This window comes from Butyrivibrio sp. FCS006 (genome assembly GCF_000424525.1).
Taxonomy (GTDB): Bacteria; Bacillota; Clostridia; order Lachnospirales; family Lachnospiraceae; genus Butyrivibrio.
In genome coordinates this window covers 334,797-392,467 of sequence record NZ_KE384203.1, presented here as the reverse complement: position 1 = coordinate 392,467, position 57,671 = coordinate 334,797, and the positions used below count along the sequence as shown (strand labels likewise).

The 57,671-nt window shown below is 43.2% G+C and carries 47 protein-coding genes and 1 tRNA gene (2 of these 48 cut by a window edge); 41 read left to right on the top strand and 7 right to left on the bottom strand.

The annotated features are described in order from the left end of the window. On the top strand, nucleotides 1–705 hold the final stretch of the coding sequence (locus G633_RS0108910; protein WP_026519712.1) for an InlB B-repeat-containing protein. Its footprint begins 789 nt before the window's first position; only the last 705 of its 1,494 coding nucleotides appear in the window; its start codon lies beyond the left edge, outside the window; the stop codon is at nucleotides 703–705. Between the two features lie 289 nt (nucleotides 706–994). On the opposite strand, the gene G633_RS0108905 is transcribed toward G633_RS0108910, so the two are convergent. After that, the gene (locus tag G633_RS0108905; protein ID WP_026519711.1) at nucleotides 995–2,032 is read right to left on the bottom strand and encodes a glycoside hydrolase family 5 protein; all 1,038 of its coding nucleotides are present in this window, start codon (nucleotides 2,030–2,032) and stop codon (nucleotides 995–997) included. 119 nt (nucleotides 2,033–2,151) lie between these two features. Further along, a complete protein-coding gene (locus G633_RS19280; RefSeq protein ID WP_026519710.1) occupies nucleotides 2,152–3,015 on the bottom strand; it encodes an AraC family transcriptional regulator in 864 nt (287 codons plus the stop codon). A 139-nt stretch (nucleotides 3,016–3,154) separates the two neighbouring features. Between G633_RS19280 and G633_RS17940 the strand changes: the two genes are divergently transcribed. Then, nucleotides 3,155–4,561 carry an MATE family efflux transporter gene (locus G633_RS17940; protein WP_051200081.1) on the top strand — a complete coding sequence of 469 codons (1,407 nt, stop codon included), beginning with the start codon at nucleotides 3,155–3,157 and terminating at the stop codon, nucleotides 4,559–4,561. Here G633_RS17940 and G633_RS0108890 read toward each other — a convergent pair. Continuing rightward, nucleotides 4,485–5,378, bottom strand: a complete 894-nt coding sequence (locus G633_RS0108890) for an AraC family transcriptional regulator (protein WP_081647167.1) — start codon at nucleotides 5,376–5,378, stop codon at nucleotides 4,485–4,487. The two genes, G633_RS17940 and G633_RS0108890, sit on opposite strands and share 77 nt — an antisense overlap. Before the next feature lie 137 nt (nucleotides 5,379–5,515). On the opposite strand from G633_RS0108890, the gene uxuA reads away from it, so the two are divergent. The 30 genes from uxuA to G633_RS0108745 all read left to right on the top strand — a co-directional run bounded on the left by uxuA (nucleotide 5,516) and on the right by G633_RS0108745 (nucleotide 43,028). Further along, entirely contained in the window at nucleotides 5,516–6,592 is a 1,077-nt protein-coding gene (gene uxuA, locus G633_RS0108885; protein ID WP_022764414.1) for a mannonate dehydratase, read from the top strand. Between the two features lie 5 nt (nucleotides 6,593–6,597). After that, nucleotides 6,598–8,211: a mannitol dehydrogenase family protein gene (locus tag G633_RS0108880; protein WP_026519708.1), complete on the top strand. Its 1,614-nt coding sequence runs from the start codon at nucleotides 6,598–6,600 to the stop codon at nucleotides 8,209–8,211. 72 nt (nucleotides 8,212–8,283) lie between these two features. Next, on the top strand, nucleotides 8,284–8,874 hold the full coding sequence (locus tag G633_RS0108875) for a zinc-ribbon domain-containing protein (RefSeq protein WP_026519707.1): 591 nt from the start codon (nucleotides 8,284–8,286) through the stop codon (nucleotides 8,872–8,874). A 936-nt stretch (nucleotides 8,875–9,810) separates the two neighbouring features. Beyond that, nucleotides 9,811–10,614, top strand: coding sequence for a hypothetical protein (locus tag G633_RS0108870; protein ID WP_026519706.1), 804 nt, complete (start codon nucleotides 9,811–9,813; stop codon nucleotides 10,612–10,614). 7 nt (nucleotides 10,615–10,621) lie between these two features. Continuing rightward, on the top strand, nucleotides 10,622–11,341 hold the full coding sequence (locus G633_RS0108865; RefSeq protein WP_242838853.1) for a hypothetical protein: 720 nt from the start codon (nucleotides 10,622–10,624) through the stop codon (nucleotides 11,339–11,341). 213 nt (nucleotides 11,342–11,554) lie between these two features. Beyond that, nucleotides 11,555–12,256, top strand: a complete 702-nt coding sequence (locus G633_RS0108860; RefSeq protein WP_081664734.1) for a sugar transferase — start codon at nucleotides 11,555–11,557, stop codon at nucleotides 12,254–12,256. A 142-nt stretch (nucleotides 12,257–12,398) separates the two neighbouring features. Continuing rightward, nucleotides 12,399–13,331, top strand: coding sequence for a radical SAM protein (locus G633_RS0108855; RefSeq protein ID WP_026519703.1), 933 nt, complete (start codon nucleotides 12,399–12,401; stop codon nucleotides 13,329–13,331). Then, nucleotides 13,306–14,403: a glycosyltransferase family 4 protein gene (locus G633_RS0108850; RefSeq protein WP_026519702.1), complete on the top strand. Its 1,098-nt coding sequence runs from the start codon at nucleotides 13,306–13,308 to the stop codon at nucleotides 14,401–14,403. The genes G633_RS0108855 and G633_RS0108850 overlap by 26 nt, the downstream gene beginning before the upstream one ends. Then, the gene (locus G633_RS0108845; protein ID WP_026519701.1) at nucleotides 14,400–15,278 is read left to right on the top strand and encodes an ATP-grasp fold amidoligase family protein; all 879 of its coding nucleotides are present in this window, start codon (nucleotides 14,400–14,402) and stop codon (nucleotides 15,276–15,278) included. Before G633_RS0108850 ends, G633_RS0108845 begins: the two co-directional genes overlap by 4 nt. A gap of 35 nt (nucleotides 15,279–15,313) precedes the next feature. After that, on the top strand, nucleotides 15,314–16,303 hold the full coding sequence (locus tag G633_RS17935; RefSeq protein ID WP_051200079.1) for a glycosyltransferase family 2 protein: 990 nt from the start codon (nucleotides 15,314–15,316) through the stop codon (nucleotides 16,301–16,303). A 1-nt stretch (nucleotide 16,304) separates the two neighbouring features. Then, nucleotides 16,305–17,375, top strand: coding sequence for a glycosyltransferase (locus G633_RS0108835; protein ID WP_026519700.1), 1,071 nt, complete (start codon nucleotides 16,305–16,307; stop codon nucleotides 17,373–17,375). 13 nt (nucleotides 17,376–17,388) lie between these two features. Further along, entirely contained in the window at nucleotides 17,389–18,498 is a 1,110-nt protein-coding gene (locus G633_RS0108830; protein ID WP_026519699.1) for an EpsG family protein, read from the top strand. 33 nt (nucleotides 18,499–18,531) lie between these two features. Next, on the top strand, nucleotides 18,532–19,551 hold the full coding sequence (locus G633_RS0108825; RefSeq protein ID WP_026519698.1) for a DUF6625 family protein: 1,020 nt from the start codon (nucleotides 18,532–18,534) through the stop codon (nucleotides 19,549–19,551). Beyond that, a complete protein-coding gene (locus G633_RS17930) occupies nucleotides 19,520–21,079 on the top strand; it encodes a lipopolysaccharide biosynthesis protein (RefSeq protein ID WP_155834933.1) in 1,560 nt (519 codons plus the stop codon). The genes G633_RS0108825 and G633_RS17930 overlap by 32 nt, the downstream gene beginning before the upstream one ends. A 129-nt stretch (nucleotides 21,080–21,208) precedes the next feature. After that, nucleotides 21,209–21,694, top strand: coding sequence for a Cys-tRNA(Pro) deacylase (ybaK, locus tag G633_RS0108815; RefSeq protein WP_026519697.1), 486 nt, complete (start codon nucleotides 21,209–21,211; stop codon nucleotides 21,692–21,694). 67 nt (nucleotides 21,695–21,761) lie between these two features. Then, nucleotides 21,762–22,508, top strand: a complete 747-nt coding sequence (locus tag G633_RS0108810) for a nucleoside/nucleotide kinase family protein (RefSeq protein WP_026519696.1) — start codon at nucleotides 21,762–21,764, stop codon at nucleotides 22,506–22,508. A gap of 547 nt (nucleotides 22,509–23,055) precedes the next feature. Further along, nucleotides 23,056–23,478 carry an HIT family protein gene (locus tag G633_RS0108805; RefSeq protein ID WP_035771003.1) on the top strand — a complete coding sequence of 141 codons (423 nt, stop codon included), beginning with the start codon at nucleotides 23,056–23,058 and terminating at the stop codon, nucleotides 23,476–23,478. A gap of 24 nt (nucleotides 23,479–23,502) precedes the next feature. Further along, nucleotides 23,503–24,306: a hypothetical protein gene (locus tag G633_RS17925; RefSeq protein WP_035771001.1), complete on the top strand. Its 804-nt coding sequence runs from the start codon at nucleotides 23,503–23,505 to the stop codon at nucleotides 24,304–24,306. A 62-nt stretch (nucleotides 24,307–24,368) separates the two neighbouring features. Beyond that, a complete protein-coding gene (gene sfsA, locus G633_RS0108795) occupies nucleotides 24,369–25,019 on the top strand; it encodes a DNA/RNA nuclease SfsA (RefSeq protein ID WP_026519694.1) in 651 nt (216 codons plus the stop codon). Between the two features lie 20 nt (nucleotides 25,020–25,039). Further along, complete coding sequence (locus G633_RS0108790) at nucleotides 25,040–26,077, top strand: aldo/keto reductase (protein WP_026519693.1); 1,038 nt, start codon at nucleotides 25,040–25,042, stop codon at nucleotides 26,075–26,077. 20 nt (nucleotides 26,078–26,097) lie between these two features. After that, complete coding sequence (locus G633_RS17920) at nucleotides 26,098–26,952, top strand: SMP-30/gluconolactonase/LRE family protein (RefSeq protein WP_051200075.1); 855 nt, start codon at nucleotides 26,098–26,100, stop codon at nucleotides 26,950–26,952. Between the two features lie 41 nt (nucleotides 26,953–26,993). Then, entirely contained in the window at nucleotides 26,994–27,656 is a 663-nt protein-coding gene (gene hflX / locus G633_RS20395; RefSeq protein ID WP_330363344.1) for a GTPase HflX, read from the top strand. Further along, nucleotides 27,590–28,309 carry an HflX GTPase family protein gene (locus G633_RS20390; protein ID WP_330363343.1) on the top strand — a complete coding sequence of 240 codons (720 nt, stop codon included), beginning with the start codon at nucleotides 27,590–27,592 and terminating at the stop codon, nucleotides 28,307–28,309. Before hflX ends, G633_RS20390 begins: the two co-directional genes overlap by 67 nt. Nucleotides 28,310–28,410: 101 nt before the next feature. Continuing rightward, nucleotides 28,411–29,445 (top strand): hypothetical protein, encoded by a 1,035-nt coding sequence (locus tag G633_RS0108775; protein WP_026519692.1) that lies wholly within the window; start codon nucleotides 28,411–28,413, stop codon nucleotides 29,443–29,445. Continuing rightward, nucleotides 29,435–30,379 (top strand): TIGR01212 family radical SAM protein, encoded by a 945-nt coding sequence (locus G633_RS0108770; protein ID WP_026519691.1) that lies wholly within the window; start codon nucleotides 29,435–29,437, stop codon nucleotides 30,377–30,379. Before G633_RS0108775 ends, G633_RS0108770 begins: the two co-directional genes overlap by 11 nt. Nucleotides 30,380–30,483: 104 nt before the next feature. Continuing rightward, the gene (locus tag G633_RS0108765) at nucleotides 30,484–31,299 is read left to right on the top strand and encodes an alpha/beta hydrolase (RefSeq protein WP_207638104.1); all 816 of its coding nucleotides are present in this window, start codon (nucleotides 30,484–30,486) and stop codon (nucleotides 31,297–31,299) included. Between the two features lie 229 nt (nucleotides 31,300–31,528). Next, complete coding sequence (locus tag G633_RS19275) at nucleotides 31,529–39,487, top strand: CehA/McbA family metallohydrolase (protein ID WP_051200073.1); 7,959 nt, start codon at nucleotides 31,529–31,531, stop codon at nucleotides 39,485–39,487. Nucleotides 39,488–39,539: 52 nt separating this feature from the next. Then, nucleotides 39,540–40,628 (top strand): YibE/F family protein, encoded by a 1,089-nt coding sequence (locus G633_RS17905; protein WP_242838852.1) that lies wholly within the window; start codon nucleotides 39,540–39,542, stop codon nucleotides 40,626–40,628. Nucleotides 40,629–40,644: 16 nt separating this feature from the next. After that, nucleotides 40,645–41,592 (top strand): DMT family transporter, encoded by a 948-nt coding sequence (locus G633_RS0108750; protein ID WP_242838851.1) that lies wholly within the window; start codon nucleotides 40,645–40,647, stop codon nucleotides 41,590–41,592. Continuing rightward, nucleotides 41,589–43,028, top strand: coding sequence for an MATE family efflux transporter (locus G633_RS0108745; protein ID WP_051200072.1), 1,440 nt, complete (start codon nucleotides 41,589–41,591; stop codon nucleotides 43,026–43,028). The genes G633_RS0108750 and G633_RS0108745 overlap by 4 nt, the downstream gene beginning before the upstream one ends. Here the strand turns inward: G633_RS0108745 and G633_RS0108740 are convergent. Then, nucleotides 43,025–43,444 (bottom strand): hypothetical protein, encoded by a 420-nt coding sequence (locus G633_RS0108740; RefSeq protein ID WP_026519687.1) that lies wholly within the window; start codon nucleotides 43,442–43,444, stop codon nucleotides 43,025–43,027. The two genes, G633_RS0108745 and G633_RS0108740, sit on opposite strands and share 4 nt — an antisense overlap. A gap of 96 nt (nucleotides 43,445–43,540) precedes the next feature. Here G633_RS0108740 and G633_RS0108735 point away from each other — a divergent pair, with 96 nt between their 5' ends. The 5 genes from G633_RS0108735 to G633_RS0108715 are packed head-to-tail and all read left to right on the top strand — an operon-like array spanning nucleotide 43,541 to nucleotide 49,363. Beyond that, on the top strand, nucleotides 43,541–44,407 hold the full coding sequence (locus G633_RS0108735) for a ComEC/Rec2 family competence protein (protein WP_026519686.1): 867 nt from the start codon (nucleotides 43,541–43,543) through the stop codon (nucleotides 44,405–44,407). A 60-nt stretch (nucleotides 44,408–44,467) separates the two neighbouring features. After that, a complete protein-coding gene (locus G633_RS0108730; protein ID WP_026519685.1) occupies nucleotides 44,468–45,811 on the top strand; it encodes a replication-associated recombination protein A in 1,344 nt (447 codons plus the stop codon). Nucleotides 45,812–45,841: 30 nt separating this feature from the next. Beyond that, a complete protein-coding gene (locus tag G633_RS0108725) occupies nucleotides 45,842–47,650 on the top strand; it encodes a DUF5722 domain-containing protein (RefSeq protein WP_026519684.1) in 1,809 nt (602 codons plus the stop codon). A 26-nt stretch (nucleotides 47,651–47,676) separates the two neighbouring features. Next, nucleotides 47,677–48,831, top strand: a complete 1,155-nt coding sequence (locus G633_RS0108720) for an NAD(P)-dependent malic enzyme (protein ID WP_026519683.1) — start codon at nucleotides 47,677–47,679, stop codon at nucleotides 48,829–48,831. Between the two features lie 13 nt (nucleotides 48,832–48,844). Beyond that, a complete protein-coding gene (locus tag G633_RS0108715) occupies nucleotides 48,845–49,363 on the top strand; it encodes a DUF4364 family protein (RefSeq protein ID WP_026512577.1) in 519 nt (172 codons plus the stop codon). Between the two features lie 1,348 nt (nucleotides 49,364–50,711). Here G633_RS0108715 and G633_RS0108700 read toward each other — a convergent pair. Both G633_RS0108700 and G633_RS0108695 read right to left on the bottom strand, forming a co-directional pair. Then, nucleotides 50,712–50,784, bottom strand: a tRNA-Thr gene (locus G633_RS0108700). 72 nt (nucleotides 50,785–50,856) lie between these two features. Further along, on the bottom strand, nucleotides 50,857–51,834 hold the full coding sequence (locus G633_RS0108695; protein WP_026519681.1) for an SH3 domain-containing protein: 978 nt from the start codon (nucleotides 51,832–51,834) through the stop codon (nucleotides 50,857–50,859). 118 nt (nucleotides 51,835–51,952) lie between these two features. Between G633_RS0108695 and nagB the strand changes: the two genes are divergently transcribed. From nagB to glmS, 4 genes are read left to right on the top strand one after another with little or no spacing between them, the layout of a single operon-like run. Further along, a complete protein-coding gene (gene nagB, locus G633_RS0108690) occupies nucleotides 51,953–52,756 on the top strand; it encodes a glucosamine-6-phosphate deaminase (protein WP_026519680.1) in 804 nt (267 codons plus the stop codon). 2 nt (nucleotides 52,757–52,758) lie between these two features. After that, the gene (locus G633_RS0108685; RefSeq protein ID WP_026519679.1) at nucleotides 52,759–53,421 is read left to right on the top strand and encodes an acyltransferase; all 663 of its coding nucleotides are present in this window, start codon (nucleotides 52,759–52,761) and stop codon (nucleotides 53,419–53,421) included. Then, complete coding sequence (gene glmM, locus G633_RS0108680; protein WP_026519678.1) at nucleotides 53,421–54,767, top strand: phosphoglucosamine mutase; 1,347 nt, start codon at nucleotides 53,421–53,423, stop codon at nucleotides 54,765–54,767. The genes G633_RS0108685 and glmM overlap by 1 nt, the downstream gene beginning before the upstream one ends. Nucleotides 54,768–54,773: 6 nt before the next feature. Next, nucleotides 54,774–56,645 (top strand): glutamine--fructose-6-phosphate transaminase (isomerizing), encoded by a 1,872-nt coding sequence (gene glmS / locus G633_RS0108675; protein ID WP_026519677.1) that lies wholly within the window; start codon nucleotides 54,774–54,776, stop codon nucleotides 56,643–56,645. 112 nt (nucleotides 56,646–56,757) lie between these two features. On the opposite strand, the gene G633_RS0108670 is transcribed toward glmS, so the two are convergent. After that, nucleotides 56,758–57,671: the 3' portion of an alpha-amylase family glycosyl hydrolase gene (locus G633_RS0108670; protein ID WP_026519676.1), read on the bottom strand. Its footprint extends 622 nt past the window's final position; only the last 914 of its 1,536 coding nucleotides appear in the window; the start codon falls outside the window, past its right edge — the gene reads right to left on this strand; it ends in the stop codon at nucleotides 56,758–56,760.

Below are 57,671 nucleotides of genomic sequence, written 5' to 3'. Positions count from 1 at the left end.
ACAGGTGAAGGTGTTATAGCGGGCACAACAGTTGTAAATGGTTCAACAAAGAAAGTTGTTGTAAAGACTAATAATGGCGAAATGATAAAAGAAGGCTATAATTTCGCAGGATGGGGACTCTCATCTGATGCGGCAGCTGCCAGCTATCACGGCGGTGAAGAAATAGATTTGGGTATGTTAGGTAAAGATCTCAGACTCTATGCATTATGGCAGCTTATTAAAGCACAAGATCCTGATGTAACTATAGAAGAAGTTGAAGAGATGATTCAGGTTGAGGAGACAATCAGAGAAGCTGAGCCCCCTGTTAGCACAGAAGGAATTAACATCATCTCAACATCAGCAGGTAATGCACTTCCTACAACAGAGCTTGGAAATGCTGTAGCTGAAACAAAGACTGTAAGTTTGGAATTATCCAAGGTTACTCCTGAGCAGTATGTAGAAGTTATCAGAAATACTGTACAGTCTGTTCCTATGCAGGGTGTAGCAGTTATTGAGACAAATGAAGTAGCAACCTTTGACAGACATATTATCGAAGCAATGGCTGAGCGCCCTGACGTTTCATACACCATCGTATTCAAGGATGCCGGTGTTAAAAAGAAAGTAGTCATCCCTGCAGGCTTTGATGTATTATCTCTCCTTGATGAGAATGGCTACTGCGGATTCTTAAGACTTGCAGCAATGCTTGGCTTCACAATTATTGAATGATCTAGGGCAAACCTGTTCATACTTCATATAGCATCTACCTCAAGACTAGCTCACATGCATCAGCATGTGGGCTGGTTGAGGTTGTATAAAAGGGCAAATGAAACCAAGGTAAAATGAGTCAAAATGAAACATCCCCGATGACTCAAAATGAGTCAAAGTGAAACGTCCCCGGTGACTCACCGAAAGGCTGAACAGGAGCCTTCCACAATCAAAAACAGCTCCTGCCATAGCAGGAGCTGTTTGATTCATCCTATATTTACCAAATCCAATCAAGTCCAATTCAAATCAATCAAAGATTCTTGATCATTTCATCCCTTACGCTGTCATAGTGAGGACCAACGATACCGAAGTCCTTCTCCTTGTAAACCCAGAGGGCTCTGCCGATGCCGTATTTCTCGAAGGCATCGTGGATGTCCTTTATCCAGTTGATGGTTGAAGGATTAGCAGGAGCCTGGTCAATTACGCCGTACTCTCCGCAGTAGAGAGGAGCGTTGTTTTTAGTGGCAGCTTCTACAGCAGGCTCGAAGAGTTCTGCAAAGTAGTCAGCACCCATCTCCTTAACCTTCATCTGAAGGATTGCTCCTGCCCAGTCAGGGTCGAGGCCTTTGCTCTTTTCTGAGTACTCGGCTGTGGTTGCAGGATATTCAACCGTAATGTCTTTTGGCATATTGTCCATCCACCATGCTCTCTGATGTGTGAAGATCATGGGCTCGTAGCAGTGGAAGTTGTAAACTACGTGGTCATCCTTGGGAGGATTAAGGAAAGGTACGCTGCGAACGTTGTTGTAGCAAACACCGCCAACAACTACGTATGTATCAGGCGCATTCTTTCTGATAGTATCGATTGCCTTGTCAGCAATTGCGTTCCACTCGTCCTTGATATCAGGAGAGATAACCTCGTTCAAAAGCTCGAAGGCAACATCCTTCTGGCCTGCATATCTCTTGGAGATGCGATCCCACATCTGATAGAATCTCTTCTGAAGATCTTCGTTGTGAAAGAAGATCTCTTTGTCTCCGTTAACCTCAAGCGGATCGAATGTGTATCCGTATGTATTGTGCATGTCGATGAGGATATTGAGGCCAAACTCTCTGCACCACTTGATGCAGTTATCAACATAAGCATAGCCATCCTCGAGCATATCACCGTCTTCGCTCTCAATGACAATGTAGTCGATTGGGAGACGAACGTGATCACAGCCCCAACTTGCGATTCTCTCGATATCTTCTCTTCCGATGAAAGTATCGTAGTGCTGCTTTGTCTTTTCATCTGCCTGAGAGAGCCATCCTCCCAGGTTTACTCCCTTTTGGTAACCTTCGAATTTTCTCATAGACGTTTTCCCCTTATCTATATTGTGTAAATTTTCATTACGATCTAGTAACTGATCAATTCACTTCAATCCTAGCACGAAAACGTTTAAGTTGCACGTGAATTTTTGTGAAATTTTTATTAGCTTTTATTCTGTTTTCTGAACTGTAGAGGAGTCATGCCAAACTCCTTTTTAAAGCTGGCTGTCATGTTGCCGGGATAGGAAAATCCGCACTCCAGCGAGATATCCATCACTGACATATCTGTCGACAGAAGGAGATTCTGCACATGTTTTAATCTCGTAAGACACAGATACTCTGAGAAGGGCTTCCCCAGCTGGGCGCAAAAGAGCTTTGAGAAGTATGTCACGGAGTACCCGGAAACAGCAGCCACATCCTCGATCTTTAAACTCTTTTTATAGTTCTTTTCCACAAAATATACCGCTTCCATGATGGGCTCGGACAGCGCTTTGTTGTGGAGCACAGTCTTTTCCCGGGCGCTGCGCCCCTTGTCGTTTATCATAAGCAGAAGAGCATAGAAGAGGTGCTTCACCTTTAGCTGCGCAACACGCTCATCCTCGGGATTGTCGCATTTATTCAGGTGATCGTAGGCATCAAGAAGAGTCCTTGCAAGGGAAAAGAGCTCTTTCCTGTCCTCGTCATCAAACTCCTTTGGGAACTGCGCATAGAGATTATCGAGAAACTGAGCACCCAGGCTTTCCGTAAGCTCTTTTACATAATCAGGCGAAAACTTGATGAGGTAATTCTCGTAATAATCGGAAGATCCTGGGATTGTGCGATGATAGGCGTAGGGCGGCATTCCGTTGATAAAGCCCGCATGGAGCATGAAGGTCTTGGTAGGCGTTATGACCTTTCTGTCGCCGTGGATGATAAAACCCAGGGAATAGTGGTCAGAAGCCACTTCCATGGACGTCATCTCAAAGTCGGATGAGAGCATGCGGTATATGATTGTGAACTGTTTGCCCCGGGGCAGCGGAAGTGCCATAAAAGTGTCCTCCATGATAGTTTTACTTATTTGCTGTGACATTAATCATAGCATCAAAATGACATGATTTCATTATTTTTGACAGCATAAGGGAATAAAAACATAAGAAAATTATTAGATTATGAAGCACAATAGAGGCATGAAAACGAAGAAGATTGATATGACAAAAGGCAGCATAATACAGAATGTGATCCTGTTTGCGATTCCCATCGTCCTCGGAAACATTCTGCAGCAGCTGTATACAACGGTAGATACGCTGATAGTTGGGCAATATTGCGGTGATAAAGCCCTGGCGGCTGTGGGGACGAGCTCCCAGCCAGTGGAGGTTTTACTGTGCGTCTTTCTTGGAATCGGCACAGGCGCATCCATTCTTGTTTCGCAGCGGATCGGCGCAGGAGATGATAAGCGGGTAAAAGACATCGCTGAGGCCTCCGCTTCACTGGTCTATATGAGCGGAATTCCGATCGCGATACTGGGCTTTCTGCTGGCGCCGGCTATTCTACGGTTCATGGGCGTTCCGGAGGATGTAGAAGCAGCGGCCCTTATGTACACAAGAGTCGTGTTCCTTGGCGCTCTTGGAAATATCGGATACAACATGAATGCGGGAATCCTGCGAGGTCTTGGAGACAGCGTGGCTTCATTGTGGTTTTTGGTGGTTTCCTGTGTGACCAATATAATTCTTGATCTTTTGTTCGTTGCAAGGCTTTCAATGGATGTTCAGGGAGCGGCGCTTGCTACCGGAATTTCCATGTTTGTTTCCTGGATTGTAAGTGTCTTTTACATAAAAAAGAAATTTCCTGAGCTTTCATTTAGTTTCCTCCCAAGGGCTTTGAATATGCAGGAAATGAAGCAGATACTTACAATAGGTGTTCCCATCGGCCTCAACAACTCGCTGTTTTCCTTCGGGCATATGGCGATGCAGACTCTGGTGAATGCGCAAGGGTACCGGTTCATGGCCGGAGCTTCAGTGGCAGGGCGAATCACGGGTATCACCAATGTCGCCATTACTGCTGTATCTTCAGCAGCGTCCACTTTCTCCGGACAGAACTTCGGTGCTGAGAACTACGACAGATTAAGAGAAGGGTACATAAAAATACCGGCCCTGAACGGAATTGCAACACTGGCTCTTGGTCTCATGTTCATTTCCTTCAGAATGCCGATACTTGGATTTTTTACTCAGGATAAAACTGTGCTTATGTACGCCGGAAGATACGTGGTCGCTGTGCTTTTGTCCCAGTGGTGCTACGCGGTGTTTAACTGTATTTCAAACATCGTAAACGGCGTGGGATTTGTAAAGTACACGACTCTCATTAACCTCATGATGCTCTGGGCAGTCAGGATTCCCTGCGCGTATATCATAAACAGATTCTTTGACGGAACCTACATCATGCTGTGCTTCCCGGTATCCTTTGCTTTTGGAATGCTCTGCATGATCGGTTACTATGTCTTTTCCCCGAATTGGAAAAGGATCATTTCAAAAGGCGATTCGAATAAAGGTTTTGGTACTCCTTTGGGGACATACCGTACTCCTTACGGAAGGCTTTGAAAAAACTTGAATAATCTCTGAAACCAAAGCGCTCGTAGGCTGCTGTGATGCTCTCACCACCGGTGATTGCATTACGGCACTCCGAAAGGCGCTTTTTTATTATGTACTGATGGAGAGATACTCCTAAGGTGTCCTTGAACAGATGGGAGATGTAGTACTTGCTTACGTAGAACTGGCCTGCGATGTCATCAAGAGAGAGGGTGTCCTCAAGGTTACTCTCAACGTAGGAGAGAATGTTCTGGAAAAGAGAGAGCTCCTCCGATCCGCTTTCCTTGTGATCCTCGTCGTAGATGACTCTGTTGATGGTAAGGATCAGATCGCACAGGCACAGGTGTCGCGCAGCATCGGACCCGTATCGCTCGCTGGATATCTCCTCGAGAAGTCGCAGAAACTTGGACTCCACCTGGTGAAACTCCGCCGGCGGAAGGTGGTAGATGTATTTGTGAAAGGCCTCAGCCTTCTGAATCAGATACATGTAGTCCACGGACTCGTCCATGAGGCTCTGACAGCACTGTTTGCTGATCCAGAAAACAAACCTTCTGTAATTCTGGGAAGGATCGTTCATGAGAGCGTGATGCATGATTCCGGGAGGGACTATCATAAGGTCGCCCTGGGACATCTTGTGGCGCTCCACTTTGTCTTTTCCCGAGAAGATCTCCATGGTGATGTCCCCCTCGATGAAAAGGTAGCACTCGTAGTAGTTGTGGGCATGGGGACTCAAGGTCTTAAAGTCCCTGTCGGAGTAGTAAAAGACCTCGAAATCTGAGGATACCATGTATTGTCTTGAATTAAAGGATGAACGCAGTTTGTTTTTCATGCCATGATTGTACAACAACTTTTGCAAAGTTGGCAACAAGTAATTCTATTCTAAGTTTTCGACAGGAAGTTTATGCTAGGACCATAGAAACAAACGCTAAGTATTATTGTTTTTTATAGAAAAGGAGATTACGGATTATGGAAATGACACTTCGCTGGTACGGCAAGGAATTCGACACTGTTAAGCTTTGGCAGATCAGACAGATCCCCGGAGTTAAGGGAGTTATCACAACCCTCTACAACAAGCAGGCCGGAGAACTCTGGACACAGGATGAGATAAAGGCCCTTAAGGCAGATGTTGCTGCAGAGGATATGAAGATCTCAGGTATCGAGTCAGTCAATGTTTCAGATGCCATCAAGGCTGCAACCAAGGACAGAGACGAGCACATCGACAACTATATCAAGACTCTTGAGAACCTCGGTAAGGAAGACATCCACATGGTCTGCTACAACTTCATGCCTGTCTTCGACTGGACCAGAACAGAGCTTGCAAGGAAAAGAGCTGACGGCTCAACCGTACTTGCTTACACCCAGGAAGCAGTAGATGCCATCAATCCTGAGAAGATGTTTGAGTCAATTTCAGGTGAGATGAACGGCACTGTAATGCCCGGCTGGGAGCCTGAGAGAATGGCTCATGTAAAAGAGCTTTTTGAGCTTTACAGCGGAATCGATGAGGATAAGCTCTTTGAAAATATTGTTTATTTCCTTAAGGCAATCATGCCTGTCTGCAATAAATATGACATCAAGATGGCTATCCATCCCGATGATCCTGCATGGTCAGTATTCGGACTTCCAAGGATCATCAACAATGAGAAGAACATCTTAAAGCTTATGAAGGCAGTAGATGATGTACACAACGGTGTAACCTTCTGCTCAGGTTCATACGGAACCAGCCTTGAGAACGACCTTCCTCACATGATCAGAGCACTTGAGGGCAGGATCCACTTCGCACACGTAAGAAACCTCAAGTTCATCTCACCTACAAACTTTGAGGAGGCAGCTCACCTCTCATCAGATGGAACCTTCGATATGTACGAGATCGTTAAGGCTCTTTACGAGACAGGCTTTGACGGACCTATCCGTCCCGACCACGGAAGAATGATCTGGGGCGAAGTAGCAATGCCGGGTTACGGCCTCTACGACAGAGCCCTTGGTGCAACCTACATCAATGGCCTTTGGGAAGCTGTTGAAAAATCACATGAGAGAGGGGTTTGATCAATATGAAGCTGAATAAGGAATCAATTAAGAATAGTGAATGGAAAGAGAAGGGTTATTTTGTTCCTTCTTATGACAGAGAGAAGATGATAGCAAAGACTGTTGCTGAGCCTAAGTGGGTACACTTTGGTGCGGGCAATATTTTCAGAGCTTTTCAGGCTAATCTTTCTCAGAGAATGCTTGAGGAGGGCTTTGATGATACAGGTCTTACTGTAGTAGAGGGATTTGATTATGAGATCATTGAGAAGATGTACAGACCTCATGACAATCTTTCAATCCTGGTTACTCTCAAGGCTGACGGCAATGTTGAGAAGTCTGTTATTGCAAGTATTGCTGAGTCCTGCATTCTTGATTCTGCAAGAGCTGATGAGTTTGGAAGACTGAAGGAGATCTTTACAACTGATTCACTTCAGATGGCTACATTTACTATTACAGAGAAGGGCTATAGCCTTGTAAATGCTGCAGGTGAGACACTTCCTGCTGTTAAGGAAGATTTTGAGAACGGACCTGAGGCTCCAAAGAGCTATATCGGTAAGGTTGCATCTCTTTTGTATGCAAGATACAAAGCAGGCGAGAAGAAGATTGCAATGGTAAGCACAGATAACTGCTCACATAACGGAGACAAGTTATATGCAGCCGTTAGCTCTTTTGCCAAGGAATGGGTGCTTGCAGGCAAGGCAGATCCGGGATTTGAGGCATATATCGACGATGAGGACAAGGTAAGCTTCCCTTGGTCAATGATCGACAAGATCACACCAAGACCCGACGACTCAGTCAACGAGATCCTTAAAAAGGACGGCGTTGAGGAGCTTGAGCCCGTGGTTACTTCCATGAAGACCTGGGTTGCGCCTTTCGTAAATGCTGAGGAGAGCGAATATCTGGTTATCGAGGACAAGTTCCCTAACGGAAGACCTGCGCTTGAGAAGGTTGGCGTTATCTTTACCGAGAAGGAGACTGTTGATAAGGTTGAGAGAATGAAGGTTTGCACATGCCTTAATCCTCTTCACACAGCACTTGCTATTTACGGATGCGTTCTTGGATTTACCAAGATTTCAGACGAGATGAAGGATGAGAACCTCGTTAAGCTGGTCAAGGAAATCGGCTATGTTGAAGGTCTTCCTGTTGTTACAGACCCCGGTGTTATCAGCCCTAAGGAGTTCATCGATACAGTTGTTAATGTGAGAATCCCTAACGTGTTCATGCCTGATACACCACAGCGTATCGCCTGCGATACTTCACAAAAGCTCCCTATCAGATTTGGTGAGACAATCAAGGCTTATGCTGTTTCAGATACACTTGATGTCAATAACCTCAAGCTCATTCCACTGGTTCACGCAGGATGGCTGCGCTACCTCATGGGTGTTAATGATGAGGGCGCTTCATTTGAGCCAAGTCCTGATCCGATGCTTGAGAAGGCTCAGAGCTATGTTAAGGATATTGCTCTTGGTGAGAGCGACAGAAATAAGGTAAAGGCAGCAGTTCTGCCACTTCTTAAGGATGCTACCATTTTCGGAGTTGATCTTGAGGAGATTGGTCTCTCAGATAGAGTTATTGATTACTTTATGGAGCTCATCGCCTGCACAGGTGCTGTAAGAAAGACCCTTCAGAAATACTGCTGATAAACTTGAATTTACTGAATCATCAATGTAAAATAGTGAAGTATGAAAATTCAGTAAATGGAGGGAAAAAAGATGAAGATTTGTGCTAATTGCGGAACTCAGGTTCCTGATGATGCAGTATTTTGCAATAATTGTGGAAGTGCTTTGACAGACAGTGCGCCTGCTCCTACACCTGCTCCTGAAGCCGGTCAGGCAGCTCCTACACCTGCTCCTGTTCCTACACCTGCTCCACAGCCCGGATTCCAGCCTCAGCAGGGCTTCCAGCCACAGCCTGGATTCCAGCCACAGCCCGGATTCCAGCAGTACCAGAAGTTTGATCCAAGCGATCACACAGCAGAGTTTGATGCTAAGGATATCGCAGACAACAAGTTGTTTGCAGCTCTTCCTTACTTCTTCTCATGCCTTGTTGGTATTCTTGCAGGAATCTATGTAAAGGATTCAGAGTTCATCAAGTTCCACACCAAGGTAAACATCCAGTATGACATTGCAGGAATTCTTGCTCTGTTGTTCTTCATTGTTCCTATCGTAGGTTGGATCGTTGGTGGCGTTTTGGAGATCATTATCCTTGTATGCAGAATCATCTCTATCGTATATGTATTCCAGGGCAAGGCTAAGGACGCTCCACTTGTTGGATCAATCGGATTCCTAAAGTTTGGAAAGTAATTAAAGATGGGACTGCGAAGTGTAACGCTTCGCAGTCTTTTTTGTTCCTGCTGATGCGTGTCGCTGTGCCGATTGCTAATGTGCGTAAAAACACGTAATTCTTATGACTTTCTTAAGATTTGCGATAGATTTTCTTAAGATTGCAGCAAACCTATTTACAAGTATTTTTTTAGATGATATTGTGGCCTAGGTGAAACGGAGAACATAGTTCTGCTCCTTTCGGAGCAATCACTTCAGGATTTTGCATCTGGGGTTTCCAGGCAGGATCCGTGGCATGCAGCGTGTCGAATTCGCTGTTTCTTTGCCGGGTGATATCTTCAAACAATAAACATGTAGGAACCATCTTTGGGTGCGTTTGCTGCAATTTCTGCAGCGTTCTTTTACTTGCCTTTTTTGTGGGCTTTTGGCGACCCGGACGTGATTTTATTAGAGTCATGTGCCGGGGGATGTGGCGCCATGGCTGCGTGGGATGAGGTTCTGTGCCGGGTTCCGGGATAAGTGTCTTCTGGTTCCTACATGTTTGTTGGAATTTCTTTTTGAAGGATGTTTTATGGCCTTTTTACCTGTTTTGCGGACTGAAGTTGTGCACAGGCGCATCTTGGGCCGACATATTTCACTGATACGATTCACTTTTTAGAGAGTGTGTCGGACTAGAAGTTCACTCCATTTAAATCAAGCCGACAGAATCAAGCTGAAAATGTCTTTTGCAAATAAGAAATCGGACTGCTTCATGACGAGCAGAAATACAGTCCGATACAGTTCGCGTGTCATATCGGACTAATACAAACTCATTAGTTATATGGGCCGACAAAGCAATGAATCGATCAAGTATTATACCTGATTACTGCGGACTGATTTCATTCTAATCTCTTCTTAGTCCTACAAATCCACAAATATGAAATAAATAAATCCCAAATACCAAAGGAGCAAAAATAATTGAATCACGAATACATACAAGCTTTGCAAAATAGAAAACAAGAGCTCTCGAAGGCACTCAAATGTGCCGAAGCAGATTTAAAGCATGCGCCTGAGGGCAGGATCAGGGCATCCCAAAACGGTAATGGATTTCAGCAGTTTTATCATGTTACGAACGAGACCGGCTTTAGCGGGAAGTACATGAATGCAAAGAGCAAACCTCTTGTATCAGCTCTGATTCAAAAGGAATACGATGGAGTTTTTTTGCAAAGAGGCAGGAAAGAAATTGAGCTAATCGATAATTTGATTGAATTCCTGAGCAAAGAGCTAGCTGAAAAGTCTGAGGAAGAATTACATAAAAGCAAAAGAAAGTATATTTCCCCTTATATACTTGATGAAAAATCCTACGCCGAATCATGGCAAAACGAATCATTTATAGCCAGCACCTACAAACCCGAGGAAAAGATATATCCAACCAATAAGGGTGATATGGTCCGCTCAAAATCAGAAGAACTGTTGGCGGATATGTATTACGACTTGGGGATTCCATACAGATATGAGTGTAAGCTGGTTTTAAAGGATGGCAGAGCCAAGTATCCTGATTTTACTTTGCTTGATGTAAAGAGGCGAAGAGTGATTTATCACGAGCATTTGGGAGTTCTGGAAGATGATGAATATAGAGCCAAAAATTTGATCAAACTTAATGATTACAGCAAGAGCGGAATCTATTTTGGCAAGAATTTGCTCATGACGTTTGAAACGGAGTATTGCCCTCTTAATATCAAGTACATTAGGGAAAATGTTATGGAGATGTTTGTGCTATAATACCACCATGAACGTAAATTCTTCACTCGATTTCCTTAATATGATAAAGACACCCTCGACTAGTCCGAGGACCAAGGCTACTCAGCCGGCGCCGGAGCCAAAGCCAACTGCTGAAACAAAGACAGTTGCTGCGTCAAAACCAGTATCAGCACCTTTCGTGCCTGATTCATCAAAAGACATGATCGCGGTCATCGACACAGAGACCAACTGGCGTGACGAAGTCATGTCCCTGGGCGTAGCGCTTGCAGATGCCGAGACGTTTGCCTTACTTGGTAAAAGATATTACATCTTTAATCCTGAGTGCCGCGTAGGCGGAATGTTTTCCGGAGTTATGTACAAGACAGACGCAAAAGCCATCACTTGTACAAGAGATGAGGCTATGGCAGACATTGGCCAATTTCTGATGGATAGTGGCATCAGCAGGATATTTGCCTATAATGCCAAGTTCGATCTGGGCCATCTTCCTGAACTCTGCGGTTTTGAATGGTTTGACATCATGAGGATAGCAGCTTATCGTCAGTACAACAAATTTATTCCCGAGACTGCACCTTGCTGCAAAACCGGACGCCTTAAGACTAACTACGGCGTTGAGCCCATAATGCACATGCTAACAGGCAATGGCGGGTATCGCGAGACTCACAACGCAGTAAATGACGCCTGCGATGAGCTTAAGATAGTGGAACTTCTTGCACTTCCACTTGATGTGTATGAGTGCGCGAGAATATGATTTGGAGCATAGATTTTGCATAACACAAAATCTATGCTTTTTTTATGACAAATCACAATATATGGGATATAATTAAAATAGTGTAATGTTGTTTGCGAAAAATAGTACAACAACCCTAATGTTATTAGGTCTAAATGCCGATATAACTAGTGGGCACGGATGCCGTTATGGATTTCCTCAGGATGAGATCAGAACCTACAAGGGGGTTATGATATGGCAAAAACAGCTGCGCTTCGCCAAGAAGCTCTGCAGAATATCACCGGACGAAAGATCATTGAGCTCAATTATCAGGAAATCTATGACCATAAGCCCAACATCTATAAATGGATCAAAAGAGCTTTTGACGTAATTGCTGCGTCAATCGCCCTTATCTTACTTTCTCCAATATTTTTAATCACAGCCTTGGCAATCATAATGGAAGACGGAGGCCCTGTGTTCTTTACCCAGCAAAGAGCCGGTCAAAACATGAAGAGTTTCAAAATCTATAAATTCAGAAGCATGTACAGAAACGCAGAATCTCAGTTTGAGCGCATGCAGGCTCAGAATGAGCAGACCGGTCATGCTTTCAAGATCAAAAATGACCCTCGTATCACTCATGTTGGAAGATTCATCAGAAGATACTCAATAGATGAGCTTCCTCAATTATTCAACATCATTAAAGGTGACATGAGTATTGTCGGACCCAGACCTATTCTTTATCATCAGATGGAAGAGTGCAACGGCTTTGAAAAACAGCGACTCATCGTAAAGCCCGGTCTTACCTGCTATTGGCAGGTGTGTGGCAGAGCCAAGATCAAATGGGATAAATGGGTTGAGTTAGATCTTCAGTACATTGAAGACATGAGTATTGCAAAAGACATTGAGCTGATCCTGAGAACTTTCCCAGCTGTATTTGGTAAGGATGGAGCATACTAATAACTAATAAAATAACATATGATGTAAAGCGTAGATATGATACAAAATCTACGCTTTTTTCTATGACAAAGTACTAGATATAGATTATAATATTACTATCTAATGTATTATTGGACATAATACTTTTTGCTGGAGAAAACTTGTGAAAGAGCAATTGTTTAAAATAATATATTTCTTTGCAGAGAAGGGAAAGCATTCAGGCGTTAAAAGAGTTTCATTAAGAGCAAAACTATTCCCGATATACAGATTTGTATGCAAAATCTTATATAGATGCTTTGGGTACCTATATCTATATCATGTAGAAATACCAGTTACTCAGAGGTGCAATCTGCGTTGTAAGCACTGTGTGTTTATGATGCCGTATTTTGAGAAACCTGTGGATTTTAGTATCGATAAAACCATTCAATACATGAAATGTCTGTTGGATTGTATTGATGCTGTTCAAATTCTTAGAATCTTAGGCGGAGAACCATTCCTTTATCGAGACTTGGGAGCTGTTGTGGAAGAAGCTATAAATTCAACAAAAGTAAGAACTGTTGAGATTGTGACGAATGGAACAATTATCCCTCCCAGTGAAATGCTTGAATTATTAAAGAATCCCAAACTGAAGATTCAAATCAGTGATTATGGAAAATTGTCAAGAAATAGGGATCAAATAAAAGCGCTTTGTGATAAACATGGAATTAACTGTGTAATACGCGGATCAGATGAGAAGAATTGGTTTGATGCCGGTAATCTCCATTTCAGAGGAAGAAATAGCAAGGATTTAAAAAAGCAGTTTAAAAGATGCGGAGAAATCTGTAGAAATCTGCATGATGGGAAGTTGTATTTCTGCCCCAGAGCTGCATTTGGGACAAAGCTTGGAATTCCTGATGTTGAAAGTGATTATGTTGACTTTACTAAAGAAAAAGAAAGAAAACAGCTTAGAAATGAAATATATAATCTGAATCAAAGAAGATTTATTTTAGCTTGTAACTACTGTAATGAAGGAACAGATGAATATGTTCCTATTCCTGTTGCGGAACAGTTGGAAGGAAAGAAAGCAAATCATGAAGAGAATTCTACTACTAGGTAATTGCCATTTTACTATTGTAAGATTTAGAAAAGAATTAATTATCAAGTTGGTAGAATTAGGATATGATGTCTGGATCTCATTTCCGAATTTTTCGCAGGGAGAGAAGGAAAGTGGAGAAGATGCAGCCAAGAGATTGGGGTGTAATTTTCTGGAGTTTAAAATGCTCAGAAGAAGTGCCACAGTTCTTAAAGAGCTTAATACCATTAACGAGTGTCGAAGACTGATAAAGGAGATTTCCCCTGATGTTATCCTTACATATACCATAAAACCCAATATTTACGGTGGCTTAGTGGCGCATAGATTTGGAATCCCTTATTTTATGAATGTAACTGGTTTGGGATCTGGATTTAACAAGGGTGATGCGCTATCAAAAATCCTGATTAAGCTCATGAAATTCTGTATGAATCGAGCTGAGAATGTCTTTTTCCAAAACGAGGAAAACATAGATTTCTTTAAATCCGCTGGCTATACGAAGAATAATTATGAATTGATTCCGGGCTCCGGAGTTAATCTTGAGGAGTTTAAGCCTTTACCATATAAGAAAGAGGGATTCTACTTTTTATATCTCGCAAGAGTGATGAAGGAAAAGGGAATAGATGAATTTCTTGCACTAGCTAATGATTTCAAAGATAATCACAGTGTGGAATTCCATGTGTGCGGAGATATGGAAGAGGATTATGATGAGATAATACGCGATTATGCAGCAAGATCAATAATTCAGTACCATGGAACAGTAGAGAATGTTGTTGATTATCTTGCCATGGCAAGCGCAGTAATACATCCATCCTATTATAACGAAGGCATAAGTAATACTTTGTTAGAGGCTGCAGCTTCAGCAAGACCAATAATCACTACAAACCATCCTGGATGCAGAGAGGTTGTTATTGATGGAAAAACAGGATTTCTGTTTGAAAAGCAGAATATAGAGGATTTACGAAAAAAGGTTAAGAAATTTATTTTGTTATCAGTGGATGAGCGTAAAAACATGGGTATAGAAGGAAGACGATTGGTTGAAGAAAAATACAATCGAAAACAAGTTGTGGATAAGTATTTAGAGTACATATCAATATGAATATTAAAAAAATTATAAAAAGCAGAGAAGATAGAAATGCACTGATGATAATGCTTAAGCCGATACCAGATAAGAGCTTTCTTAAGTTAATGTTCTGGCTTAGGATGGGTAAGCAACTTGATTTAGATAACCCTAAAACATTCAATGAAAAATTGCAGTGGCTTAAGATAAATGATAGGAATCCAGTATATATAAAAATGGTAGACAAATATGAAGCAAAAAGTTATTTTGCTTCAGTTATTGGATCTGAGCATATAATCCCAAACTATGGTGTATGGGAGAGTTTTGAAGATATAGATTTTAATATGTTGCCGCAAAGTTTTGTGTTAAAGTGCACACATGATTCAGGAAGTGTTATTATTTGCCGTGATAAAAATGCTTTTGACTATGAAGAGGCACGCAAAAAGATTACAAGATCATTAAAACAGAATTATTTTTGGGTAGGAAGAGAGTGGCCGTATCGATACATTAAGCCAAGAATAATCGCAGAAGAGTTGTTAAGCGATAGCACCGGAATTATTGATTATAAGTTTTATTGTTTTAATGGAAATCCCCAGTTCTTATACATTTCTAGAGGACTTGATAATCATGAAACTGCTGAAATTGATTATTTAAAGTTGGACTGGACTAGGGAATCATTTAGCAGGAACGATTATAGAAGGTTTAGTATTCTGCCAGATAAGCCACAAAATCTTGATGAAATGATTGAGATTTCAAAGAAAATTGCGAAAGGAAAAAGGTTTGTCAGAGTAGACCTCTATAATATTACGGGGAAAATATACTTTAGTGAGATTACTTTTTTTCCAGGAAGTGGATTCACAAGGTTTGATCCAGAGAAAAGTGACTTGTTATTAGGAGAAGCTATGCATCTATAGCACTGATTTTCTGATCCGTACAGGGGTAACATTTGTTGAAAGGAATTTCTGCTAAAGTGAATGAATTGGTTTCTGTTATTGTTCCAGTATTTAATGTTGAAAAGTTTGTTGGCAACTGTATTGATAGCATATTGGGGCAAACATATACAAATTTTGAATTGATTTTAATTGATGATGGCTCCACTGATTTAAGTGGAGTAATATGTGATGATTATGCCAAAAAAGATAACAGAATTAGTGTGATTCATCAGAAGAATAAAGGTTTGTCAGAAACAAGAAATGTTGGGATTAGAGAATCAAAAGGGGCTTATATACAATTTGTTGATAGTGATGATTGGATTTCCAAAGATGCGTTGTCAAGCGCATTAAGAGATATAAAGAAATACGATGCTGACATTTTATGCTTTCGTGCATTGTATGTCTATGCTGATAAAATAAGGCATACGAAGAAAGTGAACTATCGAGTTAAAGTGCTGAACAGAGAAGAAGCTTTGAGTGTGCTGTATTTTCCACAGTTGGTTGATGTGATAACGTGGAATAAATTCATGAAAAGAGAAGTCCTTGAAGGAATTATATATCCTAAAGGCAGATTATATGAGGATATGTATACTACATATAAGATAATAGCTAACGCAGATAGAATTGTTTGCGTAAGCGATGAATACTATTATTACAGGAAAAATCCTGAATCTATTGGGAATAGGAAATTCTCTTCCAAGACATATGAATTGTCAAATGCAGCAAAAGAGTGTTTTGACTATTGCAACTTGGTGCCTGGTACAGATAAAAATGCATTAAAAGTTGGACTATGGAAATGGCAAATAGTGGTTGCCAATATTATGGCTAAATCAAATGAAAATGACGCAACATATATTAAAAGAACTCAAAAGGATATAGACATTTTAGAAGTTATGCAATGTAGGCATTTACCAATAATTAACAAAATACAGATGCTAATATTTAAATACAACTATTCTGTTTATCAGTTTTTGTATATGCAATATTTTAGTACGCGGAGAATGTGATTTGAAAAAAGTTATGTTTGTGATCGAAAAACTGAGTGGAGGTGGGGCAGAGAGAGTTACGTCTCTTCTAGCTGGTGAGATGAGCACTTTAGATGGCTATGATACTTACATTTGTGAATTTATTCAGGGAAATGATGAGTATCAAATACCTGATAGTGTTAAGAAGTATTCAAAGAATTATGTATTAGAAAATAAATGGATTGAGTGCCTGAATCAGTTTTTATTCCTGCGAAGAATAATTAGAAAAGTTAAACCGGATTATGTTATATCGTTAGGAATGTTTTCTACATGTATTTTGTTAGCTATGGTTCATAAAAGCTCGAAATTTAAGCTGGTTTTGTCTGAACGCAGTGATCCTACTCGTATTCCACGAAAAAAGATTTTTCGTATGTTGCGAAATTGGGCTTATTTTAATGCTGATGGACTAGTGCTTCAAACACAATATGTTAAGTCTCTGCTTCCTCAGAATTGCGTTAATAAGGCAACCGTTATTCCTAATCCGGTTATCGTCAACAATGCTAATAAAAATATCAAAAAAGAAAAAGTAATCATTAACTGTAGTAGGCTTATAGAATGTAAGAATTTAAGATTGCTAATTGATGCATTTTCAGAGGTGCATAAAAGGAAGAAAGAATTTGAATTGCATATTTTGGGAGAAGGAAAACTAAGAGAAGAGCTACTTGATTTTGCTAAGTCAAAAGGAGTTGGAAATGAGGTGAAAATATACCCTTTTAACAACAATGTGTCAGATGAAATTAACCGTTCTAGTATATATGTCTCTACTTCAAATTTTGAAGGTATGTCTAATTCGGTACTAGAAGCTCTTTCAATGGGAGTTCCCACAATTGTAACTGATTGTCCAGTTCATTCTATGAGAGATATTATCATTAATAATGTAAGTGGGATTTTTGTTCCGGTAAATTCTAAAAATGAATTAGTAAATGCTATGCTGAACGTTTTAGATGATGAAAAGTTCGCGAAGAATCTTGGTGATAATGGAAGAAAAATTGTTGAAAAGCTCAATTTGAAAAATATAACTGAAAGTTGGGTCAAGTATTTACAGGAGATATAATTGCGGAGGTTTTATGGCAGTTTATTTTTTTACATTTACAGGCGCCATACTATTCATGCATCTTGCTGAAATAACTGATAACAAGAAAAAGAGGGCTTTCTGTTTGGTGGGTTCGGCAATAATTCTTATTATTATTGCTGCTATGAGGAGTAGCACGGTTGGACATGATATTCGATATTACCAAACGAAGCTATTACTGCTTTCTCATTCAAGTGAATCATTCAGTGAATTTATGTCTGTATGCATAAGGAGAGGAACAGAGCCTTTGTATTGCATAGTGGCTTACATTGGCGGAAAAATGGGAAAAACTTTTTTTTGGACATTTCTATTGAATGAGGCACTTATCATATTTTTCACATATGCTTCTATATGGAATTTTAGAAATATTGCGTCTCCTACATTAACTCTTTCTTGTTTTTTATTCTTTTACTATTTGAGAGGTTACAGCCAGACCAGACAGTTTATAGCAATTGCAGTAGTTATGTTTGCTGTGTCGTTGATTGTAAAGGGTAATAGACTTGTTCCTTTTCTGCTTGTACCGATTGCGATGGGATTTCATTCTTCAGCTATAATAGGATTTGCGTTGTTGTTTGGATATTTGGTTTTGAATGGAGTATTTAGTAAGATTTTCCTTTTTATATTTACAATTGGAGGTATATCTTTGTTGTTTTTTTATAAGCCAATCTTTGCTTGGGCTTTAAGGTTTCTTCCTGTAAGAGCGGAGAAATATCTAAAAATTCTGTTCAGTAACTCAAAAGTAGAAGACATGGGATATGTAGGAATTGTGTATTGGTCATTGGCAATTTTAATTATGCTGATACCCGTTTTTGTTTTGCATATTAACGACAAAACAATATATTATTTTATGCTGATAATGATGATTTTAGGTTTATGCGGATCATTCATACAAAATGTTGCTGGAGCAGTTCAAAGAATTTTTCTTTATGCCAATGTATTTATTATAATTGTGATACCACAGATACCTCGCTTTTTAGCAATAAAGGGTAGAAAAAGTTATTTTTTTCATATAATTGCGTATGCTTTGATGGTAACATTCTGGGTTGTTGTATTTGTGAGAGGAAATTCGGGCGAAGTTTTTCCCTATGTTTTTGCAAGTTCGTGATTAGTGATAAAAGACAATAATATGAAGGTGTAAATGAAAACTAGACAACAAAGAAAAATTGCAATTATTGTTACATGGTTTGGATTGCTACCCCCCTACTTCAGTTTGTGGTTGAAAAGTGCAGAGTATAACTATAATGTCGACTTTCTGATTTTTAGTGATCAGGAAATACAGCCATCTTCTGCAAATATACATTTATTTAAGACTACGATTGAAGAAACTCTAGAATTATTCGAATTAAAACTTAATAGAAAGATAAATATTAATAATAGCTACAAGTTTTGTGATTGCAGACCATTTTTCGGTATTACGTATTCTGATTATTTAACAGATTATGAGTTTTGGGGATACTGTGATGTTGATTTGGTTTTTGGTGACATATTGTCTTTTTTAACGGATGAGATTCTTGCAAAATATGATCGTTTTTTTCCATATGGTCATTTAAGCATATTTCGAAATTGTGAGAGAATGAATCACTTATATGATATGCCTGGCGGAATATATAGCTATGATGAGATCTTTATGGGGAAAGCAAAAACAACGCCAGAAGAGCATTTTGGAATTAATAGGATATGCGAAAAAAACAATGTTAGATGGTATACTGAGGTGGTTTTCGCAGATTTCTCAACAAGATTTGAAAACAGACTTGAGGTTGTGCATGGACAAGACAATTATGATGAACAAGTTTTCTTATTTGAAAAAGGTGCTGCATATAGATTATTTGTTATTGATGGGGAGATAAATAGACAAGATTATCTTTATATACATTGGCAAAAGAGAAAGCCTATCATAGTTGAGACAAAAAACGCAGGAGTAAATGAGAAAGTAATTATTACTTCGGAAAAGCTAATTTGTGTTCCCAGTGACAATATACTGGATCAAAGTGCAATAAGGATGTTTAATCCACCACTTGACAAAAAACAACGTAGAAACGCTGTAAGGAAATACTATATAAAGAAAGCAAAGCAGTTCATGGCAGCGGACTCGGCAACAAAGCTGATATGGATGAGGCAGAAGCTGTTTGGATTCTTTACCACCAAAAGCTATCTATAGTTTTAGAAGAGAAAACATGAAAAAAAAAGTCTTTTATAACAGTATTACATCTGTAATAAATCAGATACTTACACTTATCTGTGGATTTATTCTTCCAAGGATTATTCTTGAAAGATATGGGTCCGAGACAAATGGATTGTTAAATTCAATTACTAGTTTTTTTGCATTTGTTTCCTTTATGGATTTTGGGGTAGGAGCAGTCGTTCAATCGTCCTTGTATAAACCATTGGCTAATGGTAATTATGATGACGTTAGTGTTATATTGGCATCAGCTTCTAAATTTTTCGAAAAAATTGCTTTTGTAATATTGGCATATACGGTTCTTTTGATTATTGCATTTCCAACTTTTACTCACAATTCTTTTGGATTTTTCTTTTCTGGTACGCTAATACTGTCTATAAGTGTTAGTTATTTTTTCCAGTTTTACATTGGCGCAGTTGATCGATTGCTACTTTTTTCGGATCAAAAAGGATATATTACTTTTTTATCTCATTCTGTATCAGTTGTTCTTAGTACTATCATGGGAGTTCTAATTATTAACCATGGTGGAAGCATTCAATTAGTGAAATTATCAGCATCCTTAGTGTTTTTGGCTAGAGTTGCGATTGTCCGACTTTATATTAGTCAACATTATCAGGTAAATAGAAAAGCGGAATATATTACTGAACCATTGCAGCAAAAGTGGAATGGATTTGCACAACATTTATCTAGTGTAGTGTTGGATAGTACAGATACGATAGTACTCACGCTTTTTGCTACGTTATCAGATGTATCAATATATGCAATTTACTATTTGGTCATAAATGCTATTAAGCAGTTTTTGTATTCGTTAACGGTTGGGGTTCAGGCAGCACTCGGAGAATTAATTGCAAAGGATAAGGATAAAGAACTTAAATTATTATTTAAGCAACTTGAGTGGGTAGCCCACAATTTAGGTGTTTTTTTCTTCGGGTGTTCTGCTATATTGATAGCAGGATTTGTTGATGTATATACGCAGAATGTATCAGATGCGAATTATCATCTACCACTATTTGCACTATGTATCTCATTAACAGGTGTATTATATTCAGTGAGATTGCCATATAATCATTTACTACTTGCATCTGGACATTTTAAGCAGACACAGCATTATTATGTAATAGCAGTAGTAATTAATCTTGCTTTATCAGTGGCAGCTGTGAACAAATTTGGATTGATTGGAGTAACAATTGGAACTATTATTGCGCTTTTGTATCATACATGTTGTATTTTGAACTATGATATAAAACATATAGTTGATTGGGGGATTAAGTCATCTATAAGATTGATAGTAATGGATGTATTTGAACTGCTGTTGGGAGTTATGCTTACTAGTAGATACATTGATGATGTGAATTGCACAATTTATGATTGGTTAATAAAAGCGTGCTTGGTTTCTGTAATTTGGCTATTGATAATTGTGACATTTAATTGCATTTTCTTTAGAAGTGAAGCAAAAGCTTTTTTAAAAACGATTACACAAAAACGTGCTATACATTTTAATCGTTGAAACATGTAACTCGTATAGAAATTATTTGTATAAATGTTCTAAAACAACTATGGTTATGCAAAGTGTTATTTGTTTGGTATTTTTGATAGAGCGATAAAATTTTGAAATAGACTGACTAATGGTGTAACTATGAAGAAAGACGACAAAACCAATGTAATGCGAGTCCTGGACTCCAAGAAAATAGAATACAAGAGCCATTCCTATGAGCCGGATGCCACCATGTCCGGTGAGGAGATCGCAGCAATCCTCGGTGAGGATGCGGACAAGGTCTTTAAGACTCTGGTGACGCAGGCCAAGAGCGGAGCGTACTATGTTTTCGTTGTTCCGGTGAAGGCTGAGCTGGATCTTAAGAAAGCTGCTCAGGCAGCAGGCGAGAAGGCGATTGCTATGATCAAGCAAAAAGATCTTTTGCCTCTTACAGGATACGTGCATGGCGGATGTTCTCCCGTTGGCATGAAGAAGCAGTTCCCTACATTTGTGCATGAAACAGCACAGGCACTTGACCACATCTTTGTAAGTGCAGGGAAAGTCGGCTTTCAGGTTGAACTTACACCATCAGATCTGCAGTCAGTGGTAGGCTATAAGTATGCTGATGTGGTGAAGGCTGACGCATAATAAAGGACATAAAACAGGTAATCAGGGCTGGCGCATGTCGGCCCTTTTGTTAAATACAGGAGATTGTATGGACTACAACATCAACATCAATGGAATAGATGTACACGCAAGCTACAGCGAGAACTCCATAGAGACCATCTATAAGCCCTTGCTGCTCAAGCTTTCAAACATGCGCAAAGCCAAGAACGATACGCTTCTGGTAATGCTTGCTGCGCCACCCGGAGCAGGCAAGAGCACCCTGGCGAGCTTTCTTGAGTATTTGGCAAAAGACATCATTCCGAAATTCAAGGTACAGGCCATCGGGATGGACGGATTCCATCGCAGACAGGAATATCTGATAGAACATACAACAACCGTAGATGGTGCAGAAGTCAGGATGGTAGATGTAAAAGGTTGCCCTGAGACCTTCGACCTGGACAAGTTAAAAGCGAGCATAGAAGGTGCGTTGGTAGGCACAAAGAAAGCATGGCCGACCTATGACAGACATCTTCACAATCCTGTAGAAGATGCCATAAAGCTTGACGCTGACATACTGCTCCTTGAGGGCAACTATCTTCTTCTAGATGCTCCCGGCTGGGACGAGCTATCAAGCCTTGCAGACTACACAATCAAGATCACGGCAGACCCTGAAATGCTTAGAACACGCCTAATCGACCGCAAGGAAAAAAGTGGCAACAGCCGTGAAAAAGCCGAGCAGTTTGTAGACTTCAGCGATATGCGAAACGTTAGGCTCTGCCTGGAACACTCCAAGAAAGCTGATCTGGAACTATTCCTGAAATCAGATAATAACTATGTTGCACAGGGAAACACATGAGCATCGAGGAGAGCATCGGATAGAGCATTTTAATGCCTGATTTGATGGAGGCTACTGTCCTGTGACAAATTTGTCCCAAGGACAGTAGTGAATTACACTTCATTTAATGCGGAGCTACTGTCTCTTGATTAAATTGTTATAAGGACAGTTAAAAAAAGCGTTCTTTTCGTGTGCTATGACATGCAAAGAGCTGATTTAGAGCAAAAATTAACTGTCTCAAGAAAGTTTTGCTCCCCGGACAGTAGTGCCTCCTTAAATACATTGATCATGGCTACTGTCCCTGAATAAATATTTGCATCAGACAGTAAGAACCTACGAAAAGCAATGCCAGTGCAACTGCCAAGACAAATGCCAAGACAAATGCAAGCGCAACTGCCAAGACAAATATCAATACACCAATACACAAATACACATACCAAATCTAAATCTATAAACAAAAACTCTTTTTACAACAGCGATAACAGAGTAAAATAATAGAGCAGAGCATAACAAAAAAGTGCTAACTATAAGACATTAACTAAAACAGCAAAACACGGAGGAAATTAAAATGACTATAGACAACAACTGCGGATACTGCGTAGGAGGAGAGCCTCTCGCAAAGTTCGGAATCAAGATCTGTGACCTCGAAGTGAGCCAGCTCATTCTGTTCAAGGAGCAGAGCCACCTTGGAAGATGCATAGTAGCTTACAAAGACCACGTAAGTGAGATTGTTGATATCTCAGATGATGAGCGAAATGCTTTCTTTGCAGATGTTAACAGAGCAGCCAAGGCTATCCACAAAGCCTTCAATCCTGACAAGGTAAATTACGGCGCATATGGCGATACAGGCTGCCATCTTCACATGCACCTTGTACCGAAGTACAAGGACGGCTTTGAGTGGGGCGGAGTATTCGAGATGAACCCACAGCAGAAGTTCCTCACAGATGCAGAGTATGAGGAACTCATACAGAAAATTAAGGATAATCTTTAAAAAGCAATGAAGAACAAGTTCCAAATGAAAAAGAATCAACAAAGACGAAGCACAACATCGGCCGGAGTACCGGCTATAAAGCCCGTCCTGGCATCAGCGCTGATTGCCCTTGCTCTTACAGGCTGCAGCTTGGTTCCACAGGATATGCTCGCCGAGCAGGCGTCAGATACTGCACAGAGTCTGGTGGACCAGGTCATCGACGAGTCAAAAGACAAGATAGAAGAAGCAACTAAAGAAGCTGCAAAAGAAGCAGCAAAACAGGTAGCAGAAAACACCAAGGATTTAGCCGAGGACCTTGCACAGCAGGCAAAGGACAGAGCCAAGGAAGCTGCCAAGAAAGCCATGGATGAAGCCGGCAATTATAACGTCACTCAAGAAGATATTTCATCGGCATTATCATCCATACAGTCAGGCCTTCTGACATCCGCTGAAGACATTGCCCTAACATCACAGGACGATCAGGGCAAGAACTACACGTTTACTTACGACAACAAAGAGTACATAGCAATCCATACCACGGATCATTGGAAGATCAAGAACTCCTACGATATTAACATCGAGGCTGACATGTATATCATTTGTCAGGCCCTCATCGACCTGCACCAGATCCATGGAAAAGACATGGTGAGCTACCGTACAGCAGATGATATGGTATACGAGTGGGAAGTCCACAATCTGGCTTACGCCATGATCTCCGATGACGACCCAATGAAGTCGCACGTTCGTGACGTAGACTTTGATCCCCAGGACCAGGGCTGCAGTTATGAAGAGATTTATTACAACCATATAGGCAAAGAGTTCGACCTAAGGCAGTTCCTCGGCGGCTGAGCAGGTAGAACAGGGCGAACGCAAGTGAGCCTGAACAATGTCGCAGAACCCGGGAGATCCACATGACCTACACTGAAGTAGTACAGGCCAACTTCATATCCCGCCCAAATCGCTTCATCGCTCAAGTAGAGCTTGATGGCAAAAAGATTACCGTTCACGTCAAGAACACCGGCAGATGCAGAGAACTTCTGCTCCCCGGCAGCACAGTATATCTTGAGAAAGCTCAGAATCCCGAGCGCAAGACGCCTTATGACCTGATTGCAGTCGAACATGATGGCAAGATCATAAACATCGACTCCCAGGCACCTAACAAGGTGGTAAAAGAGTATCTGGAGCGCCTTGGAGAATATGACCTGGTAAAACCTGAGCACAAATACGGCGACTCCCGAATAGACTTTTACATGGAGAAAGGCCCGGACAAATATCTCATGGAAGTTAAGGGCTGTACGCTCTTTAGAAATGGAATAGGCCTTTTCCCTGATGCACCAACCGAGCGCGGAGCAAGGCACCTTCGCGAACTTATGCAAGCGCAGGAAGAAGGATACAAAGCAATCATTGCTTTCGTAATTCAGGGCGAGGGCATTGACCATGTTGAGCCCAACACCGAGACAGACCCTGAATTTGCCAAGGCCTTTTATGAGGCGATAAGCGCAGGAGTTCAGGTCTTAAATCTTAAATGCAAAGTCACACCGGACACTTTAAATATAGTTTGATATCCGGAAGGAGATTTCTTATGAAGAACATAACACTGGGACGTACAGGCATAACAGTACCACAGAACGGCTTTGGAGCACTTCCTATCCAGAGAATTCCTCTGGAGGATGCAGTCAGGATCCTCAGAAAGGCCTATAATGGCGGAATGAGATTCTTTGACACAGCAAGAGCCTACACCGACAGCGAGGAGAAGGTTGGCGCAGCATTTGGCGACGGATATGTAAAGAGAGACGAGATTGTGATCGCCACCAAGACCACAGCCAAGACACCTGAAGAATTCTGGCAGCAGCTGGACATTTCATTAAACAACCTAAAGACCGATTACATCGACATCTACCAGTTCCATCTCATGGGACAGTGCTGGAAGCCAGGCGATGGCACAGGCATGTATGAGTGCATGTTAAGGGCCAAGGAGCAGGGTAAGATCCGTCACATCGGTGGAACAGCCCATAAGATCGGCATTGCAAAAGAGCTGATAGAATCCGGACTCTATGAGACTGTCCAATATCCTTTCAGTTACCTGGCAACTGACCAGGAGGCCGACCTCATTAAGATGTGCAACGATAATAACGTTGGCTTCATCTGCATGAAGGGTCTCGCAGGCGGACTTATCACTAATTCCAAGGCAGCAATGGCCTACATCAGTCAGTTTGACGGAGCAGTTCCAATCTGGGGTATCCAGAAGGAAAAAGAGCTTGATGAGTGGCTCTCATATATGGACAACACTCCTGAGCTTGATGATGAGCTGAAGGCCTTCATCGAATCAGAGAGAAAAGACCTTATGGGAGACTTCTGCAGAGGCTGTGGCTACTGCATGCCATGTACCGTGGGCATTCAGATAAATCAGTGTAACCGTATGTCGCTGATGCTTCGCCGTGCACCCAGTGAGAGCTGGCTTTCTGATCACTGGCAGGCAGAGATGAATAAGATTGAGGAGTGCATTGGCTGCGGAGCATGTCTTTCCAAGTGCCCGTACGAGCTTGAGATACCGACTCTTCTTAGAAAGAACCTTGAGGACTACCGTGAAGTTCTGGCAGGCAATCGCCGCGTAAACTAATCACACAGGAGGCCCAACCTATGAAGACATACAAAGCAGAACCTTTCGGACTTGGAAAATATCTTTTGGGCGAGTCACCGTTCTACGATCCAAGAACAAAGTGCCGCTCCTTTGTAGACATTATCGCAGGCAAGCTCTACATTATAGAAACCGGTGGCCTTATGAAGCAGGCAGACTTTGGCCAGAAGATCGGAGCAGCAGTTCCTTCGGAGAAGGCCGGCTCCTATCTGGTTGCAGCTGCCGATGGACTCTATGTTTATGACGGAAAAGAGATTTCTCTAAACCGCAGTTTAAAAGACATCTATGAAACTTACCATCGCTCCAACGACGCCAAGGCAGATCCGGCAGGAAGGCTCTGGTTTGGCTCAATGGCAGAGGGCGAGGGGATAGAGCCCTCAGGCGATCTTTACAGAAATGAACACGGACGAGTTGCTCTTATGCAGCCTGATACCATCATTGCCAACGGAATGGCATGGAGCGCCGACAGGACCAAATTTTACTTTGCTGATTCCGAATACCATGCAGTCTTCGTATATGACTATGACTTAGAGACAGGAAATATCGCAAATCGCACGGAGTTGATCCACATTGACGACGGAGTGCCCGACGGAATGTGCATCGACAGTGAGGATAACCTCTGGATCGCAGTCTGGGGAGGAAGACGCATAGAAAAGAGAAGCTCAAAGACCGGCGAACTTCTTGCACTTGTAGAAGTTCCTGCAGAGCACGTATCTTCCTGCTGCTTCTTTGGAGATAACTTAGATGAACTCTTTATCACAACCAGCGGAAACGAGCTCTCCGGAGACTACGACGGGTGCCTGTTTACCTGCAAGGTAGATGAGAAGGGCCTTGCTCCTGATTACGCCATGATCTGACAAAAGACGCAGCAATAAATATTAGAAATACGAGTATACACATGATAGAAAACATTACACAGACACGTCCCACCAGAGCAGTTCTGGTGGGACTTAATACAGGAATAAGTTCATCCGACTTTGACAGGTCCATGGATGAGTTAAAAGAGCTTGTGAAAGCAATCGACATTGAGACAGCCCTGACGGTTACTCAGTCCCTGCCATCTCCCGATCGCAGCACCTACATAGGAAGCGGTAAAGTAGAAGAGATTGCAGCTTCTCTTGATATGTTCGACATCGACCTTGTGGTTGTCGGAGGAGTTCTTTCTCCGATGCAGGCAAGAAACCTTGAAAAGGCGCTGGACACAGAGGTTATCGACAGGACGGGACTTATACTTCAGATTTTTGCCAGAAGAGCCAAAACCCGTGAAGCCTGTCTTCAGGTTGAGTTTGCACAGCTCCAGTACATGCTTCCGAGACTTGCACACATGAGAACATCTCTTTCCCGTCAGGGAGGCGGAAGCGGAAGACTGTCCAACAAGGGTTCCGGTGAGAAACAGCTTGAGCTGGACAGAAGACGCATTGAACACCGCATGGCAGAGCTGAGGCGCGATCTTGAAGGAATCAAAAAAGAGCGAGACACCCAAAGGGCAGAAGAATGCGCTCGGGACTTCCCGAGGTTGCACTTGTCGGTTACACCAACGCGGGCAAATCAACAATACTGAACGGACTCATTGACCTCTACGGCGTTTCCGGAACAGAAGATAAGCAGGTTTTTGAGAAAGATATGCTCTTTGCAACCCTGGATACATCCGTAAGAAAGATTGAGCCGAAGGACCACAGACCATTTCTTTTAACGGATACGGTAGGATTTATCAGCGAGCTTCCCCATGACCTGGTCAAGGCATTTCGTTCAACCATCGAGGAAGCCAAGTTTGCAGACCTTCTTTTGGAAGTCATAGATTTCTCAGATCCTGAGTACAGGCATCACATGGAGGTCACCCAGCAGACTCTTCAGGAGATAGGAGCAGGAGAAATCCCGGTTATCTATGTCTTTAACAAATCAGACATCCTTCAGGATGAGCAGATAGAAAGCGGAAGCCTTCCGATTGAGTTTCCGCGCACAGGTGCTGACAGAGTCTATATCTCGGCCAAGGACAAGGACAGTCTCGATGCGCTGATCGAGGTTATCGACAAAAAGTTTGCCGAGGGCGAGACAGAAGTAGAGATGCTTCTTCCATATAAAGAAGGTGCTATCCTTGGAGAGCTTAACAGCCGCGGCGTTGTAAAGTCCTCCGAATATCAGGAAGACGGCGTTCTTGTGAAAGCTCTTTTAACCGCAAAAGACATCTCGAAATACGAGAAATACTTGACGTGATTTGGGAAACTCCCTATTTCGACATTGTAATCCAAGACGTTATATGGTAGATTTATGACGTTTGAAATTACAATTGTTTTGTTAGGAAGTGGGAGTTAAAAATGAATTTTAAGAATCATCCAAAGGTAAGAAAGGCACGCAGGGGGAAAGTCGCATGCCTTATCGTAGGAGTAGTAATGCTGCTTGCAGCAGTTGCATGCTTCTTTGTGAGGGAGAACATCAGGGTAGACAGGAGATTTGATAAGGTCGCTTTTGCCCAGGCTTACAACGATGAGCTGCTCGATGAAGATATCTATGTTTATATAGATATAACAGAGGAGCCCTATGGCATCGGAAGCTACGGAGAGGCGCGCCAGTTCTACTATGTAGCTGATGGTTATGATCTTTATATCATCGAGTGCAGCGAGAGCGAGTATAACGAGATAACACAGCAGGTCAAAGAAAACGGCAGCTATGAGTGCATAGGTACCATTTCCAAGCTTGATGAGGAAGTTATCGATCTGGCAATCGAGGTATATAACGAAGACGAAGATGATCCTGAAGAGATCATAAACAGAGAAGACTTCGACTGGTACTTCCAGGATGTGGCGCTTTCCGTGCACGATATCACACATGCTGAGGGACTCCTTCTCTTTGCAACACTGATGCTTATAGTGTTCGGACTTATCACCTTGATTGCAGGTATCATCGAGCTTTCAAGATTCAGCAGTGCATTCGGACGTATGTCAGAGATGGATGGGCAGCTCATTACAGCTGAGCTTGACAGCCCTCAGACCGTTTATGTCAAGCAGGCGCATACATATCTTACACCAAGATTTATCGTAAGCCTTGGAAGCCGTTGCGCTGTTATTCCTTACGCAAATATTTTCTGGACATACAAGTTTACACAGAGATACAATTTCATTCCGATCTATTCAAATATCCAGGTATTTACCAGCGATTTCAGAACGCTTGGCATTGCTGAGATGAGTCTTTTCACACCTAAGAAGAAACAGGCTGAAATGACGATCTTCAATGCTATCCAGTACTACAATCCACAGGTACGCTTCGGATATACAGCAGAGAACAGCAATTATTTCAATGCACTTAGATTTCAGCAGGCTAACAGCAATTACGCAAACAACAATGCCGGTTAAACTATCAACTTATCTGAAAAATACATATGGTGAGAAGATCTACAGACTCTCATTATCCTCAGGCTGCAGCTGCCCAAACAGGGACGGCCGGATAGGATATGGGGGCTGCAGTTTCTGCTCGGAGGGTGGCTCCGGTGAATTTGCACAGGGTCCCGGTTTCATCAGAGATCAGGACCATAGCTCATCACCGGAGTTTTTTGATATTGATGCGCAGATAGAGAGGGCCAAGGAGCTGATTCGAGGTAAGACAGATGCCCGGCACTTTATCGCATACTTCCAGTCATACACCAACACCTACGGTGATGTGAACCGGCTAAAAGAGCTCTACAAAAGGGCCATCAGCCGCGAGGATATAGTGGCGCTTTCCCTCGGAACAAGGCCGGATTGTCTGGGACCTGAAGTTATGGATATGTTAAAAGAGCTTTCGGCTATAAAACCTGTATGGATAGAGCTAGGGCTTCAGACTATTCATGAGAAAACGGCAACAAGAATGCGCAGGGGTTATGAGCTTTCTGTGTTTGAGGATGCTTACAGGCGTCTGAAAGAGGCGGGAATAACGGTTGTCGTTCACGTGATATTCGGACTTCCCGGTGAGAGCAAAGAAGATATGCTGGATACGATTCGCTTCCTGGCGGGCCTTGAGCCGGCGCTTGACGGCATCAAGATACAGAATCTCCAGATCCTCAAAGGGGCTGACATGTATGGGGAATACATGAATAGCATAGAAAGTGGAGATGGAGAATTTCACATTATGTCCATGGAGGAGTATACTGATGTTGTGGCTAAGGCAATAGCTCTTTTACCGAAAGAGACTGTGGTGCACAGGATGACCGGTGACGGACCGAGAAAGCTTCTTGTAGAGCCACTGTGGAGCCTGGATAAAAAGCGGGTTCTGAACATGCTTACGGCCAAGACGAAAGGTCTTTTGACATAAAAAATGAGGGGTAGGGGGTTACAAAGCAAATGATTTTGGTTTGTATTGTTATAGTCTTGATCATACTGTTTCTTGGCTTGTGTTGGTGGATGGCAGGCTACGTGATGACAGGGCAGAGGCAGACTCTGGAGGAAGCCTTTGACTGGCAGAAGGATCACTACGACACATCATTTTACGATCCCTTGGAGAAGACAGAATATACTATTGAGGGGCATGATGGCTACGTTCTTCATGCGCTTTTTTTAAAGAACCCTTCACCTTCTGATAAATACATGATCATTTCCCATGGCTATACGGATAACCGGAACGGGGATATCAAGTACGTTAAGATGTACCTGGATTATGGCTTTAACTGCGTCCTCTACGACCTTCGTGGTCACGGTAAGAATGCTCCTACCTGCACTACATACGGTATTTATGAGGCAAAAGACCTGTGTAAGGTAATTGAGGATACCAGAAAACGCTACGATAATATCGCTGTTCTTGGTATTCATGGTGAGTCTTTGGGAGCTGCAACTTCCATAACAGCGCTGAAATATAAACCTGAAATTGATTTTGTTGTGGCAGATTGCGGATTTTCTGATATTGAGAACGTCCTTAGAGGTGCCTACAAGAGCAGAAAGTTACCGGAATGGCTTTTCAATGTAGCAGACCTCGGCGCTCGCATGAGATTTCACCTGTCACTTAAAGACATGAGACCCATCGATTCTCTGCCGGACAATACTTTGCCAATTATCTTTATCCATGGTGCAGAAGATGATTTTATTCTTCCGAAGAACTCTGAAGATATGAAGAAGGCAACTGCCGGATATGCAGAAATTTACATGATTCCCGGGGCAGGACATGCGGAATCAATAATCGTGGGGCCTGATGCCTACAGGGAGCATATAGGGAATTTTCTTGAAAAAGTATTGCGGTAAATTATGAAAAAAATGTAAAAAATTTATAAAAAAATTTTGTCGCGTGGTTAGTGGGTTTGATAAACGAGTTCTCGTGAAACCTGCATAAATACTGGGGTTAACAGAGATTTTTTGTTAACGGTTTTTGGTTGACATAACACGTGCTATATTGGTACGATTGCTCTACTCGCAACTTTATTTGGTGGGGACCAGATAAAAAATGAAATTTTGTTGAAGGGAGAGATATGTTATGAAACGCGCGACCAGGGGATTTTTGTCCTTTGCATCAGCATTTCTGATTGTGTTCTCTACATTCGGAAATGCTTTTTTAGTTGCAGAGGCCAGCGAGCCCACAGCTATTGAAGAGACTGTGACAGTTGTCGATAGCGCCGCAGAAGTTGACGGCGATGTAAAGGCAGCTACAGTCGGCGCTTCAAAGGAAGAGACAGTTACTGAGAAAGTAGCTGAGGAGACAGAGGAAATTAAGGAGGAGGCAGACACTGAGACTGTTATTGAGACTGTCGAAGAAACAGATGCGCAGAAGAGTGTTGACCTCACAGTTACTGCGTCTGAAGAAGACGGCTATGTAACTTTGTCTTGTGGTGTAGATGGGGCAACCATCCTTTACACATTTAACGAAGACGGTTCTAATGGCTTTAAGGAATACACGGACAAGATCAAGCTTGATACTTCAAATGACACTGTGATCATTGCCCGTGCCAGCTACAAGTCTGAGGACGGAGTGTCCTACGATGGAGAGAAGGCTAAGTTTGAGTTCAAGGCTGCTCAGGCAGATGAAGAGACGGCTATTGAGAGCAAGGCTGCAGTGAGCCTTATGAAAGCTTCTTCTTTTGCCGGTAAAACAGCAACTCTTTCTACAGAGCTCAAGGATGGTGATCAGGTTATCATTGCCATTGAAGGCTATACAATGGACAGATCATTCAATGCCATCCAGATTGCACCAAATGATAATAATGAAGTTACCATTGGTGAAAATGATTTAGTGCTTACCGTTAGCAAAACAGAAGACACAAATGACCTTTGGTTTGAGAATGGCGGTGAATATCTGGCTGCTGAAGCAGATACTAACACTCTTTTGTGGACAGAGAAGAGCGAAGCCACCGCAAAGTGGGTGCTTGATGGCAATGTGATCGCAAACAGTACATCAAAGACCAATACTAATAAACCTTATTGCCTGGGACTCAAGAAGAATGATCACTCAGTTTTCAAAGCATATGCAAAGGGAAGCGGATCAGCTTTACAGTCAGCAGTTTTCTATGTTCTCGGATCAACAACTTCTGAAGAAATAAAGGCCGGAACTAAGATTGAAAACATTACTGATTATGATAAAGAGTTTGCTCTTGTTTTTGGCGATACAACTGACAGCATCAAGGCACTCTCATCAACAGCTTCTGCTGCAGACAAGAATGGCAACACCAAGCTTGAAGGAGTAGAAGTTAAGTTTAATAATGATGGGCAGCTTGTATACACAAACAAAGATGCTGCTCCTGCAGCGCTCAAGGCAGTTAAGGCTGATGAGGGTGATCAGTACTACATCACAACAGATATTGCAGATGGTGATACAACAAAAACCAGGTACCTCACAACTTTAAAGGAAGGTAATTCTTTCACATTCGAAGACCAGCCAAACGATTTTAGTCTCTGGTTCTTTGAAGTATCTGAAGATGGCACATTCCAGATAAAGAGCGTAAATGGCGAATTCGTTAAGGATGGAAAAACATCTCCTGAGTATGTCGAGTACTACAAAGATCTTTTCACTGTTTATAGCTTGAAGGATGGCGCTGATAAGGCACCATACACATTCAGCGCATATACTATGCCTGAATTTGAAGAAATCGAGACTCCTGTAGAAGAGGAGAAGCTTGGAGTTAAAGTTACTGATGTTAACAAGCTTTTTGGCGGAGCAGAGTTCTCTCTTGTATACAATAATGAAAAAGTTCTTTCTTCCACAGCATCAGGTAAAATTCTTGCAGCCGTTGATGCGACATTTAATGCGGAAGAGAGTCTTGTCTATGCAGATAATTACGCTACATTAAAGCTTGAGAAATCTGATGTGGAGAATCAGTTCTACATTGTTTCTAATGCAAAATATCTCACATGTCCGGCGACAGGAAAAGGACTTTCATTTGCTGATGCTAAAGATGATTACAGCCTTTGGACAATTGAGGATCAGGGAGAAGGAGCACTCTATATCAAGAATGTCAAGGCTGCTTATAATAACAGTGCTCAGTTTGTAGAATTCTATAACGGCTTCTCAACATTTGGCTTTAACGAGAGTAATAAGAACATTTACACATTTACAGCTTATGCATTCACAGATGGTGAGCCTGTAGTAGAGGAGAAGGGCGGAGTAAAGTTTACTGACCTTACAAAGCTCTATGACGGAGAAGAATTTGTTCTTACCTTCAATAATGAAAAAGCTCTTTCAACAACAGCTAATGGACAGAAATTAGAGGGTGAGGACGTTAAACTTAATGAAGAAGGACGCCTTACATACACTGACGAGAGTGCAGCAATTGCTACGCTTAAGCTTGTTAAGGGTGAAGTTGAAGGACAATACTACGTCGTTTCTGAAACAAAAGATGGCGAGAGCGTTACAACCAAATATCTTACATCCGGAGCAACCGGAAGCAGCCTTACATTTGAGACTGAGAAGAATGAATACAGTCTTTGGGCTTTTGAGTCTGAAGAAAATGGTTCATTCATGCTGAAGAATGTAAACGCTGTTTATAAGGAAAAACCTCAGTATGTAGAGTTCTTTAAAGATCTGTTTACAGTTTATGGCTATACATCAGGTGGAGCAAAGGATAATTACTTATTTACAGCATATACATATCCTGAACTTGAGAAGGCTCAGACAGAAGAGCTGGAAAACACAGTGGCTAAGCTTCTTACAAGAGAACTGTACGATGGCGATCAGGTAGTTGTTTACTATCCTGCAGGCAAGAAGCTCATGACTTCTGAGGCAACCACAAATGGCAAGTTAAAAGAGGTGGCAGCTGAACCTGCAGAAGATGGAACACTTGAGACAAAAGGCTTAAATGCCGCTGTTTTAACTGTTGCACTTGATGATAACGGATACTATTACTTCACAACTGCTGATGGTAAGTATCTTACAGGTACAGTTGAAGAGAAGGAAGTAGACGGCAAAAAGAAGACATATGCAAATCTTATACTTGCAGATGAAAAAACAGATAACAGCCTTTGGATTGAAGAGGCTGCCAGCGAAGCCGGAAAGTATTACTTAAAGAATGCGTTTGCCAAGAGTGGTTCATATATTGAAGCTCTTGAGTATTATAGCGGATTTTCACTGTATGGATTTAAAGAGGATAAAGCTTTTGAGTTCAGCTTCTATGCTCTTAAAGAGGGCGAGAAGGTCGTAAGCTTTGAGTACGACAAGGATACATCTCTTACAGTAGCTCAGTGGGCAGGTAATGCTCATTATGATGAAACTGATAATTCAGATAAGTATATCAATGGTGACCTTTATGCTACCAACGATATGCTTGATACTAACGCTAAGTTCACAGCAGTAGTAAACGGAAGCATTTCCAAGCCATGGACATCAGCTAAGAGTACTACAACCGGTTCAACAAACTACTACATGGGTTCAACCGGAGTAGTAGCCGAGTCTGACTACATGGAGTTTTCATTCCCTTCAGCCGGCTATGGCAACATGAGTCTGGCGTTTAGAATGCGAGCATCCAATACCGGAGCCGGAGCATTCCAGCTTCAGTACTCAACTGACGGAGAGAATTTCAGTAATTTAAAGAAGGGTACTTACTCATATAAGTACACAGCATATAAGACGACAGATAAGGTAGATGAAGATGGAAAGGCTATTTCTGAGCCTTTCGAAGTAAGCGGATCAGGTGATATCACAGACGGAATTGCTAAGACATCACTTGCACCAACTTACTATGTGACATTTACTTTTGAGATTCCTAACGCAGCAGCAAACGCTGAGAACCTTCAGATCAGACTTGTACCTACAGGCGGACTTAGTGCCAAGGGTGACAAAGCTCCTGCAAAAGGCGGCGTTATCCGTGTTGACAGCGTTGAGGTAACAGGTAACCCTGTAGTGGATTCTTCCGTAACAGCTTATGTTAAGGCAGATCCTGCATCAGGTGAGGTTCCTGTAGGACAAGAGATTACACTTTCATCAGATACTGAGGGAGCAGAGATTTACTACTCAGTAAACGGCGAAGAGTTTGCTAAGTATGACGACGAGACTAAGGTAGTTCTTAATGAGCTTCCTGCAACAATCAGAGCTTATGCAACAAAGGAAGGCCTTACAAAGAGTATTACAGTAAATTATCAGTATACTCAGGCACAGGTAGCAACAGTTAAGGCTTCTCCAAACGGCGGCGCAGTATTTGAAGGCCAGTTCGTTTCATTCAAGACTGCTACAGAAGGCGCACATATTCTTTACAGATTCAAGACTGCTGAAGAGGTTGCAGAGGATGAAAAGGCTGAGAAATCAGATAAGACCGATGACGCAGCAGGAACAGATAAGACAACTACAGAAACAACAGAAACAACAGAGGCTACAACAGGAGCAACAGAGGCAACAACAGAAACTACTACAGAGGTAGTTGAGGAAGAGCAGCATGATGACTGGATCGAGTACTCAGGATCCATCAAGCTCGAGAATCTTCCTTGCGAGATGCAGGTAAAGGCTGTACTTGAAGGCTATAAGGAAAGCCCGGTAACAAATCTTAAGTTTACTAAGAAACTTAATGCTAAGTACAACATCTACTTTGGACAGATCCATGCACATACCAGTATTTCAGACGGTGCCGGAACACTTGATGATGCACTTAAGCATGCATCAAACGTAGATAACCTTGATTACATCGTTATCACTGACCACAGTAACTCAATTGATAACGAGTCAAAGTCAAAGATTACCGAGAATGTTGATACTTCTGAAAACGATGAGTGGACATATGCTCACAACCTTGTTAAGCAGTACACAACAGATGATTTTACAGCTGCTTATGGTTATGAGATGACCTGGAGTAACGGTCTTGGACATATGAACACTTACAACACTCCCGGATTCCAGAGCCGTACACAGACAGCGTACTCTACATACTCAACAGCACTTGAGAATTACTATGCAGCTCTTAGAACGGTTCCTGATTCTATCAGCCAGTTCAACCACCCCGGAACAACCTTTGGTGATTTCCAGGATTTCTCTTACTATACAGAAGAGAACGATGCTCTTATCACAATGATCGAGGTTGGTAACGGTGAAGGAACAATCGGATCTTCCGGTTACTTCCCATCATACGAGTACTACACACGTGCTCTTGATAAGGGATGGCATGTAGCTCCTACAAACAACCAGGATAACCACAAGGGTAAGTGGGGAGATGCAAATACAGCACGTACTGTAATGCTTGCTGATACAAATGATGAGACAGCTATCTATGATGCGATGAGAAATTATCGTATCTATGCTACAGAGGATAACGATCTTTCCATCTATTACACACTTGATGGTAATATCATGGGAACAATCCTTGAAAAGGATGCTGTAGGAGATGAACTTAACCTTGAGGCAGATATCGTTGATCCTACAGATTCTTCTATCGGTAAGGTTGAAGTTATCGTAAACGGTGGTCAGTCCATCGCTCAGCAGACAGTAGCAGAAAGTGAAGCAACAGTTAAATTTACTGTTCCTTCTGCTTACTCATACTACTATCTGAAGATCACAGAGAATGACGGTGATATCGCTGTAACAGCTCCTGTATGGGTCGGTAATGTTGAGGCTTGTGGTATTAACCGTACATACACAAGTAAGGTTCTTGCAGTAGCAGGAGAATCTCTTGATGTTAACGTAGAGCTTTACAACAACGAAGAAAAAGATCTTGTGATCGACAGCATTGAGATTCAGCTCAGTGATGTTGATGCCAACAAGACAGACGTTGTAAATGTTACCGGAGAGGAAGCAGGCATAACAGCCGTTGCTCCTAATGGTACAGCAACATACAAGACAGATTTTGTATATGATACTCCGGGACAGGTAACCTATGAGGTTACAGTAAATGCAACACTTAACGGTGTTCCTAAGATATATACAGATAAGCTTACTTTAAGCTATGTAGTACCTGAGATGGTTACAGATGTTCTCATCGACGGCACACACTATAATGACTATGTGACCGGCTACTATGGCGGAAACATGTCATCCTTCATCAAGATCTGTGCTCAGAAGAACATCAGAGCTCAGGTAGTAACAAGCAAGATCACACCTGAGATGCTGAAAGCATGCTCACTTCTTGTTCTTGCAGCACCTGCCAAGAAGACAGGAACAGCAGGCGCAGGAGACTACACCGTTTCTCACTACGAAGATGACTTCCTTACAATGGTTAAGGATTACGTAGCTGGTGGCGGATCAGTTATCGTATGTGGTCTTGCGGATTATTCAGACACGACAGACGGCCAGACTGTTACAGAGCAGAACAAGCTTCTCGAAGCTATCGGAGCAACAATCCGCATGGGCTCAGATGAGGTTTGTGATGATACAAACAACGGTGGTCAGGTATACAGAATGTATCCTACTACCTACAACGTAGACGAGGCAGCAGGATTGTTCGCAGGCCTTCGTGATGGCCAGAAGTACAGCCAGTACTCAGGCTGCTCAGTAGATATTTCAAATGCTACAGAGACAGATTTTGTAGATGCAGCTAAATGGATTGTAAAGGGATTTGACACAACCTTCTCCGTTGACTGTAAAGATGCTTCAGGTAACTCTAATCCGGGAGATGCTGGTAACGGCGTAAAGGGTATCAAGAACGACAACGAAGGCAACGTAACTTTCCTCGCAACCCAGCACACCAAGGCAGGCGGAGATATTTACGTAGCCGGTGGAGTATTTGTTTCTGATTTTGAAGTAAAGGCAGAGATTGATAATGCAGATTCTCTTCCTTACACGAACTACACAATCATCAACAACATCCTTGATGGTGTTACTGTAGAGCTTCCTACATCAACAATTGCACAGGCTCGTGCAGGTCAGATGAACGAAGTATTCGCAGTTGAAGGTTATGTAACCAGCGGAACATCTAACCCTGATACAACCTTCTTTGATACAATCTACATCCAGGATGAGACAGCAGGTATTGATATCTTCCCTTATGCAACAGCAGGTCTTGAGATTGGTACCAAGGTACGTATCACAGGTTTTGTTGCACAGTACCAGGGAGATATGGAGCTCAAGGTTATCTCTTCCAAGATCCTTGATGACGAGCCTTATGTATGGGAGCCTAAGGTAGTTGATACCAAGACAGCTATGGATTATGCAGCTCTTGGTGGATCACTCCTTAAGACAACCGGTAAGGTTACAAGAGTAGCAGTCGGAGCAGACGGCAACATCGAAGAGTTCTGGCTTGCAGATGATACAGGAGTAGAGGCAGCAATCTTCATCGATGGTTATATCAAGTCAGGTACAACAGGAGATGAGGGTAAGGCAGCACTTAACGACTTCGTTAAGGTTGGCGCTGAAGTTACAGCAGCAGGTGTTCTCTACATGCATCCTGAAGGAGACTCAGATGTTTCAGTTCCTGTATTCAGAGTTCGCAACTGCGATGACATTGAGCTTGTAAAAGCAGCTCCTGAAACTGAGTCAGGTTCAGGAAGCGAGTCAGGTTCAGGAAGCGGATCAGGATCAGGAAGCAGCTCAGGTTCAGAGAGCGGTTCAGGATCTGGTTCCTCAGACAACGGCGGAAACAGTGGTTCAGATTCATCTAACCAGACACCTGTTCAGAGAGTTCTTGGAGCTATTAAGCAGGCTGTTGAATCAGTAGTTAATACTGTTGCAGAAAGAGTCAACAACTTTGTTGGCAGAATCTTCGGAAGAAGTAACAAGAACAATACTACAGAGACTACAACAGGCACATCTGAAGGTGAAGTAGTCGGAAGTGTTACCGGAGATAATGATCAGCAGGCAGCAGTAGAGACACCTGAGCAGAGCACTGATAGCCAGCAGGCTATAGTAGAGACAGGTGACGACAAAACTGCTACAATTGTTGAGGAGGCAACACCTACAACAGATAAGCCTGAATCAAAGGCTAAAAAGGCAGCCAAGGCTGCAGCAGCAACAGTAGTTGTTGCTTCAGGACTTGGACTTGCTGCAATCGGACTCAGAAGGTTGTTATTACTGTTACATGTTATTAAATAATTTGGATAAAAAAAGAACAATTAAAAATATCTTCGTGATCATAGCTTTTTCATTGGTACTTATTTTCGCGCTTGTGCTTGCTAACAAGGACAAGCCGGAATATACCACAACAAGGGATACCGGAGTTGAGTATGAAAATGCCAAGGTCCTGGCGGTTACTGAGGACAACTCAGTGATCGACCGGGACAACGAAGATGTCCTAAGAGGGAGCACTGAGCTAAAGGTAGAGATACTCACCGGTAGGTACAAAGGCGATATCTGCTTTGTTACCAACTATTTCAGTGCTCTTTATAATGTTGATGTAAAGGCCGGAGATACCGTATGTGTCCGCATAGATACAACAGGAGATGGCATTTACAATTGCAGCATTTATAACTACAACAGGGTACCTTTGGTGATTGCCCTTGTAGTCATCTTTTTCCTGAGTCTTGCTATAATTGGCGGACTTCAGGGAATAAAGGCATTTGCAGGTCTTGTTTACACGGTCCTTTGCATCTTTGGTATTCTGCTTCCTCTTACTCTTAAAGGTGTAGAGCCAATACCGCTCACCTGTGCGATCATCTTTTTCACCAGCGTGGTATGTTTCTACCTTATCGGAGGAATCAGCAGGAAGACCATAGCAGCGGCTCTTGGGTGCTTTTCGGGAGTCCTTATCGCAGCACTGCTTGCGCAGGTGGCAGCGAACATTGGCGGAATCTCCACCTTCCAGATGGACGAGGCAGAAGCACTGCTCCTACTTAAGAGCACAACTGCCATTAAGCTTAGAGGTCTTTTCACCAGTGGAATACTGATAGCGGCCATGGGCGCAGTAATGGATATCGCGATGTCTATTGCGTCAGCTCTCGAGGAGGTTCATAATATTAATCCTGAGAGGGATGCAAAAGAGCTGTTCAAATCCGGCATGAATATCGGCCGGGATGCCATGGGAACCATGGCAAATACGCTGGTTTTGGCATACGTGGGAAGTGCGCTGAATATGTGCGTACTTATTTACTCCTACGGAGTTGGCCTGAGGCAGCTTCTTAATACGGATTTTGTGGCGATTGAGATCATCAGAGCAATTGCCGGAAGCGTGGGAATCATTTGTGCTGTTCCCTGCGTTTCGATCATCGCAGCCCTCCTATACACTCGTAAGAAATAAGGATAGGTGGAGCTTATTGAAAACATCAAATAGAACAAATTTATGGACATATATGCCGGTGGTGGTACTCTCTGCAGTTTTTTGCTGTGTTCTGTGGGGAAGTGCTTCACCGGCTATTAAAATTGCATACGAACTCTTCAGGATAGACGCGTCTGACACGCCCTCGCGCCTCATGCTCTCGGGAGCAAGATTTGTGCTGGCAGGGGTCATGGTCATAATCTTCGGATCCTTCATAAGCAGGGAAGCTCTTATTCCGAAAAAGACATCCTGGAAGTATATAATAATTCTCTCCCTGTTCCAGACCATCGGCCAGTACTACTTTTTCTTCATGTCCCTGGCCAACACATCGGGAGTCAGAGGATCCATCATCAACGCATCAGGTAATTTCCTGGCGCCTCTCATTGCCATGTTCATACTTCGCTTAGAAGCCCCTGCAGCCAAGAAACTGATAGGCTGCGCCGTGGGATTTGCGGGGATAATCCTGTTCTTTGGAGGAATATCATCCCTGACAGAGGGCGGAATAACCTTTGCCGGAGAAGGTGCTATGCTGTGTGCAGCCCTGTTTTATGCAATCTCCGGGTGCTGTATCAAGATCTTTTCCAAGTATGAAAATCCTGTAATCCTCAGCGGTTATCAGTTCTTTATAGGTGGCCATGTACTGTTCTTTGTGGGACTTATCATGGGCGGAAGCCTTGTGTTCTACAGCGCAGGATGTTATCTTAATCTGATATACATGGGATTTATCTCAGCCGGCGCATACACACTCTGGGGAATACTTCTTAAGTACAATCCCGTCAGCCGCGTATCGGTGCTTGGCTTTATCAATCCAATAATGGGAGTTCTTCTGTCAGCTCTTTTCCTGGGAGAGGGAAATGAAGCGTTCTCGGCAGGAAGCATACTCTCGCTGTTACTCGTATCGCTGGGAATATTCCTGGTCAACTATAAGTTTGAGAAGAAATCATGACAACATTTGAAACCGGAAACAGAGAAGAAGCAATTAGATATAAATTCACACTGAAGGAGTGCTTTTTTGGCGATTCTGCCTTCTATAGAAGAGTAGCAATGGTCGTGGTTCCCATGATCGTTCAGAACACCCTAAGTAACATCGTGGGACTGCTCGATAACGTAATGGTAGGGCGCCTTGGACCACTGCAGATTCCGTCCGTAGCTGTGGTCAATCAGCTCCTTTTTGTCTTTTACCTGTGCATTTGGGGGTCACTGGCCGGCGCGGGTATCTTTAGCACGCAGTTTTTCGGCAAAGGAGATATGGACGGTGTTCGCTATGCCATCAGGTTCAAGCTCCTTACTGCCATTACCATATTTACCGTTGCCATTGCGATCCTGTACTTTAACGGACCGGCTCTGATCCTTGATTATATTGCAAAAGACACTACGGATGCAGCCAGGGCTGAGACTCTTGGGTACGCACTTTCGTATCTCCACATAATGCTGATAGGCCTTGTGCCTTTTTCTCTTACACAGGTTTACGCCAGCGCCATGAGAGAGTCGGGAAAGACAACGCTGCCTATGGTGGCCAGTATGGTAGCCATGGTTGTGAACTTCCTGTGCAATATTGTTTTGATCTTTGGTTATCTGGGATTTCCAAGACTTGAAGTAAGAGGTGCGGCTGTAGCAACAGTAATTTCAAGATTTGTAGAATTTGCCATTGTTGTGATAGGCGCGCACAGAAGGGGCACGTCTTATACCTTCTTTAAGGGGCTCTACAACGGATTTAAGATTCCGATAAGTCTTATATGGCCCATCCTGTCCAGGACTTTGCCACTGTTTTTGAATGAGTTCTTGTGGTCTTTTGCTCAGGCCAGACTCCTTCAGGCTTATTCGGTAAGAGGCCTTGCGGTTGTATCCGCCATGACCATCAGCAGTACAATATCTCAGATATTCAACGAGGTCTTTTTATCAATCGGAAACTCTACGGGAATCATAGTTGGACAGGAGCTTGGTGCTGACAGGCTGGTTTCAGCCAGAAGAAGTGCCTGGAGAATGGCGGCTCTTAGTTTTATGAGTACTATTGTTATGGGTTCGCTCCTAGCGCTTGCTGCGCCTTTTATTCCTCAGGTGTATAATACCACGCCCGAGACAAAAGCGCTGGCAACCAGATTTATCCTGGTTTTGGCATGCTGTATGCCGATACATTCCTATGCAAACGTTTCTTACTTCACGCTGAGGTCAGGTGGCAAGACGCTGATCACATTTATCTTTGACAGCTGCTTTGCATGGCTTGTTTCAGTACCGGCATCCTTTATTCTTAGCAGATATACAAATCTCCCGGCAATTTACATATTTATCATCGTAAACAGCCTGGAGATCATTAAGTGCATTATTGGATTCTGTCTGGTAAAGAGTGGTATCTGGGTGAGAAACATTGTAAAAGAAGATTAGGGCATTACGTACTTTGACATGATCTCCGTAAGCTCTTTTACCTCTTCTTCGGAGAGATTGTCCTTGGCGTATTCCATAAGCCCGTTTGCATCTCCGCTGTTTACATAGGACTGAACCTCGGATACGGAGTCGATGCTAACGTTGTTTGCTATGATCTCTGTAACTGTATCCTTGTCCTCTTCTGACATTGATTCGTAGATCTCTTTTGTCTTGCCCGTTGCGTTCTCGGCGTAGGTATCAAGTGCCTCGCTGACGATCGCCTTGGTTATGGGATTGGCTGTGCTGGTCTTGGTGGTAGTGGCCTGTTCCTGTGTGGCCTTAACGTCTTTCATGATTGAATTTCTGCCCACGAGGAAGATCACTCCGATCAGGAGAACTACAAAAAGTGTTATTCCAAAAGCCTTAGCTGCTTTCATTGTTTTAGTGTCCTTTCATAAATGCTTAAAGTTCTTTTTAGGTAATGCCTATACAATAATAATGCGCATAACAATTGATGTCAAAGGAGAATTAACATGCGGATTAGAAAGATGATAGGCCTGTTTATGGCTCTTATGCTGCTGGCAGGATGCGGCAGAAATACAGAAAACGTAGAGACTCAGACGGATCAGACTGCGTCTGTATCAACCGGACCTTCTGTCACCATAACCGGATTTTCGGCAGAGACTGACGAAGCTTATGATGCCTTTGTCATTGTTGGAGAGAATCACGTAACTGTCATAGATACGGGGCTTGATGAGAATGGAGAGGAACTTGTCTCCTTCATGAAAGAGCAGGGTATCACCAAGGTTGATAACCTCATAATCACCCACTTCGACAAGGATCATGTAGGCGGAGCGGATCATGTGATAAATGCCTTTGATATAGGCACTATCTACACTACTTATAAGTCAAAAGACTCTGATCAGATCGATAATTATCTCGCTGCCCTCAGTTCTAAGGGACTTACCGAAACTTTGGTTACAGACGAGATCTCTTTTGAAATGGACGGAGTCTCTTACGATATCTATCCCCCTCAGAGCACAGCCTATGAGAAGGATCCAAGCAACAATTCTTCTCTTGTGATAATGGTAAGCTGTGGCGATAACAACATGCTCTTTGCGGGAGATGCGGAAAAAGACCGCATAAACGAGCTTCTTGAGATGGAAGATATTCAGGCAGAGATCTTAAAGGTTCCGCACCACGGCAGGTACGAGAAGAACATGGCAGCTCTGGTTGAAAAGGTATCCCCGGAGTATGCCATCATTACCTCCGGAACAATTGAACCTGAGGATGCGGAAGTTATGCAGATTCTTGAGGCTGCAGGTGTAACAACTTACCTCAATCGCGAGGGCAATATTACTATAACCATGTCACCCGACAACATCTCCATAACACAATAGTGCCAAAGTCATTTAATGGGTATGGCAAAATCGGAGCAAAAATAGTAGAATTGTAGTGTTATGGACTTGTTTCAGTATATGCGCGAAAACAATATGGAAAAAGAATCTCCGCTTGCCGCAAGGATGCGCCCAAGGACCCTTGATGAGGTGGTTGGGCAGCAGCACATCATTGCTAAGGACAAGCTTCTTTATCGTGCAATTTCAGCAGACAAACTCAGTTCAATAATATTCTACGGACCTCCCGGAACGGGCAAGACCACACTGGCCAAGGTTATCGCAAACTCAACCAAGGCGGAGTTTACTCAGATAAACGCCACGGTTGCAGGCAAGAAGGACATGGAAGATGTCATTAACAAAGCCAAGGATAACCAGGGAATGTATGGGAAGAAGACGATTCTTTTCATAGACGAGATCCATAGATTCAATAAGTCTCAGCAGGATTATCTGCTTCCTTTTGTTGAGGACGGAACCGTTGTGCTCATCGGCGCAACCACGGAGAATCCGTACTTTGAGGTCAACGGGGCTCTTATATCAAGGTCAATCATATTTGAGCTTAAGCCGCTTACCAGCGATGATATCAAGGTGCTACTTAACAGGGCAGTCACAGATACAGAGCGTGGAATGGGCTCTTACAAGGCTGTGCTTGAGCCCGATGCTGCAGAGTTTCTTGCAGATATAGCTGACGGCGATGCAAGACATGCCTTAAATGCCATAGAACTGGGCATCCTCACAACTCAGAGAAGTGAGGACGGTCTTATCCATATCACCAGGGAAGTGGCTTCAGAGTGCATCCAGAAAAAGGTCGCCAGATATGACAAGGACGGAGATAACCACTATGACACCATCTCCGCATTCATAAAGAGTATGAGAGGATCGGACCCGGATGCAGCGGTGTATTATCTTGCACGTATGCTCAATGCCGGCGAGGACCCCAAGTTTATAGCAAGGCGTATTATGATATGCGCCTCTGAGGATGTGGGAAATGCAGACCCACAGGCACTTCAGGTGGCAGTTGCTGCTTCTCTTGCAGTTGAGAGAGTAGGAATGCCGGAAGGCCGGATCCCTCTTGCACAGGCAGTTACTTATGTTGCTACGGCTCCCAAGAGCAATGCAGCATATCTTTCGATAGACGAAGCTATGCAGACCGTCAGGGAAACAGGAAATCTTCCTATCCCTCCGCATCTTCAGGATGCTCATTATAAGTCTGCAGGTAAGCTCGGCCACGGCATCGGATATAAGTATGCCCACGACTATCCCGACCACTATGTGGAGCAGCAGTACAAGCCCTATGAGCTTAATGGAAAAGAGTTCTACAATCCTACAGGTAACGGGTATGAGCTGAAGATCAGAGACCACATGAAGAGACTTAAGAACAGGGATAAAGGCGAAGATAGCAATAAATAATACAAAAAACTCAAGGAATTTTTTGCATTAATGGAAAACAAGAAGCGCAAAAGAAGAACGGGCAAGAAGGCCCGAAGAAATAGAATAATCGTTATCCTCTCAGGGGTACTTGCAGTATTTGCTGTTGTACTGGTTGGAGCCATGATGGGATGGCTTTTTATCGGTGGAGGAAAGAGCCCTGAGCAGGAGCAGGCCGGGCAGGAAGAGATTTTCGAGGCTTCCCTTGTAATGGAGGAAGAAAAGAACGAAGAGTTTATTAATGAGTCAACAATCGATGCCATTGTCAAAGGCGGACATACGGTGTCGGAAGCTCTTTTGCAAAGACCTGCCACAGTTGAGATGACCGCGGAAAACACTGCGGAGTTTGCCAAGATTGAGAGCTGCAACATTGTAAGCTCCGGCAAAGTTGAGATATCAGTAACTTCTGAGGGAATCCCAAAGAGTGACGACAAGTATTACTACTTGTTTGAAGAAGCAACCTATGATGACGGAATTGTAGAGGGAAGTGAGCCCATTGCCAAGGTATATAAGAGCGATGACACTTCTTTTAGTGTGGACCTCAACAAGGGTGCGGCTAATTCAAGGCTCTTTTCCAAGTTCCAGGTTGCAGTCAAGATGAACGACAGCTACGTCTCCATCAGCCACGCCAAGTACATCACCAATCCCGGTGCCTGTGCAGGCTACAGCTATGGCGGAATGCAGCACAAGTCCATCAAGGGACTTCTTCCCGACCCACTGAGGATCGGAGAGCTGGCTGATCTTGGATGTGAATATGCAGCATACAATATTCCGCTTAGGAATATCCTGGTGACTTCCGGTGGAATTCCTTATTCTTATGGCGGAGTGACTTATCACTTCAATGCACAGATCATAAACGACTACGACAATCTCTTTAAGCGACTCAATGGCATGGGTATTGATGTTGCAGCCATTATCCTCAATAATGCCAGCACTTCAGCGTTTCCTGAGATCACTCATCCCAGCGCCAGGAGCGGATCCTCAGCGCCTTACTACATGTTCAATGCAACCAATGAGAGCGGAGTTAAGGCTCTGGCTGCCATCGGAAGCTTCCTTGCTAACAGGTACTCAGGCTCAGGTCACGGCAATGTCAGCATGTGGATCATTGCCAACGAGGTCAATGCCAGAAAAGAGTACAATTACATGAGTTATACTGACGTTGGCACCTATACGGCTGCTTTTACCAGGGCTTTCAGGGTGTTCTACAACGCAATTAAGAGTCAGAACAGCGCAGCTAAGGTTTATATACCTATCGACCAACGCTGGACCTATAATACCGAGAAGACCGGAGACTATGACGCAAAGGACGTTCTTGATATATTCGCTGCATCATTGTCTGATTACGGAAACATTGACTGGGGCCTTGCTGCCCATCCGTACTCATTCCCTAACGGGAACACGGCATTCTGGAACTCATCCAAGTACGTTAACCATTCAGACACCACACCATGTATAACCATGGACAACATAGAAGTTCTTACCAATTATATGAAGAGGCCGGAGATGCTTGATTCATCAGGCAATGTAAGGAGCATCATCTTAAGCGAGATCGGCTATTCATCTACTTCGGGACAGGCACTTCAGGCAGCAGCATTCGCTTACGCCTACACCAAGATGGAAAAGAACGGCTACATCGACGCACTTATGCTCTCAAGACAGACCGATGCCGGCGATGAGATCGCGGCCCTTGGCCTTGCCCTTGGTCTTCAGACCACCGGCGGAGGCAAGAAGCAGATCTGGAATGTCTTCAAATATATTGATACAGATAAACGAAACGAGGTCGTTTCTTTTGCCTATGATATAGTGGGCACGACCTTCTAGAACAGTTTTGAAAGGGGAGCATTATTATGACAAACGCAGAAAAAGCACTTAAACTTCACGAAGAGTGGCAGGGAAAACTGGAGACTACTTCCAAGTCCAAGGTTAATTCCAAGGAGGATCTGGCCCTGGCCTATACTCCGGGAGTTGCTGAGCCTTGTAAGCTGATAGCTGAGGATAAAGAGCTGGCTTACAAATACACCATTAAGTCCAATACCATTGCAGTTGTTTCTGATGGAAGCGCTGTTCTTGGCCTGGGCAATATCGGACCATACGCAGCAATGCCCGTTATGGAAGGAAAAGCAGTTCTTTTTAAAGAGTTTGGCGGCGTTAATGCTGTTCCCATCTGCCTTGACACTCAGGACACAGAGGAAATCATCAAGGCAGTTAAATACCTTGCTCCCGGCTTTGGCGGAATCAATCTGGAGGATATTTCAGCTCCCAGATGCTTTGAAATCGAGGAGAGGTTAAAAGAGATGCTGGACATCCCGGTATTTCACGATGACCAGCACGGTACAGCCATCATTGTGCTTGCAGGAATCATAAACGGCCTTAAGGTTGTCGGCAAGAAAAAGGAAGACTGCAAGGTTATCGTAAATGGCGCAGGAAGCGCTGGTATTGCTATAACTAAGCTCCTTCTCAGATATGGCTTTAAGAATGTAACCATGTGCGATAAGTCCGGAATCCTTCATAAGGAGTCAGAGGACCTTAACTGGATGCAGAAGAAGATGATGGATGTGACAAATCCGGATCAGATCAAGGGATCTCTGGCAGATGCTCTTGTAGGAGCTGACATCTTTGTTGGCGTTTCAGCACCGGGCATTGTAACCAAAGAGATGGCTCAGCAGATGAACAAGGATGCCATCATGTTCGCTATGGCAAACCCGGTTCCCGAGATCATGCCTGACCTTGCAAAAGAGGCAGGAGTTCGCGTTATCGGTACAGGAAGAAGTGACTTCCCTAACCAGGTAAATAACGTTCTTGTATTCCCGGGAATCTTCAAGGGAGCACTTGAGGCAAGAGCAAGGCAGATCACAGAGGAGATGAAGCTTGCAGCAGCAACAGCCATCGCAGGACTTGTTCCTGATGATGAACTTAGCGATGAGAACATCCTTCCTGCAGCTTTTGATCCAAGAGTAGCTGATGTTGTCAGCGCAGCAGTAAAGGCACATGTAGTAGATTGATTGGAGTTTTAAATTGAGTTCGCAGTATTTGACGTTATACAAGATGATAGTTCTGTACATGCTAAAGAGGTGCGATGTCACCCTTAGCAAGTCCCAGATCTACGATTTTATTCTGGAAAAAGAGTATACGACCTTCCTTACTTTGCAGGAAGTATTCAGTGAACTGGCTTCTTCAAACCTCATAACCGAAAAGACCATGGCCAACAGGACCTACCTCGAGATAACAGATGAAGGGTCCCAGACCCTGGAGTTTTTCGGAAACAGGATAAATCCTGCCATCAAAGAGCAGATTGATGATTACCTTAAGGAAAACAGCATGAAGCTCAGAAACGATTCCTCAATCCTCGGCGATTACAGGAAAGTAGGAGAGAATGAATACACAGTGCAGCTCCTTGCCAAGGAAAACGGACAGAATCTTATTGATATAAGAGTTCCGGTTCCCACGGAAGAAATTGCCCAGCATATGATCGATAACTGGCAGGAGAAGAACACAGAGATCTATCAATATCTCTTTTCACAGCTTATGTCATGAGTCACCGGGGACGTTTCACTTTGACTCATTGCATACAATGAGTCAAGAGTCAGGGGGACGGTTCTCTTGACTTCCTGTCTTCATGACTCGCGGCTTAGGAATTATATGCCTTAGCAAATGAATATCAATGGCCTTTCGCGGCATATCCTCGCAAAAAGCGTGCTGCGGTATTCCACGGTGCCATTGACATTCATTTGCTAAGGCATTTTTTGTCACTAAGCGGGTCATGAAGGAAAGTGTGATTCCGGGAGTTTCTATCCTGCGTCACAGTCATGTGTTGTAGGGAAATATAACCAGCGAATGATTTGCTCTGCATGACTAAGGATTCAATGATTTTGTTCAAAAACTCTTTGTTTGCTGTGTTTTCTATACACTGCGAGGAGTTTACTTGATATATATAGAAAAGAAATTTGCACAAAAACTTTGGAAGCCTTTATTTCTATACCTTTTACTTATTTTTGATCATATATATAGAAAGCTATTCGGGCCCGTAAACAGATTTCTATACCTAAAGGCATGTTACAAAGCTATATATAGAAATAGCAAGAAACAAAGTTTTTGATCCTCTACATTTTCAATATCCCGACCCCGATTTTATTCATATGTATAGAAAATCCTCAGATTAAAGATTTTGCCACTTGTTATGCTAGCCTCCCTAGCGCAAATCCTTTCTCAGAGCTGGCTTTTATGCTTGTTTTTCATGCCCCGGCAGCAATAATCTGGCTGATTGCCACAGATTTAAGCCAGGAAGAGATCCTTGTGCTTGCTTTTTTCATGTCCCGGAAGCAATAACCTAGATGTTTGCCACAGATTCAAGCCAGGAGGAGCCCCTTGTGCTTGCATTTTTCATGTCCCGGAAGCAATAACCTAGATGTTTGCCACAGATTCAAGCTGGGAGGAGCCCCTTGTGCTCGATTTTTTCATGTCCCGGTAGATATAACCTGGGTATTTGCCACAGATTCAAGCCAGGAGGAGTCTCTTTTGTCTGAATTTGTCATGTCCCAAAGCCGGGAGCTTCCACTTCTGCTACAACCCTCGGGCAGTGGGGCATAGATAGCCATGGCAGGAAGTCAAAAGAACCGTCCCCCTGACTCGTTTCGGGAGTCAAAGAGAACCGTCCCCATTGACTCAAAATAAAAACACCGCGCCTCCGCTCAAGTGAACCGAAACGCGATGTAATTACTGTAGCTACACTTGTTTTATAACATATTATTGTTGTCTTTTCAATGTTCCGGTAGGTAAGTGGTAGGTTTTTGGTTTTGGTAGGTAAAAAAGGGGGAAATTGAATAGGGCAAAGAAAAACCCTCAAGGCCAGGTATTTTCTGGCTTTGAGGGCTGTTTACGATCGAGCTGCTGACGAGAATCGAACTCGTGACCTCCGCACTACCAATGCGACGCACTACCGACTGTGCTACAACAGCTTGCTTGCCTTTTCGGCAATCGCAAAGACTATTATAACGGGATGTGAAGTCGATGTCAATTGCAAAATAAAATTAAGCCTGAGTTATTACTGACATGTAGTAGGAGTACAAACTTCTGTATGTATCATTGTTGTAATGCAGGCCATCAGCGGTTGAGAAACCTGTCTGAGTGAGGTATGTGTAGCCGTCAAGCCACTGAACCCTCGGGTCAAGCTCTGACTGAAGTCTTGCGTTGAAGTTCTCAATCTGAGCATTTGAAACGCTGCTGCAGTTTCCAACCGGAGTTACGGCTGCGTAGTAGACTGTGATACCTGCTTCTGTCCAGGCGTCGATGTTGCTGTTGACGAGCTGTATATACTTGCTTGCATTTGCCAGGTCATTGACACCGAAGTTGATGATCATTGTGGTGCCTGTTCCTGCATAGCTTGGAATCTCTGAAAGGGCTGTGTTCTTGAACCAGCTGTAACCTTCACCAATCTTGGCTATGTAAGCTTTGTCTGTGGAGCCAACGGCCTTCTGCATCTGAACGGTTCTTGAATCACCGACGAATACCAGGGGCGTTCCGGGAAGCTCTGTGACCATGTAGTCACCTATAATAAAGGCGGTGGTGTCACCAAAGGCAACTTCGTACCAGCCGTTGTCGGTCTCGCCTGTAACCTGGGTCTCAGAACCCCATCTGAGCTTGCCAATCTTGTCGTAGTCGGTTCCTGCTCCGCTTCTCACATTAACCGTGTCACTGGTGTACATTGTGACAGGGGCTTCATACTCGGTTACGGTAAAAACTGTTCTCTCCAGAGTAGCGCTTGTCTCCTGAGTAGTAACATTAAAAGTCTCGGTAGACAGATCTGCATTTGATGCGATCACCTGCTCTGCTGCGTCATCGATTGAGCTTGCAACAGCAGCGGTAAGTTCCTGACCTGATATATCAGCAGGAACAGCGTCTATCTTTGATCTGTCGGAAAAAGCAGCAAGACATCCCAGTACTGAAAAAGATGCTGCAAATGCAGAAAGCAATATTAAGTTCTTTATATTAATACGTTTGTTCTTCATCGGTAGAAATTTTACATCTGCCTTAAAAATATGTCAAATTTCTGTAATTTGACTAACAGAATGTGAAAACATATAATTACTCTATATGCACATAAAACCTAAGAAAGGAACGAAACTTATGAGAGTAGTAATTCAGGACAATTACGAAAAGATGTGCGTTTGGGCAGCAAATTATATCAAGATGCGTGTTGGGGAACACAACAATGGACCGGAGAAGGATCGTCCGTTTGTACTTGGACTTCCTACAGGATCCAGCCCAATCGGGGTTTACAAGGAACTGGTAAGAATGAATAAGGCAGGAGAGATCTCTTTTGCCAACGTAGTTACATTTAATATGGATGAGTACTTAGGGCTTCCTCGTGAGCACGACCAGTCCTACTGGTATTTCATGCATGACAATCTCTTCAATCACCTCGTGGACATGAAGCCTGAGAATATCAATATTCTTAACGGCATGACTGATGATCCGGTAAAAGAGTGTGAAGAGTACGAGAAGAAGATCGCATCCTACGGCGGTATCGACCTGTTTATGGGTGGTATCGGTGTAGATGGCCATATTGCTTTTAACGAGCCATATACAAGCCTTACATCACGTACAGGAGTAAGAGATCTTACCTCTGATACAAGAATCGTAAACTCAAGATTCTTTGGAAACAATCCTGAGGCAGTACCTGCACAGGCTCTCTCTGTTGGTGTTGGAACAGTAACAGATTCCAAGGAAGTTCTTATTCTTATAAACGGTCATAACAAAGCAAGAGCACTTGCAGCAACCGTAGAGGGTGCTGTCAGCTCAAAGTGGACCTGCAGTGCACTTCAGATGCATAACGGTGCTATCATAGCCTGCGATGAGCCGGCTTGTGGGGAACTTACTGTAGATACTTACAAGTATTTCCTCGATATAGAGAAGAAAGAGAGGCTGTAATCATGTACACTATTACAGATCTGTATGATCTCGATCATACACTTGCCGCAGACTATCTGCGTCAGTTCACTTATCCCTGGGAGGCTTTAAAGGGTATCAAGGATTTCATCCTTGAACTTGGACCAAAGCTCGGAGATGAGTATACAGAGGTTAAGGAGAATGTCTGGGTGCACAAGAGCGCTACCGTATTTGAGAGCGCATACCTTGGAAGTCCATGTATCATCGGACCCAATACTGAGGTTAGACACGGCGCATTTATCAGAGGATCAGCCCTTGTAGGTGCTGACTGCGTAGTAGGAAACAGCGTTGAGCTCAAGAACGTTATCCTCTTTGATCACGTTCAGACTCCTCACTACAACTATGTGGGTGACAGTATCCTCGGATACTACTCACACATGGGCGCAGGCTCCATCACTTCCAATGTAAAGAGTGACAAGAATCTCGTTGTTGTTCACAACGGAACTGAGAATATCGAGACAGGCATGAAGAAGTTCGGTGCTATGCTGGGTGACCACGTTGAGGTCGGCTGCAATTCAGTCTGCAACCCCGGTACCGTGATTGGCCGTAATTCCAACGTTTATCCGACTTCCTGCGTAAGGGGAGTTGTTCCTGAGAATTCTATTTATAAGAACAGTGGAGAAATCATCCACAAGGAGGACAGATAATGGGTAAATATTTCGGAACAGACGGCTTCAGAGGTGAGGCTAACAAGAACCTGACCTTTGAGCATGCAGTACAGATCGGTAGATATCTTGGCTGGTACTATGGTGCTAACCATGGCAAGAAGGCTAAGGTTGTTATCGGAAAAGACACAAGAAGAAGCAGCTACATGTTTGAGTACGCTCTTTGTACAGGTCTTATGGCCAGCGGAGCAGATGCTTATATCATGCACGTTACAACAACTCCTTCAGTTGCTTACATCACAAGAGTTGATGATTTTGACTGCGGTATCATGATCAGCGCATCTCACAATCCATTCTATGACAACGGTATCAAGCTCTTTAACGGCAACGGTGAGAAGATGGACGAAGAAACAATCCTTCGCGTTGAGGATTATATCGACGGCAAGATTGAGATCCCTGTTGCAGAAAGAGCAGATATCGGAAGAACAGTTGACTACGTTGCAGGTAGAAACCGCTATGTAGGATACCTTATTTCCAACTCTAAGTTCAGCTTCAAGGATAAGAAGGTCGGACTTGACTGCGCTAACGGTGCTTCATGGCAGGTTGCTAAGGCTGTATTTGATGCACTTGGTGCCAAGACTTATGTTATAAACAATGAGCCTGACGGCCTTAACATCAATACAGATTGCGGATCAACTCATATCGAGCATCTGCAGAAGTTTGTTGTTGAGAAGGGCCTTGATGTCGGATTTGCTTTTGACGGCGATGCTGACAGATGCCTTGCTGTAGATGAGAACGGAAATGTTATCACAGGTGATCACATCATCTACATCTACGGCCTTTACCTCAAGGAGAGAGGCGCTCTTGCTAATAACAAGGTTGTTACAACAGTAATGAGTAACTTTGGCCTTTACAAGGCTCTTGATAAGGTTGGTATCGAGTACGAGAAGACCAAGGTTGGTGACAAGTACGTTTACGAGAACATGGTAACTTATGGTCACCGCGTAGGTGGAGAGCAGTCAGGACACATCATCTTCACCAAGTATGCAACCACCGGAGACGGGATTTTAACATCTCTTAAGCTCATGGAGGTTATGCTTGCAAAAGAGAAGCCTCTTAGTGCTCTTGCAGCTCCTGTTGTTTTCTATCCTCAGGTTCTTAAGAATGTAAGAGTAAAGAGTAAGCCCGATGCACAGAACGACCCTGATGTACAGAATGCAGTTGATGAAGTTGCAAAGGCCCTCGGCGATACAGGACGTATCCTTGTAAGAGAGTCAGGTACAGAGCCTGTTATTCGTGTAATGGTTGAGGCAGAGAGCGATGAAATCTGCGAAAAATATGTGGATCAGGTAATTGATGTGATCCAGAAGAAAGGTCATTTGGAGTAAATTTATATGTGTGGAATAGTAGGATATATAGGCCATAAGCAGGCAGGACCAATTCTGCTTGATGGACTTTCAAAACTTGAGTACAGAGGATATGATTCTGCCGGAATCGCAGTAAGAAACGGTGCAGATCAGGCAGTAGTCGTAAAGGCTGTAGGTAAACTGGAGAATCTCTCCAATAAAACTAACGGAGGATATGCACTTTCAGGTGAGTGTGGTATCGGTCATACCAGATGGGCTACCCACGGTGCACCAAGCCTTATCAATGCACATCCCCATGTGAGCGGAAACTGCACAGGATCAGGTTCCGGAGAAGTAGAATCTGAGGTTGTAGGTGTTCACAACGGTATTATCGAGAATTTCCAGGAACTCAAGGAAAAGCTCATCAGACATAATTACAAGTTCTATTCAGATACTGATACTGAGGTTCTGATCAAGCTTGTGGACTACTACTACAAGAAATATAAGGTAGGCCCCATCGATGCTATCGCTAAGACTTTGGTGAGAGTACGTGGTTCCTACGCCCTTGAAGTTATGTTCAAGGATTATCCGGGTGAGATCTATGTCGCAAGACAGCAGTCACCTATGATCATCGGTGTTAAGGACGATGAGTCCTTTATCGCTTCCGACGTACCTGCCATCCTTAAGTATACAAGAGATGTTTATTACATCGATAACATGGAAATGGCACGTATCAGAGCCGGTGAGGTTACATTCTTTAACCTTGACGGTGATGAGGTTGAGAAGGACGTTACAACAGTAACCTTCTCTGCAGAAGCTGCTGAAAAGGGTGGATTTGAGCACTTCATGATGAAGGAGATCCACGAGCAGCCCAAGGCAGTTGCTGATACCATCGGCAAGTACGTAACAGACGGTAAGATCGATCTCTCCGAGGTTGGAATTACCGATGAAGAGGCAAAAGAGATTTCTCAGATCTATGTCATTGCCTGCGGATCCGCATGGCACGTTGGCATGGAGATGCAGTATATCATCGAGGAGCTTGCAGGAATTCCTGTAAGAGTTGAGCTTGCATCAGAGTTCAGATATCGTAAGATGCCTCTTGATAAGAACGCTCTGGCAGTTGTTATCTCCCAGTCAGGAGAGACAGCTGATTCACTGGCAGCCCTTCGTCTTGCCAAGGAGAGCGGAATTAAGACTCTTGCTATTGTAAACGTAGTTGGATCATCCATCGCAAGAGAGGCAGACCATGTAATGTATACCCTTGCAGGCCCTGAGATCTCAGTTGCCACAACCAAGGCATACAGCTGTCAGCTTATCTGCGGATATCTCCTTACATTAAAGCTCGCTGAAGTAAGAGAAACTTTGGATGGCGATGATAAGCTTGCATATTATATAAAAGAAATCCAGAGCATCCCTGCCAAGATCGAGAAGATCCTTGACGAGAAAGATCGTATCCAGTGGTTCTCCGCAAAGTACGCAAATGCTCACGATATCTTCTTTATCGGAAGAGGTATAGACTATGCGATTTCACTTGAGGGAAGCCTTAAGATGAAAGAGATCAGCTATATTCATTCAGAGGCATACGCAGCAGGAGAGCTTAAGCACGGAACCATCTCTCTTATCGAGGACGGAACTCTTGTTATCGGTGTTCTCACACAGCCATCACTTCTTGAGAAGACAATCTCCAACATGGCTGAGTGCAAGAGCCGTGGCGCATACCTTATGGGACTTACAACCTACGGAAGATACAACATTGAGGATCAGGTAGACTTTACTGTTTATATTCCTAAGGTTGATGAACACTTTGTGGGAAGTTTGGCGATCATTCCTTTGCAGCTCCTTGGTTACTACACCAGCGTTGCTAAGGGACTTGATGTTGATAAGCCAAGGAATCTGGCAAAGAGTGTAACTGTAGAGTAAAAATAAGCCAGGGGACGGGTCTAAGTCAGGGGGACGGTTCTCTTGACTCCTCTTGAGGAGTCAAGAGAACCGTCCCCCTGACTTAGACCCGTCCCCATTTGACTCTTTATTATTACTTCAGCACCACAAAACTCTGTGGCTGCATATGCAGCGAAGCATCCTTAATCTCAGTTTCTCCAATCTCGAATACCTTAGTCGTATTCTTGGGAAGAGTGGCTGAGGTCTTTTTATCTGAAGGATTTATAGCAACTATCAGATCCCCTCTCTTATACACAAACGGGAACTCATCCGCTTCCGCATAAATGATCTCAAACTCTGAATCTGCCTGAAGGTCTTTATACTCGTGGCGGAGCTTAGTAAGAGCCTTTACTGTGTTTAAGAGCGATGAAGGGTCTTTTTCCTGAGACTCTACTGTCGGAGCATCATCTGATGGGTCAACCGGGAGATAGAGCTTGTCGGCAGGGGCAGTAGAGAAGCCCTTGTTCTTGCCTTCGCTCCACTGCATGGGAGTTCTGGTACCTGTCCTGGTATAACCGCCCTCCTTGGTTGGAAGCTCAAAATATCTCATACCAATTTCATCGCCGTAGTAGATAAACGGAACACCGGGAAGTGTCAGGAACATCGCATACGCGATCTTAAGCTCGTCCATGCCAAGAGTCCTGCGTGGCCTTGGAGTGTCGTGGTTGCAGGTGATAAAGCTAATATAGCCGTCCTTTCTGGTGGCATCGTACTTGGGCAGATAGTCGTTTAAGAACCTCATGATATCGCCGTGGCTGTCCTTTTTAAGGAAGCTCTTATCGCCGCCATCGGTCTCATAGTCGCGAAGAAGAGTGTTGTAGCCGTTTCCGCGGTGATCGAGGTAGAAATCTGCATGGAAGCCGTACTTAAGGGCCTGCTTGGGATTACTCCACTCGGAGATGATGGCTGCCTCGGGATATTCATTATCCAGCATTTCTCTGATGTTCTTCCAGATGGCGCCGGTTGCGGACTTGTTCTCGTCATCGTCCTTAACCAGAGAATCAGCCA

What these genes read in the sequence shown, in the direction of transcription:
- G633_RS0108850 (WP_026519702.1), top strand. Translation starts at nt 13,306, where the DNA reads ATGAAGAGAATTCTACTACTAGGTAATTGCCATTTTACTATTGTAAGA.
- G633_RS0108685 (WP_026519679.1), top strand. Translation starts at nt 52,759, where the DNA reads ATGTACACTATTACAGATCTGTATGATCTCGATCATACACTTGCCGCA.
- G633_RS17925 (WP_035771001.1), top strand. Translation starts at nt 23,503, where the DNA reads ATGAAAAAGAATCAACAAAGACGAAGCACAACATCGGCCGGAGTACCG.
- G633_RS0108860 (WP_081664734.1), top strand. Translation starts at nt 11,555, where the DNA reads ATGGCAAAAACAGCTGCGCTTCGCCAAGAAGCTCTGCAGAATATCACC.
- G633_RS0108770 (WP_026519691.1), top strand. Translation starts at nt 29,435, where the DNA reads ATGCCGGTTAAACTATCAACTTATCTGAAAAATACATATGGTGAGAAG.
- G633_RS0108875 (WP_026519707.1), top strand. Translation starts at nt 8,284, where the DNA reads ATGAAGATTTGTGCTAATTGCGGAACTCAGGTTCCTGATGATGCAGTA.
- G633_RS0108865 (WP_242838853.1), top strand. Translation starts at nt 10,622, where the DNA reads ATGAACGTAAATTCTTCACTCGATTTCCTTAATATGATAAAGACACCC.
- G633_RS0108745 (WP_051200072.1), top strand. Translation starts at nt 41,589, where the DNA reads ATGACAACATTTGAAACCGGAAACAGAGAAGAAGCAATTAGATATAAA.
- G633_RS0108735 (WP_026519686.1), top strand. Translation starts at nt 43,541, where the DNA reads ATGCGGATTAGAAAGATGATAGGCCTGTTTATGGCTCTTATGCTGCTG.
- G633_RS0108805 (WP_035771003.1), top strand. Translation starts at nt 23,056, where the DNA reads ATGACTATAGACAACAACTGCGGATACTGCGTAGGAGGAGAGCCTCTC.
- G633_RS17940 (WP_051200081.1), top strand. Translation starts at nt 3,155, where the DNA reads ATGAAAACGAAGAAGATTGATATGACAAAAGGCAGCATAATACAGAAT.
- nagB (WP_026519680.1), top strand. Translation starts at nt 51,953, where the DNA reads ATGAGAGTAGTAATTCAGGACAATTACGAAAAGATGTGCGTTTGGGCA.
- G633_RS0108905 (WP_026519711.1), bottom strand. Translation starts at nt 2,032, where the DNA reads ATGAGAAAATTCGAAGGTTACCAAAAGGGAGTAAACCTGGGAGGATGG.
- G633_RS0108765 (WP_207638104.1), top strand. Translation starts at nt 30,484, where the DNA reads ATGACAGGGCAGAGGCAGACTCTGGAGGAAGCCTTTGACTGGCAGAAG.
- G633_RS0108845 (WP_026519701.1), top strand. Translation starts at nt 14,400, where the DNA reads ATGAATATTAAAAAAATTATAAAAAGCAGAGAAGATAGAAATGCACTG.
- G633_RS0108830 (WP_026519699.1), top strand. Translation starts at nt 17,389, where the DNA reads ATGGCAGTTTATTTTTTTACATTTACAGGCGCCATACTATTCATGCAT.
- G633_RS17920 (WP_051200075.1), top strand. Translation starts at nt 26,098, where the DNA reads ATGAAGACATACAAAGCAGAACCTTTCGGACTTGGAAAATATCTTTTG.
- G633_RS0108730 (WP_026519685.1), top strand. Translation starts at nt 44,468, where the DNA reads ATGGACTTGTTTCAGTATATGCGCGAAAACAATATGGAAAAAGAATCT.
- G633_RS0108825 (WP_026519698.1), top strand. Translation starts at nt 18,532, where the DNA reads ATGAAAACTAGACAACAAAGAAAAATTGCAATTATTGTTACATGGTTT.
- ybaK (WP_026519697.1), top strand. Translation starts at nt 21,209, where the DNA reads ATGAAGAAAGACGACAAAACCAATGTAATGCGAGTCCTGGACTCCAAG.
- glmM (WP_026519678.1), top strand. Translation starts at nt 53,421, where the DNA reads ATGGGTAAATATTTCGGAACAGACGGCTTCAGAGGTGAGGCTAACAAG.
- G633_RS19280 (WP_026519710.1), bottom strand. Translation starts at nt 3,015, where the DNA reads ATGGCACTTCCGCTGCCCCGGGGCAAACAGTTCACAATCATATACCGC.
- hflX (WP_330363344.1), top strand. Translation starts at nt 26,994, where the DNA reads ATGATAGAAAACATTACACAGACACGTCCCACCAGAGCAGTTCTGGTG.
- glmS (WP_026519677.1), top strand. Translation starts at nt 54,774, where the DNA reads ATGTGTGGAATAGTAGGATATATAGGCCATAAGCAGGCAGGACCAATT.
- G633_RS0108790 (WP_026519693.1), top strand. Translation starts at nt 25,040, where the DNA reads ATGAAGAACATAACACTGGGACGTACAGGCATAACAGTACCACAGAAC.
- uxuA (WP_022764414.1), top strand. Translation starts at nt 5,516, where the DNA reads ATGGAAATGACACTTCGCTGGTACGGCAAGGAATTCGACACTGTTAAG.
- G633_RS0108695 (WP_026519681.1), bottom strand. Translation starts at nt 51,834, where the DNA reads ATGAAGAACAAACGTATTAATATAAAGAACTTAATATTGCTTTCTGCA.
- G633_RS20390 (WP_330363343.1), top strand. Translation starts at nt 27,590, where the DNA reads ATGCGCTCGGGACTTCCCGAGGTTGCACTTGTCGGTTACACCAACGCG.
- G633_RS0108725 (WP_026519684.1), top strand. Translation starts at nt 45,842, where the DNA reads ATGGAAAACAAGAAGCGCAAAAGAAGAACGGGCAAGAAGGCCCGAAGA.
- G633_RS0108880 (WP_026519708.1), top strand. Translation starts at nt 6,598, where the DNA reads ATGAAGCTGAATAAGGAATCAATTAAGAATAGTGAATGGAAAGAGAAG.
- G633_RS0108740 (WP_026519687.1), bottom strand. Translation starts at nt 43,444, where the DNA reads ATGAAAGCAGCTAAGGCTTTTGGAATAACACTTTTTGTAGTTCTCCTG.
- G633_RS0108810 (WP_026519696.1), top strand. Translation starts at nt 21,762, where the DNA reads ATGGACTACAACATCAACATCAATGGAATAGATGTACACGCAAGCTAC.
- G633_RS0108775 (WP_026519692.1), top strand. Translation starts at nt 28,411, where the DNA reads ATGAATTTTAAGAATCATCCAAAGGTAAGAAAGGCACGCAGGGGGAAA.
- sfsA (WP_026519694.1), top strand. Translation starts at nt 24,369, where the DNA reads ATGACCTACACTGAAGTAGTACAGGCCAACTTCATATCCCGCCCAAAT.
- G633_RS0108720 (WP_026519683.1), top strand. Translation starts at nt 47,677, where the DNA reads ATGACAAACGCAGAAAAAGCACTTAAACTTCACGAAGAGTGGCAGGGA.
- G633_RS0108890 (WP_081647167.1), bottom strand. Translation starts at nt 5,378, where the DNA reads ATGAAAAACAAACTGCGTTCATCCTTTAATTCAAGACAATACATGGTA.
- G633_RS19275 (WP_051200073.1), top strand. Translation starts at nt 31,529, where the DNA reads ATGAAACGCGCGACCAGGGGATTTTTGTCCTTTGCATCAGCATTTCTG.